At 49.9% G+C, this 57,671-nt stretch carries 50 protein-coding genes (2 of these 50 only partly in view); 31 read left to right on the plus strand and 19 right to left on the minus strand.

The features are described from left to right. The 3 genes from FPG75_RS04270 to FPG75_RS04280 form a co-directional block, all read left to right on the plus strand. Window positions 1-1,902, plus strand: partial view of an RHS repeat-associated core domain-containing protein gene (locus tag FPG75_RS04270; RefSeq protein ID WP_143305306.1) — the end only. Its footprint begins 6,960 nt before the window's first position; only the last 1,902 of its 8,862 coding nucleotides appear in the window; the start codon falls outside the window, past its left edge; the stop codon is at window positions 1,900-1,902. 16 nt (window positions 1,903-1,918) lie between these two features. Beyond that, a complete protein-coding gene (locus FPG75_RS04275; RefSeq protein WP_143305307.1) occupies window positions 1,919-2,380 on the plus strand; it encodes a hypothetical protein in 462 nt (153 codons plus the stop codon). 176 nt (window positions 2,381-2,556) lie between these two features. After that, on the plus strand, window positions 2,557-5,754 hold the full coding sequence (locus FPG75_RS04280; RefSeq protein WP_144695827.1) for a CdiA C-terminal domain-containing protein: 3,198 nt from the start codon (window positions 2,557-2,559) through the stop codon (window positions 5,752-5,754). A 326-nt stretch (window positions 5,755-6,080) separates the two neighbouring features. Here the strand turns inward: FPG75_RS04280 and FPG75_RS04290 are convergent, their stop codons facing one another. Beyond that, a complete protein-coding gene (locus tag FPG75_RS04290) occupies window positions 6,081-7,277 on the minus strand; it encodes an IS256 family transposase (protein ID WP_143305310.1) in 1,197 nt (398 codons plus the stop codon). A 223-nt stretch (window positions 7,278-7,500) separates the two neighbouring features. Beyond that, window positions 7,501-8,976 carry a glycoside hydrolase family 28 protein gene (locus FPG75_RS04295; RefSeq protein WP_161596659.1) on the minus strand — a complete coding sequence of 492 codons (1,476 nt, stop codon included), beginning with the start codon at window positions 8,974-8,976 and terminating at the stop codon, window positions 7,501-7,503. A 104-nt stretch (window positions 8,977-9,080) separates the two neighbouring features. Between FPG75_RS04295 and FPG75_RS04300 the strand changes: the two genes are divergently transcribed. After that, window positions 9,081-9,812: a hypothetical protein gene (locus FPG75_RS04300; protein ID WP_143305312.1), complete on the plus strand. Its 732-nt coding sequence runs from the start codon at window positions 9,081-9,083 to the stop codon at window positions 9,810-9,812. Window positions 9,813-9,875: 63 nt separating this feature from the next. Here the strand turns inward: FPG75_RS04300 and FPG75_RS04305 are convergent, their stop codons facing one another. Continuing rightward, entirely contained in the window at window positions 9,876-12,251 is a 2,376-nt protein-coding gene (locus tag FPG75_RS04305) for a ribonucleoside-diphosphate reductase subunit alpha (RefSeq protein WP_143305313.1), read from the minus strand. A gap of 105 nt (window positions 12,252-12,356) precedes the next feature. Continuing rightward, window positions 12,357-13,331, minus strand: coding sequence for a ribonucleoside-diphosphate reductase small subunit (locus tag FPG75_RS04310; RefSeq protein ID WP_143305314.1), 975 nt, complete (start codon window positions 13,329-13,331; stop codon window positions 12,357-12,359). A gap of 325 nt (window positions 13,332-13,656) precedes the next feature. Between FPG75_RS04310 and FPG75_RS04315 the strand changes: the two genes are divergently transcribed. Then, the gene (locus FPG75_RS04315) at window positions 13,657-14,298 is read left to right on the plus strand and encodes an ABC transporter ATP-binding protein (protein ID WP_143305315.1); all 642 of its coding nucleotides are present in this window, start codon (window positions 13,657-13,659) and stop codon (window positions 14,296-14,298) included. Between the two features lie 3 nt (window positions 14,299-14,301). Further along, window positions 14,302-15,420, plus strand: coding sequence for a hypothetical protein (locus tag FPG75_RS04320; protein ID WP_143305316.1), 1,119 nt, complete (start codon window positions 14,302-14,304; stop codon window positions 15,418-15,420). Window positions 15,421-15,422: 2 nt separating this feature from the next. On the opposite strand, the gene FPG75_RS04325 is transcribed toward FPG75_RS04320, so the two are convergent. Continuing rightward, the gene (locus tag FPG75_RS04325) at window positions 15,423-15,767 is read right to left on the minus strand and encodes a TfoX/Sxy family protein (RefSeq protein ID WP_143305317.1); all 345 of its coding nucleotides are present in this window, start codon (window positions 15,765-15,767) and stop codon (window positions 15,423-15,425) included. Window positions 15,768-15,778: 11 nt separating this feature from the next. Further along, complete coding sequence (locus FPG75_RS04330; protein ID WP_143305318.1) at window positions 15,779-17,332, minus strand: hypothetical protein; 1,554 nt, start codon at window positions 17,330-17,332, stop codon at window positions 15,779-15,781. Window positions 17,333-17,486: 154 nt separating this feature from the next. Between FPG75_RS04330 and leuC the strand changes: the two genes are divergently transcribed. The 5 genes from leuC to FPG75_RS04355 are packed head-to-tail and all read left to right on the plus strand — an operon-like array spanning window position 17,487 to window position 22,901. After that, window positions 17,487-18,884 (plus strand): 3-isopropylmalate dehydratase large subunit, encoded by a 1,398-nt coding sequence (gene leuC / locus FPG75_RS04335; RefSeq protein WP_143305319.1) that lies wholly within the window; start codon window positions 17,487-17,489, stop codon window positions 18,882-18,884. A gap of 24 nt (window positions 18,885-18,908) precedes the next feature. Then, complete coding sequence (locus FPG75_RS04340) at window positions 18,909-19,658, plus strand: class I SAM-dependent methyltransferase (protein WP_143305320.1); 750 nt, start codon at window positions 18,909-18,911, stop codon at window positions 19,656-19,658. A gap of 7 nt (window positions 19,659-19,665) precedes the next feature. Then, window positions 19,666-20,265, plus strand: coding sequence for a 3-isopropylmalate dehydratase small subunit (gene leuD / locus FPG75_RS04345; protein ID WP_143305321.1), 600 nt, complete (start codon window positions 19,666-19,668; stop codon window positions 20,263-20,265). Window positions 20,266-20,288: 23 nt separating this feature from the next. After that, window positions 20,289-21,368, plus strand: a complete 1,080-nt coding sequence (gene leuB / locus FPG75_RS04350) for a 3-isopropylmalate dehydrogenase (RefSeq protein ID WP_143305322.1) — start codon at window positions 20,289-20,291, stop codon at window positions 21,366-21,368. A 27-nt stretch (window positions 21,369-21,395) separates the two neighbouring features. After that, the gene (locus FPG75_RS04355) at window positions 21,396-22,901 is read left to right on the plus strand and encodes a 2-isopropylmalate synthase (RefSeq protein ID WP_143305323.1); all 1,506 of its coding nucleotides are present in this window, start codon (window positions 21,396-21,398) and stop codon (window positions 22,899-22,901) included. 155 nt (window positions 22,902-23,056) lie between these two features. On the opposite strand, the gene FPG75_RS04360 is transcribed toward FPG75_RS04355, so the two are convergent. Continuing rightward, window positions 23,057-23,734 (minus strand): M15 family metallopeptidase, encoded by a 678-nt coding sequence (locus FPG75_RS04360; protein WP_143305324.1) that lies wholly within the window; start codon window positions 23,732-23,734, stop codon window positions 23,057-23,059. A gap of 134 nt (window positions 23,735-23,868) precedes the next feature. Between FPG75_RS04360 and FPG75_RS04365 the strand changes: the two genes are divergently transcribed. The 9 genes from FPG75_RS04365 (at window position 23,869) to FPG75_RS04405 (ending at window position 31,651) form a co-directional block, all read left to right on the plus strand. After that, complete coding sequence (locus FPG75_RS04365) at window positions 23,869-24,651, plus strand: SDR family NAD(P)-dependent oxidoreductase (protein ID WP_201747882.1); 783 nt, start codon at window positions 23,869-23,871, stop codon at window positions 24,649-24,651. An 82-nt stretch (window positions 24,652-24,733) separates the two neighbouring features. Beyond that, on the plus strand, window positions 24,734-25,489 hold the full coding sequence (locus FPG75_RS04370; RefSeq protein WP_143305325.1) for a hypothetical protein: 756 nt from the start codon (window positions 24,734-24,736) through the stop codon (window positions 25,487-25,489). Between the two features lie 65 nt (window positions 25,490-25,554). After that, window positions 25,555-26,406, plus strand: a complete 852-nt coding sequence (locus tag FPG75_RS04375) for a fumarylacetoacetate hydrolase family protein (RefSeq protein ID WP_143305326.1) — start codon at window positions 25,555-25,557, stop codon at window positions 26,404-26,406. A gap of 5 nt (window positions 26,407-26,411) precedes the next feature. Next, the gene (locus FPG75_RS04380; RefSeq protein ID WP_143305327.1) at window positions 26,412-26,741 is read left to right on the plus strand and encodes an L-rhamnose mutarotase; all 330 of its coding nucleotides are present in this window, start codon (window positions 26,412-26,414) and stop codon (window positions 26,739-26,741) included. Beyond that, a complete protein-coding gene (locus FPG75_RS04385; RefSeq protein WP_143305328.1) occupies window positions 26,738-27,565 on the plus strand; it encodes an amidohydrolase family protein in 828 nt (275 codons plus the stop codon). Before FPG75_RS04380 ends, FPG75_RS04385 begins: the two co-directional genes overlap by 4 nt. A gap of 12 nt (window positions 27,566-27,577) precedes the next feature. Next, on the plus strand, window positions 27,578-28,360 hold the full coding sequence (locus FPG75_RS04390; protein ID WP_143305329.1) for an L-fucose dehydrogenase: 783 nt from the start codon (window positions 27,578-27,580) through the stop codon (window positions 28,358-28,360). Window positions 28,361-28,416: 56 nt separating this feature from the next. After that, a complete protein-coding gene (gene fucP, locus FPG75_RS04395) occupies window positions 28,417-29,724 on the plus strand; it encodes an L-fucose:H+ symporter permease (RefSeq protein WP_143305330.1) in 1,308 nt (435 codons plus the stop codon). Between the two features lie 68 nt (window positions 29,725-29,792). Beyond that, window positions 29,793-30,584, plus strand: coding sequence for an MbnP family protein (locus FPG75_RS04400; RefSeq protein ID WP_143305331.1), 792 nt, complete (start codon window positions 29,793-29,795; stop codon window positions 30,582-30,584). 5 nt (window positions 30,585-30,589) lie between these two features. Continuing rightward, window positions 30,590-31,651, plus strand: coding sequence for a cytochrome-c peroxidase (locus FPG75_RS04405; protein ID WP_236652722.1), 1,062 nt, complete (start codon window positions 30,590-30,592; stop codon window positions 31,649-31,651). Between the two features lie 156 nt (window positions 31,652-31,807). Here the strand turns inward: FPG75_RS04405 and FPG75_RS04410 are convergent, their stop codons facing one another. From FPG75_RS04410 to FPG75_RS04425, 4 genes are all read right to left on the minus strand, one after another. Continuing rightward, window positions 31,808-32,377, minus strand: coding sequence for a DNA-3-methyladenine glycosylase I (locus FPG75_RS04410; protein WP_143305332.1), 570 nt, complete (start codon window positions 32,375-32,377; stop codon window positions 31,808-31,810). Beyond that, the gene (locus tag FPG75_RS04415; protein WP_143305333.1) at window positions 32,365-34,566 is read right to left on the minus strand and encodes a DUF4954 family protein; all 2,202 of its coding nucleotides are present in this window, start codon (window positions 34,564-34,566) and stop codon (window positions 32,365-32,367) included. The genes FPG75_RS04410 and FPG75_RS04415 overlap by 13 nt, the downstream gene beginning before the upstream one ends. A 97-nt stretch (window positions 34,567-34,663) precedes the next feature. Continuing rightward, window positions 34,664-36,499: a glutamine--fructose-6-phosphate transaminase (isomerizing) gene (gene glmS / locus FPG75_RS04420; RefSeq protein WP_143305334.1), complete on the minus strand. Its 1,836-nt coding sequence runs from the start codon at window positions 36,497-36,499 to the stop codon at window positions 34,664-34,666. 320 nt (window positions 36,500-36,819) lie between these two features. Beyond that, a complete protein-coding gene (locus tag FPG75_RS04425) occupies window positions 36,820-39,186 on the minus strand; it encodes a S9 family peptidase (RefSeq protein WP_143305335.1) in 2,367 nt (788 codons plus the stop codon). Between the two features lie 105 nt (window positions 39,187-39,291). On the opposite strand from FPG75_RS04425, the gene FPG75_RS04430 reads away from it, so the two are divergent. Then, window positions 39,292-39,828 carry a histidine phosphatase family protein gene (locus FPG75_RS04430; protein ID WP_143305336.1) on the plus strand — a complete coding sequence of 179 codons (537 nt, stop codon included), beginning with the start codon at window positions 39,292-39,294 and terminating at the stop codon, window positions 39,826-39,828. 112 nt (window positions 39,829-39,940) lie between these two features. On the opposite strand, the gene mgtE is transcribed toward FPG75_RS04430, so the two are convergent. Both mgtE and FPG75_RS04440 read right to left on the minus strand, forming a co-directional pair. Next, the gene (gene mgtE, locus FPG75_RS04435) at window positions 39,941-41,317 is read right to left on the minus strand and encodes a magnesium transporter (RefSeq protein WP_143305337.1); all 1,377 of its coding nucleotides are present in this window, start codon (window positions 41,315-41,317) and stop codon (window positions 39,941-39,943) included. A gap of 53 nt (window positions 41,318-41,370) precedes the next feature. Then, window positions 41,371-42,252: a bestrophin family protein gene (locus FPG75_RS04440; protein ID WP_143305338.1), complete on the minus strand. Its 882-nt coding sequence runs from the start codon at window positions 42,250-42,252 to the stop codon at window positions 41,371-41,373. Between the two features lie 123 nt (window positions 42,253-42,375). On the opposite strand from FPG75_RS04440, the gene FPG75_RS04445 reads away from it, so the two are divergent. The 6 genes from FPG75_RS04445 (at window position 42,376) to hutG (ending at window position 49,250) form a co-directional block, all read left to right on the plus strand. Continuing rightward, window positions 42,376-42,774 carry an SET domain-containing protein gene (locus FPG75_RS04445; protein WP_143305339.1) on the plus strand — a complete coding sequence of 133 codons (399 nt, stop codon included), beginning with the start codon at window positions 42,376-42,378 and terminating at the stop codon, window positions 42,772-42,774. Window positions 42,775-43,084: 310 nt separating this feature from the next. Further along, window positions 43,085-43,564 carry a MarR family winged helix-turn-helix transcriptional regulator gene (locus FPG75_RS04450; RefSeq protein ID WP_143305340.1) on the plus strand — a complete coding sequence of 160 codons (480 nt, stop codon included), beginning with the start codon at window positions 43,085-43,087 and terminating at the stop codon, window positions 43,562-43,564. A 29-nt stretch (window positions 43,565-43,593) separates the two neighbouring features. Further along, complete coding sequence (gene hutH / locus FPG75_RS04455) at window positions 43,594-45,162, plus strand: histidine ammonia-lyase (protein WP_143305341.1); 1,569 nt, start codon at window positions 43,594-43,596, stop codon at window positions 45,160-45,162. Further along, on the plus strand, window positions 45,140-46,810 hold the full coding sequence (gene hutU, locus FPG75_RS04460) for a urocanate hydratase (protein WP_143305342.1): 1,671 nt from the start codon (window positions 45,140-45,142) through the stop codon (window positions 46,808-46,810). Before hutH ends, hutU begins: the two co-directional genes overlap by 23 nt. 200 nt (window positions 46,811-47,010) lie before the next feature. Then, window positions 47,011-48,234: an imidazolonepropionase gene (gene hutI, locus FPG75_RS04465; RefSeq protein WP_143305343.1), complete on the plus strand. Its 1,224-nt coding sequence runs from the start codon at window positions 47,011-47,013 to the stop codon at window positions 48,232-48,234. Beyond that, entirely contained in the window at window positions 48,234-49,250 is a 1,017-nt protein-coding gene (gene hutG / locus FPG75_RS04470; RefSeq protein WP_143305344.1) for a formimidoylglutamase, read from the plus strand. The genes hutI and hutG overlap by 1 nt, the downstream gene beginning before the upstream one ends. 1 nt (window position 49,251) lies before the next feature. Here hutG and FPG75_RS04475 read toward each other — a convergent pair whose 3' ends face one another. Further along, window positions 49,252-50,088 carry a CHAD domain-containing protein gene (locus FPG75_RS04475; protein WP_143305345.1) on the minus strand — a complete coding sequence of 279 codons (837 nt, stop codon included), beginning with the start codon at window positions 50,086-50,088 and terminating at the stop codon, window positions 49,252-49,254. Between the two features lie 81 nt (window positions 50,089-50,169). On the opposite strand from FPG75_RS04475, the gene FPG75_RS04480 reads away from it, so the two are divergent. Then, a complete protein-coding gene (locus FPG75_RS04480; protein ID WP_143305346.1) occupies window positions 50,170-50,763 on the plus strand; it encodes a hypothetical protein in 594 nt (197 codons plus the stop codon). Between the two features lie 226 nt (window positions 50,764-50,989). Here the strand turns inward: FPG75_RS04480 and purU are convergent, their stop codons facing one another. Then, complete coding sequence (gene purU, locus FPG75_RS04485) at window positions 50,990-51,856, minus strand: formyltetrahydrofolate deformylase (RefSeq protein WP_143305347.1); 867 nt, start codon at window positions 51,854-51,856, stop codon at window positions 50,990-50,992. Between the two features lie 52 nt (window positions 51,857-51,908). Between purU and FPG75_RS04490 the strand changes: the two genes are divergently transcribed. Together FPG75_RS04490 and FPG75_RS04495 are read left to right on the plus strand one after the other, a co-directional pair. After that, a complete protein-coding gene (locus FPG75_RS04490) occupies window positions 51,909-52,400 on the plus strand; it encodes a metallophosphoesterase family protein (RefSeq protein WP_143305348.1) in 492 nt (163 codons plus the stop codon). Window positions 52,401-52,442: 42 nt separating this feature from the next. Then, window positions 52,443-53,453: a DUF4421 domain-containing protein gene (locus tag FPG75_RS04495; protein WP_161596660.1), complete on the plus strand. Its 1,011-nt coding sequence runs from the start codon at window positions 52,443-52,445 to the stop codon at window positions 53,451-53,453. Here the strand turns inward: FPG75_RS04495 and FPG75_RS04500 are convergent. Both FPG75_RS04500 and FPG75_RS04505 read right to left on the minus strand, forming a co-directional pair. Further along, window positions 53,450-54,031 (minus strand): LOG family protein, encoded by a 582-nt coding sequence (locus FPG75_RS04500; RefSeq protein WP_143305350.1) that lies wholly within the window; start codon window positions 54,029-54,031, stop codon window positions 53,450-53,452. The genes FPG75_RS04495 and FPG75_RS04500 overlap by 4 nt on opposite strands. A 97-nt stretch (window positions 54,032-54,128) precedes the next feature. Further along, window positions 54,129-56,405, minus strand: a complete 2,277-nt coding sequence (locus FPG75_RS04505; protein WP_143305351.1) for an aconitate hydratase — start codon at window positions 56,403-56,405, stop codon at window positions 54,129-54,131. A 219-nt stretch (window positions 56,406-56,624) separates the two neighbouring features. Between FPG75_RS04505 and FPG75_RS04510 the strand changes: the two genes are divergently transcribed. Continuing rightward, window positions 56,625-56,846, plus strand: coding sequence for a PspC domain-containing protein (locus FPG75_RS04510; protein WP_143305352.1), 222 nt, complete (start codon window positions 56,625-56,627; stop codon window positions 56,844-56,846). A 168-nt stretch (window positions 56,847-57,014) separates the two neighbouring features. Here FPG75_RS04510 and FPG75_RS04515 read toward each other — a convergent pair whose 3' ends face one another. Together FPG75_RS04515 and kdsA are read right to left on the minus strand one after the other, a co-directional pair. Next, window positions 57,015-57,422: a hypothetical protein gene (locus tag FPG75_RS04515; protein ID WP_143305353.1), complete on the minus strand. Its 408-nt coding sequence runs from the start codon at window positions 57,420-57,422 to the stop codon at window positions 57,015-57,017. A gap of 169 nt (window positions 57,423-57,591) precedes the next feature. Continuing rightward, a protein-coding gene (gene kdsA, locus FPG75_RS04520; RefSeq protein ID WP_143305354.1) for a 3-deoxy-8-phosphooctulonate synthase crosses the window boundary here: on the minus strand, window positions 57,592-57,671 show its final stretch. Its footprint extends 736 nt past the window's final position; 80 of the gene's 816 nt are visible here — the last part of the coding sequence; its start codon lies off the right edge, out of view — the gene reads right to left on this strand; it ends in the stop codon at window positions 57,592-57,594.

The raw sequence follows: 57,671 nt of genomic DNA on the forward strand, positions 1-57,671 counted from the left end.
ATCAGAGACGTTGTCGCCGCCACCAACTATGGCAATGACATCGATAACCAATCGCCCGGCAACTACCGTTACGACAGCATCGGCAATATGACCAGCGATGTAGCCAACGGCGTCGACAGCATCTACTGGACGGTGTACGGCAAGATCAGCAGGATCAAGAAGAGCAATGGCACTACGATCGACTATACCTACGATGTAGCGGGTAACCGCATCAGCAAGAACGTGAGCGGCGTACAGACCTGGTATGTACGGGATGCCAGCGGCAACGTGATGAGCGTATACACCCTCAAAGATCCCGCCGTCAACAATGGCCTGCCGATGCAGACAGAAGCCCACCTGTATGGCAGCAACCGCCTGGGTATGAGCACCTTGCCAGTGCTATCTGATGGCTCTGCGGTACCATCTGTAACAAGAAATGGTATTCAAAAAGGAATTAATGTTACATTTACGAGAGGTAACAAGCTCTTTGAATTAAGCAACCACCTGGGCAACGTGCTGGCTACGGTCTCCGACCGCAGAACGGCCATATCCCTGGACGGTACCAACATCGACCACTATGAGCCGGTGATCACCAGCGCGCAGGAATACTATCCCTTTGGTTCCCTGATGCCAGGCCGCGGCGGGCATCTCAGCCCGGGAGGCTGGTCTTCGGGCAGCACTATCGTGAACGGTTATACGCTGCCTGAATCACTGACGGTATCTCAACGTAGTAGTAATCAGCCATCGGAGTATGTAGCCACTACCACTATTGATTTTACTACTGGCTTTGATAGCAATGCTGGCGATAACTTTGATGCGTACCTTGCAGATGGGAGCTATGCCGGCGGAAGCAGTGGCGCGGGGAGTGTGGCGAATAGCGGAGGCGGTTATAGGTATGGGTTTAATGGGAAGGAGAATGATGGGGAGGTGAAAGGAGAGGGGAATGAGCAGGATTATGGAAAACGTGTTTATGATACTCGTATTGGCAAGTTCCTTAGTACTGATCCGCTTCAAGCTAAATACCCTAATCTGACACCATATCAATTTGCATCTAATAGCCCTGTAGCTTTTATAGATGTTGACGGGTTAGAGAAATACCACTACACATTGACATTCGGAGAGCAGGGAGAATCTAAGATTCAATTTAGTAATACAGAACATTTTTCTGAATGGCAATGGAAGCCCAAGTCTGGTGGTACAATGCTCGGTTTCCAACTGTGGGAGAAAGTAGAAGATCCTCGGAAGGAATATATAGTCGAATATTCATTCCCGGATTACTTGGTGGTTGGCGTTGCAGCTGAACCAGTTACTACTATATATAAAGCAACGTTTAAAAGCGAGAAGGAAGCACTAAACGTTAAAATGACCGACTTTGAAGGAGAAGAGAGGAAAGCTGAGTTTGCAAAAGGTTTGATGGCAGGAGTAGACATGCCAGGTATTCCGGTTAGGCGTACTAGATTAACTCCCCGTACTTCCGTTGAAAGGAATACCTCTTCAATTCACTCCGGTAACCCAATTGCTGGAGAGCCTGCACGTACTAAGTCAAACTATGCAAATTATGGTAGTGAATTTATTGGAGAAGGCACAAGGTCAGAACCAATTGCACGCGTAGGGCACACGACGGAATGGGCGCAGATGACAGCAGCAGAGCGAAAGGCTTTTCAGCATAGTTATAGTCGTCATGCAGCAGAACTTGGATTGCCCAATTGGCGTCAAACTGAAGCAGCTAGTATGCAAAGGCAGTTTAATAAAAAAGTTAGCGAGATTAGGGCTGCTGGGGCTAACAATTTCTTTCATTCTTACGAGTTAGTAAATGGTAGGAGGGAGATGGTTAGTAGAACCGAGCCGGTGATAAATGGAGAACATTATTATTATTACGAAACCTTAAGCGGTAAATTTATAAGTGCAGGAAGAATGCCTTAGTTAATAATTTTATCATATGCCACAGTTTATTGATAGTTATTTTTTGATTGATACCAGAGAGAAGGATCAAATTTTTAAAGTTGTGAATACATTTGTTCCTGAGTGGGAAAAGACGGCAGATGATTTTCCTATTCCTCTATATTCTGAAGAGCCTACTAGAATATTTGAATCAGTCGATGAATTATTTACTTATTTGGAAACTCATAAGAATGAGGTTTATTCCATTTATTTAAAGAACTTAAATGAAGTTGATGCAATTAGGTATATAATGATATTTTATACAGATGATGGGAAAGCTATAGTGGGCTTTTCTACTCCAGGAAGAGTTGTAGAAAGTGAAACTGCAATCTCTTTATATAAAACTTTGAAACATTTTTTGAATGCTGAAATTAGCTGTATGACTATAGAGGAATCGCCACCTGATAATTCAGTCGAATTTGAACTCTTTTGTAAGGAGAGATTTGTACCTGACCTATAAACAATAAACCTCACCACTGGTGGGGTTTATTGTTTATACGCAGCTCTTGTTTTAGCATCCTGGATTTTTCTTAGGGCCTGGTTCATTTACCGCAGAGGGAGGTGTAGAGCATACAGTAATATGGGAAACATCAGGCGGGCAACCTGGTAAGAACGGTTCCACCAGCGGGCGTGGTAGTGGACCGTTCCCAAGCCTGGCTGGATGGCGTGAAGGCTGCCAGGGCGGCTAATCAGGTCAAAACGCCGGCGCATACCATGTCTACGGTGTATCGTTATAATACCCTCAACCAGGTGGTCACGCAGCTCTCACCGGATGGTGGCAAGAGCCGCTTCTGGTATGACCGTTTGGGCAGGCTGGCGATATCGCAGAATGCAAAGCAGGCGGTGGTTAGCGCGTACAGTTATACCTTGTATGATGTCTTGGGCAGAATAACAGAGGTAGGAGAGATCAGCAGCAGCACGCCCATGTCTGATGCGGTTAGCCGCGATGCTACCGCCTTGCAGACCTGGATAGATAATGCAGGTAACTCGAAGGCGCAGATCACCCGCACGGTATATGATATTGCCAACTGGGCACTGGCCGGCGGGATGCTGAGCGGCAACAATGTCCGCAACCGGGTGGCCTACAGCATGGTGTATAACAACTATGCAGATATTGCCGGTGGTAACTATGCCAGCGCTACCTTCTACGGCTATGATATTCACGGTAACGTAGATACGCTGTTGCAGGATTATAAGAAAGGACTGCTGAATGATGGCGCTAACCGCTTCAAAAAGATCATCTACGATTATGATCTGATCAGCGGAAAAGTGAACCTGGTATCTTACTCGCCAGGCTTTAAAGATGCCTTCTATCATCGCTATACGTACGATGCAGAGAACCGCCTCACCAATGTGGAAACGAGCCGTGATAGCATCTATTGGGAAAACGATGCTTACTACCAGTACTATAAACATGGTCCTTTGTCGCGTGCCGTGATCGGTCATCAGCAGGTACAGGGCCTCGACTACGCCTATACGTTACAAGGCTGGCTGAAGGGTGTGAACAGTACCACCGCTACTTCCGCCTATGATATGGGCGGAGATGGCCAGTCCGGTGCACGAGCCGCCACCGACGCCTTCGGTTATGCATTGCATTACAACGGCAGCGATTATCAGTCGATCAATACCAGTGTGAAACCCTTTGCCAGCGCTTCGGTATCGGCGGGCTTCAAGCCGCTGTATAATGGTAACATCGCTGCCATGAGCATGCAGCTGCCCAAAGTAGGAGAGCCGCTGTTGTATACCTATGGCTACGATGCGCTCAACCGCATCATCGCGATGGATGCCAACCGCACGTTCAACGCCGCAACCAATACCTGGACGCCCACAGCGATCAACGATTTCAAGGAAAGGGCATCTTACGATGCCAATGGCAATATACTTTCGTATATCCGTAACGGTAATAACACCTTTGCCGGCAAGCCCCTGGGCATGGATAGCCTCAGCTATAACTATGCCTCCGGTAAAAACAGGTTAAATTATATCAACGATGCCGTTAGCGGCAGCAACTATGGCAATGATATCGACAACCAATCGCCCGGTAACTACCGATACGACAGCATCGGCAATATGACCAGCGATGTAGCCAACGGCATCGACAGCATCTACTGGACGGTGTACGGCAAGATCAGCAGGATCAAGAAAAGCAACGGCACGACCATCGACTACACCTACGACGTGGCGGGCAACCGCATCAGCAAGGCTGTCAGCGGCGTACAAACGTGGTACGTGCGCGATGCCAGCGGCAACGTGATGAGCGTGTATACGGTACAAGACCCGGCCATCAACAATGGCCGCATCACACAAACCGAAACACACCTTTATGGCAGCAGCCGGCTGGGTATGAGCACCCTTCAGATCATACCGGATACTACCCGCGTACCGTCAGTTACAAGGAATGGTATTAAAAACGGAATTAATGTTATATTTACAAGAGGTAACAAGCTCTTTGAATTAAGCAATCACCTGGGCAACGTGCTGGCCACCGTCTCAGACCGCAGAACAGCGGTATCCCTGAATGGCAGCAGCATAGACCACTATGACCCGGTGATCGCCAGCGCGCAGGAATACTATCCGTTCGGCTCCCTGATGCCGGGCCGCGGCGGCCACCTTTCGGCCGCTGGCTGGTCGTCCGGCAGCACTACCGTCAACGGTTACACGCTGCCCGAATCCCTGACCGTATCCCAACGTGGTGGCAACCAGCCACCCGAATACGTAGCATCCACCTCTATCGACTTCGTTACCGGCTTCGACAGCAACACCGGTGATAACTATGACGCGTATATTGCTGATGGCAGCTATGCGGGTGGTAGTAGTGGAGCAGGGAGCGTAGCGAATAGCGGAGGAGGGTATAGGTATGGGTTTAATGGGAAGGAGAATGACAACGAGATCAAGGGAGAGGGGAATGAACAGGATTATGGATTTAGAATTTATGATCCACGAATTGCAAAGTTCCTTAGTGTTGATCCTTTGACGCAAGAATACCCTTGGTACACACCATATCAGTTTGCAGGGAATAAACCTATAGAAGCTATAGATCTGGATGGAGCTGAAGAATGGATGATGCAGCAGGGATTTGCAGCTAAGCAAAAGGCAGAAATGGAGATTGCACGGGCGGATAAAGTCGCACAAGACCACGTGAGGGCTCTTACACGTATTCCGGAGAACCATATAATGTCATTAGACGTGCATGGTGTTCTTCATATAGGTCCGGAATCAAAAGTGAAAGAAAGAGTTGCCTATATTAATGAAGAGTATAAAATTGCACTTGGAGAAACTATAGCTGGTGGTCCTTTTGCTTCTGCTGGATATTTGATTGAAGGAGATAAAGGTGCATTTAAAGGAGCTGTGCTGGATCAAACTGCAATGGCGATTGGTGGTATCCCTGCTGAGAACTCTGTAGTTTTTCCTAAGCAAATTAATATTGGTAAGCCTCTATCTATTCCTGAAACAGCACAGAGATATCCGGGAACGTTAGCTATTGAACCAGGAGGTAAGTTTTCTGAAAGTGAGATTGAAGCTGCCAAGTATATGCGTGCACAAGGGAATGATGTGATGTTGCGTAAGCCTACAGGAACAAGAGCTCAGGGAGGAACATCAGATTTATTAGTTAATGGAATAAACTATGATGTTTATACCCCCATTACCAAGAATCCAAAGAATATTATATCTGCAATAGCGAGTAAAAACTCACAGGCAACTGGCATCGTGCTTGATTTGTCTAAAACACCAGTTACAGCAGATCAATTAGGAAATGTTTTAAAAAGAGTTCAAGGTACAGGAGCAAAAAATATTAAGAACATTGTAATACTACCAAAAGATGCCAAAGATTAGATGCCTATGTAATAATGTGATTGGGTTAAGCGAAATACCAAGCCCTAATCAATTGCTAATTATATCAGATAAAGAATTTGACGAAATTTATTCAGACTGTATAGATCCTGATAAGCTATATGAAAAGTTTAGCATTGTGGCGAAGTGTAATGTTTGTGGAAGACTGCATATTTTTTGGGATGGATTTGATAAAGCTCCTATTATCTATAAACCAGAATGAGGTATAAGTTTGTAAAGCAGAAACCCCGCCACTGTGGTGGGGTTTTGCTATTTTAGGGACTATTTCAAGAAGTGTGTAAACTTAAAAATCGGGGATCAATTTATAATTAGATTCTCACTCTGCTATCAAAAATAGTTAAAAACTGATTTAGGATCATGCCCCAATTTCTAATGGGCATGGTCCATTTTTTTGATACCTCCCGCAAAGCCAAATATACTGATTTAAGGACAGCTTCGTCAGTAGGGAAGGATAGCTTGTTTTTGGTGTATTTTCTAATTTTGCCATTCAGATTTTCAATGAGATTGGTCGTGTAGATGATCTGCCTGATCTCCAAGGGGAAGTCAAAAAAGACAGTCAGTTCCTCCCAGTTTTCACGCCAGCTTTTGATGGCGTATGCATACTTTGCACTCCATTTAATATCCAATGCGTCAAGAGCAGCCATGGCAGCTTGTCTGGTTGGCGCGGCATAAATATCCTTCATGTCCGTGGTAAACTCCTTTTTATCTTTCCAGACCACATAGCGGCAACTGTTACGTATCTGGTGCACGACACACACTTGAGTGGCAGACTGAGGGAACACCGATTTGATGGTCTGAGTGAAGCCATTAAGATTATCGGTGGCTGTTATTAAGATATCTTCCAGGCCACGGGCCTTCAGATCTGTAAGTACAGTCATCCAGTAAGCAGCTGATTCATTCTTACCCAGCCACATTCCCAGGACTTCTTTGAGGCCACCCCGCTTTAGGCCCACTGCGATATAAACAGTTTTGTTCACTACTTTGCTACTCTCCCGTACCTTGAACACAATGCCATCCATCCAAACGATGAGGTAAACCGGTTCTAACGGTCGGTTTTGCCAGGCGACAATATCTTCGGTCACACGGCTGGTGATGCGGCTGATCGTGGCCGTGGAAACGTCAAAGTTATAGACTTCCCTTATTTGCTCTTCTATGTCAGATACACTCATTCCCTTGGCATAAAAAGATACTATTATCTCTTCCAGCCCCTGAACCATTCCTTCGCGTTTAGGTACGATCATTGGGTTAAAACTGGCATCACGATCTCTAGGTACTTTTATTTCAGATTCATCATAGCTGGTCTTAATCTTCTTTTTACCGTATCCATTGCGGCTATTTTCGCTTTCATTGGGCTCATGCTTATCATAGCCTAAATGGCTATCCAATTCACCTTCCAGCATCTTTTCAATGCCCCGTTTCTGAATTTGGGCCAGGAAATTATTTAACTGATCGGCCGTTTTAAACTGCTTCAGAAAGTCGTCTGATAAAAAATCTTCTGTCTTCATAAAACTGTATATGCTTTAAAATTAAAAAATCGGAGCCAAACCCCGATTTTTATCATTTACACAGTTTTTGAGATAGTGTCTTAAAATACCTGTTTATACCTGGCGCAGGTTTTAGCATCCCTGAAATAAATACCGATGAGATCAAAGAGGCTATTCTGTCTTCTTGAGTGCGGTAATCTTCTTAACGCAAGCAACATCCAGGAAACTATTACCTAACCTCCCCCTACAACGACACATTACTCGAATTAACCACTTTCACAGCCTCTCCCCCCGACGACGAAGGCTGTAATGTCACTCTCTTTCCATTCAAGCCATTCACATCTTCCAGATAAACCGCCGGACGAACATCCGTTGAAGAAAATCCGAGAAAAACACTGTCAAGTGTGATCTGTTGTGCATGGCGCACATATAGTCCATAGGCGGGCAGCGAGGCGCCGAACATCCTGTTCTCGGGGTAGTTCCCTTGGCTTTCAATAACAACGTGGGAGGCATCTGCCGCGTTGCCGCCGCCAGGACAGGTAATGAAAATATTCCGCAGCACTACCTGCTGTACATAGTTGCCTGGCCATCCTGTGATGGAGCTGCTCATCTTTGATACGGATACTGCATTGATATCGCTGATCAATATATTGCGCATCGTACCTGGCATATGGGCGCTATCCGGATTCATTCTGCTGCGGTCTCCTAGTTTGATAAAGATAGGCGTCTGTATGCCGGTCATGTTGATATGACTAATGGAAATGTCCGACATCAGGCCGCCATCCACCATCTCCAGGGCAAGGCCTGATACGGCGGAAAGACTATCCGTAATCCCTGGAACAGTTTGTTGCCAGTGGAAAAATGGTGATACCGGCGGGCGCGATACCGTACAGTTTTGAATATTGATATTAATAAAACCCGTGGTGGAGCCTGTTCCCATTTTAATGGAGTTGCAGTCGCTGGCTACGGTACAGTTGGAGATCTGTACGTTGCGGCAAGGCACTGGCGCATTGCTTTTAAGACATATCCCGTCGTCTTCTGACTGTATATGGCAATTGGTGATAGTAACATCCTGTGCATCAATATCGATACCATCATTATTCAGGTTGGCATAGCTGTAAACGCTTACTGAATCCAGGTGCACATCCTGACAATAAAAATAATACTGTACCCAGTCGGCGGCTGAGTGAAGTTGGATGCCATGTACTTTGATGTGCTGGCAATGAATAAAATATACAAGTTTAGGACGGTATCTTTCGTCGGCGCCGGTCATGAAATCCCTGCTTCCTCCCTGCCCGTCAATGGTGCCCGGACCGGATATGCCAATGTTTTGTGCATCGTCTGCGGCAATGAGCGCAAAATTATTTCCGCCGTGATACTTACTTTTATTGATGGGATAATCTTTGATATAAGGGCTTCCCAACAAAGTGCCTCCTGCCTGAACATACAGGGTGACGCCGGATTTCAGATAGATCGTTCCTGTGAGAAAGGTGCCTTTGGGCACTACCACGATTCCGCCTCCCTTTTGTGTACAGGCGTCAATGGCAGACTGGATCGCGGTGGTGTTCATCACATGTCCGTCACCTACTGCGCCGAACCTGGTGATCAGGAATGAGGTGGTATCTGCTAACGCTTCCGGATATACGGAGGACGTTTTATTACAAGCGGTGGAGAGGTGTGCTAGAAGAATGAAAGAGAACAGATGAAATAGCGGCTTCATAAACATAGTATATCGTGCGTTTTGGACAGCCTTCCGTGGCGAAGGTTTAACAATTACGAAGAAATGAATTTTCCCCGTAGCTTTGCCCTACATACATTATCCTTATGCGCCTGTACTCCAACCCGGCCCCAATTTCGCCCGCAGGAAAACTGCTGTTGCTCCTGTTATCCGCCGCTTGTTTCGCTTGTAAGAACAGCAAGCAGGACAACTTCGCACAAACGATCCTGATCTCACCGCAAACGATGGTGAAGACGATGGAAGATACCGCTGCAAGGCTGCCGCTGCCAGCAGATTCCGGCAAGCTCGATAGCTATAGCCGCCCGCCATTGCGTGCGGAAGTGCGCAACACCGGCGAGCAGGAAGATGCTATTGCGTATAGCCTTCGTGTGTTTAACGGCAATAAACAGGTATTTTATAAAAAGTGTTTTTTCAGCGCTGGCAAAATGTGCTTGTTCAACAACAGGTATTTCTCTGTACAGCTGAAAAAAGATGTGGCGGAAACGGCCGCCACGGGCGTATTGTACCTGGTGGATATGGAAAAAGGCAAAGCGGTGGCAGTAGACTCCATGACTAACGGCACCAATGCCCCGATGTTCAATATCGACAACAAAGTGATACTGTTGTATGTCAATGATAACCTGGAGTTATGCGCCTATAATGTCCGCTCGCATACGACAAAGAAGATTGCTAAAATTATTCCGCGGGATATGGAAGAAGAAGAGCTGGACGTGATCGATCTTGATCTGACACAAAATAATCATCAGCTCAGTGGTAAGTTATTCATTCATTATGAAGATGAGCCTTACTACGTACCGGTGTCTATTGCGGTAAATTAAAATAAAAATCCCCTCGCGATGAGGGAGGGGATTTTTTGTATACTTAATAACCCTGTTTTGTAATTATGCACTGCAGGTAACGCAGCCTTCTTCCATGGTGCATACGGCGCCTACGGGAATATCGTCGATAGATACATCGCCGCCTTGTGCAACTACCGGTGCGATCTGCTGACCGGCTTGTTTCTCTACGGTGAACTGTACCGCCTGAGAAGCTGCCTGAGTACGCAGGTAGTACATACCTGTTTTGAGGCCTTTCTTCCATGCATAGAAGTGCATAGAGGTGAGCTTCGCTGTGGTAGGCGTATCTACGAAGAGGTTGAGCGATTGCGACTGACAGATGAACGCGCCGCGGTCTGCCGCCATATCGATGATGTTACGTTGTTTGATCTCCCATACTGTTTTATACAGTTCCTTGATATTGGTCGGGATTTCGTTGATATGTTGGATAGATCCGTTGGAAGCAATGATCTTATTTTTCATGTCGTTGTCCCAGAGGCCCAGTTCTACGAGGTCTTTCAGCAGGTGCTTGTTCACTACTACGAACTCGCCGCTCAGTACACGGCGGGTGTAGATGTTGGAAGTGTAAGGTTCAAAGCACTCGTTGTTACCCAGTATCTGCGAAGTGGAAGCGGTAGGCATCGGCGCCAGCAGCAGGGAGTTACGGATACCGTCTTTGATGATGGCGGCTTTCAGCGCATCCCAGTTCCAGCGGGAAGAAGGTGTTACGTCCCACATGTCAAATTGCAGGATACCTTTAGAGGCGGGAGAGCCCGGGAAGGTTTCGTAGGCGCCTTCTTTCTTCGCGAGATCGTTGGAGGCAGAGAGGGCAGCGAAATAGATGGTCTCAAAAATTTCTTTGTTGAGTGTTTTCGCTTCATCGCTTTCAAACGGATAGCGCATCAGGATGAAGGTATCTGCCAGGCCTTGCACACCCAGGCCGATCGGGCGGTGACGCAGGTTGCTGCGGCGTGCCTCTTCTACCGGGTAGTAGTTCTGGTCGATGATCCTGTTCAGGTTGATGGCAGCCTGGTAGGTGACATCGTATAATTTCTGGTGATCGAACTGTCCTTCGTTCACGAAGCGGGGCAGCGCCAGGGATGCCAGGTTACATACGGCCACTTCGTTGGCGTCGGTATATTCGATGATCTCTGTGCAGAGGTTGGAGCTCTTGATGGTGCCCAGGTTCTGCTGGTTGGATTTGCGGTTGGCCGCATCTTTATACAGCAGGTAAGGGGTGCCGGTTTCGATCTGTGCGTCGAGGATGGCGAACCAGAGGTCCTGTGCTTTCACTGTTTTGCGTGCACGGTTTTCCTTTTCGTATTTTTCGAAGAGCTGTTCAAATTCTTCGCCCCAGCATTCGTGCAATCCGGGGGCTTCGTGCGGGCAGAAGAGCGACCAGTCGCCATTGCTTTCCACACGTTTCATGAACAGGTCTGGCACCCAGAGGGCGTAGAAGAGGTCGCGGGCGCGCATTTCCTCTTTACCGTGGTTTTTGCGCAGGTCGAGGAACTCGAAGATATCGGCATGCCATGGCTCCAGGTAGATAGCGAAGGCGCCTTTGCGCTTGCCGCCGCCCTGGTCTACGTAGCGGGCCGTATCATTGAATACGCGCAGCATCGGGATGATACCATTGCTGGTACCGTTGGTGCCGCTGATATAAGAACCGGTAGCGCGGATGTTATGGATGCTCAGGCCAATACCGCCGGCGCTCTGGGATATTTTAGCAGTTTGTTTCAGGGTATCGTAGATACCTTCGATGCTGTCGTCCTGCATGGTGAGGAGGAAGCAGGAAGACATTTGCGGTTTCGGCGTACCTGCGTTGAAGAGGGTAGGCGTGGCATGTGTGAACCAGCGCTCGCTCATCAGGTTATATGTTTTGATGGCAGATTCGATATCTTCTTTGTGGATACCCACTGCTACGCGCATGAACATATGTTGCGGACGTTCTACTACCTTGCCGTCAGTTTTCAGCAGGTAAGAGCGTTCCAGCGTTTTGAAGCCGAAGTAATCGAAAGCGAAATCACGGTCGTAGATGATATTGGAATCCAGTATCTCTGCATTGGCTTCGATGATCTCCCATACATCATCAGATAACAAGGCAGCAGATTTACCGGTTTTCGGGTCGATATATTCATACAGTTTCTTCATCGTTTTGGAGAACGACTTCTCTGTATTTTTATGAAGATTACTTACCGCGATGCGGGATGCCAGCAAGGCATAATCCGGATGTTTGGTGGTAAGCGAAGCGGCGGTTTCTGCGGCGAGATTGTCCAGTTCGGTGGTGGTAACGCCATCATACAATCCCTGTATCACTTTCTTGGCCACGTCGATGGAGTCTACATATTCCGTATTGAAGCCATAGCACAGCTTCTCAATACGTGCAGTGATCTTGTCAAATTTCACTGACTCTTTTCTGCCATCTCTCTTGATTACGAACATGGGTTTCTGAATTTAAGAGGTTAGAAATTATTTGGGGATTTTTTGATTTACGGATTTTTTGATTGGATAAATCAAAAAATCCGTAAATCAAAAAATCAAAAAATTTTAGAAGTCTTCTTCCAGGCTGAACGTCTGTGCATCCTTGGTGCCGCCCATTACGCCGGCTTTCTGGTAGTCGCCTACGCGTTTTTCGAAGAAGTTGGTCTTGCCCTGCAGGGAGATCATCTCCATGAAATCGAATGGGTTGGCTGCGTTGAAGAGTTTAGTATAGCCGAGTTCACCGAGCCATCTGTCGGCCACAAATTCAATATACTGGCTCATCAGGCGGCTGTTCATACCAATGAGGTCTACCGGTAATGCTTCGGTGATGAATTCTTTTTCAATTTTTACGGCGTCGCCGATTACCTGGTGCACTTGTTCTTCTGTCAGTTTGTTTTCGAGCATGCTGTAGAGCAGGCAGGCGAATTCGCAGTGCAGGCCTTCGTCACGGCTGATCAGTTCATTGGAGAAGGTGAGGCCTGGCATCAGGCCGCGTTTTTTCAGCCAGAAGATAGAGCAGAAGCTGCCGCTGAAGAAGATGCCTTCTACAGCTGCAAAGGCCACCAGGCGCTCTGCGAAGGTGCCGTTCTCGATCCAGCGCAGGGCCCATTCCGCTTTCTTTTTCACGGCGGGCACGGTCTCGATGGCGTGGAACAGGCGATCTTTCTCCACCGGGTCTTTTACATAAGTATCGATCAGTAAAGCATATGTTTCAGAGTGGATATTCTCCATCATGATCTGAAAACCATAAAAACAACGGGCTTCAGGTATCTGTACTTCGCTCATGAAGTTCACTGCCAGGTTCTCGTTCACGATACCATCGCTGGCGGCAAAGAAGGCCAGTACATGCGAGATAAAATGACGTTCTCCCTCGTTCAGGCTTGCCCAGTCTTTCATATCACTGCCCAGGTCTATCTCTTCGGCTGTCCAGAAACTGGCTTCATGCTTTTTATATTGCTCCCATATCTTGGGATAGTTGATCGGCAATAACACAAAACGGTCCTTGTTCTCTTTTAAAAGAATTTCATTCTCGTTGTTCATAATAAAAATTTTATATCGGGTGCTGTCGAAGGTTTCTGGTTTCTCGATTGGGGGGTCAGATGCTTGCCGCTACATTTCCTGTCACATCTATAATCGTCTGTCCTAAAAATCCATACGCTCAGGATTACAAATGTAAGAGCGAATACTTACCGGCCTAGATATAGTTTTCCACGCGTGTGGAAAAACATTGTGGGTATTGTTAGAATACAGTGTGGTACGATGTTTCACGGGATTTTCATAATATTCACTTGATCATTTTTTTTATGTGTATAAGGAGAGAAAAAATAACTCGTAATTTCCCTCCTGATATATTAAAAAATTACGTATGCCCGAACCGGTTATAGTACTGGAAGCAATACAAAAGAGTTACCAGGATCACCTCGTGCTGGATATCCCGCGGCTGGAACTGCCCTCCGGCATCTACTGGCTGCTGGGAGAGAACGGCGCCGGCAAAACCACCTGCATGAAGGTGATGGCCGGCCTGCTCCCTTTCAAAGGCGAGATCACCCTGCAAGGTACGGTGAGCAGCCGCCGGGAGCCCGTTAAGTTCCGCCGCCTCATCAACTATGCGGAAGCGGAGCCGCTGTACCCTGCTTTCGTCACCGGCCGCGATCTGCTACAGCTCTACCTCCGTACCAAAGGAGGCGATACCGCCCGCATCGCCGCCATCGCGGAACAACTGGGTGTGAATAACTTTGTGAATAACCCGGTCAGCAGCTACTCCAGCGGCATGCTCAAAAAACTGTCGCTCCTCCTGGCCTTCACCGGCCAGCCCGCCGTCATCCTGCTCGATGAACCGCTCATCACCATCGATACCCGCACGGTAGCCGTCATGTATCAACTCATCCAGGAATACAGCGCCGCCGGCACCTCCTTCTGTATCACCTCCCACCAGCCACTCGATCCCGCCGAAGTAACGCTCACGGGTACACTGAAACTGGCCAACCGGCACATCACGCTCAATTAAGACATGCAGCATATTTTTAATAAGATCATCGTCCGGCGCTTCTACCTGCAACATGCAGGATTTTTCTTCGTGCTGTTCTACTTTCTCTTCGGGGTTGTCGACAGCGGCAACCTGCTGTACTATCACCTCGGACTGCTCAACGGATTCCTGCATCATTACGGCTTCCTCGCATTGGTGCTGCTCTCATGGGCGCTTTACAACACCATCCTGTGCACCGGCTATATGATGAAACTGTTGCAGCTCCCGGAATATACTTTTCTTTATACCACCATCGGCAGCCTGGACAAAAACGCCCGCCGCCGCCTCTGGTGGCGCTTGCAGGCGGGCATGTACCTGCCGGTGATCATCTACGGCGCCATCGCTATCGTATACGCCTGCACGAAACAACTGTACGCACAGGCAGCCATCATCGCCGTATTTAACATCGCTATGTGCATCTGGCCCGCCGCCCTCTATGAAAGAAAACTCTGGCAACCCGACGTGTTCTTCTTCACCGGCGGCCTGCAACGCTGGCTCAACAAGCATTTCACCAAACCGCCGTTTACCTGGTTCATCTATGAGATGTTCACCCGCTTCCCGCGGCGCATCATCCTCGTGAAAGTATACTCGCTGGGCATCCTCTGGCTTACCTTTTTCCTGATGGAACAAGGCAGCGACTTCGACCTGCGCGCCCTGCAGATCGGCATCATCTGCACCGCCCTGGTACATATGCAGCTGATGAGCCACCAGCGTGCCTTTGAAGAGATATACACCGAGTTTATGCGCAACCTCCCCATCCCGCTATGGCAGCACTATGGCCGCCTGCTGGCTACCTGGTGCCTGCTCTATCTCCCGGAACTCATCATGATTACCGTCAACGCAAATACGAAAACAAATGTGCAGGGCCTGCTCATCGCTGCCGCCATGGGCTTCAGTTTGCTCGTCTTGTTCCGGACAATATTGTACTATCCTAAGGTCAATGCGGAAATTCACCTGCGATACCTGCTGGTCATCGCTTTCATCGATATCTTCCTCGTACTGGGGCACTACGAGTGGCCGGCCATCCTGGCGATGCAGGCGGCAGCGGCGCTGATCTTTTTTAATAAGTCCAGGGTTTATGAACCGTATATAGAGACGGAATAGCGTTATTTCTTTTTCTTCGATGCCTTCGCCACCTTGTTATATTCCAGCGCCAGCTTCACCCAGCGCTCCACCTGCTTTTTCGTTTTGAGCACATCTACGTCCACAAACAAAAAGCCGGGCATCACCTTGCCGCTGTGCACCATCGGCTGCACGCCGTCCTCTTCGGCCATGGTGGCGGCAAGCACGGGATCGAGCCGCACCATCATCGTGTCGGTACGCACGCCGATGCACATTTTATCATCTACCATAAAACACAGTCCCCCGAACATTTTTTTCTCTTCTACCTGGGTCGTGGCGGCAGCGATCAGCTCACGCACTTTATCTGCCAGCGCTTCATTGATGGCCATATGATGAGGATTTAGATTCTCTTTTCCTTATTCTGAAATTTCCGTTGGATCACTTCCTGTACAGGAATGCCTTCTATCTTGCTTTCCAGCCAGGAGATAATATCCAGGTAGAGGAAGGAGCGGCGTTCGTACGGATCTTCAGAAATCTGTACCAGCCTGTCTTTCAGGTCCACAAAGGCGCTGCGCAGCGCCTTCGGATTGGCATAAATATATTTGCGCAGGAACTTCATGATCTCTTCCATCACCAATCCAAGGTCTTTATGTTTGGAGATAAAGTGATAGACAGATTTGATGAGATATTCCACCAGGCTGTAGTTCTCCAGCTCATAATGCGCGATCAGGTGCAGGATACGCGCAAAGCACTGGATATCTGCCCGCAGGTTGCCGATCTTCAGGTTGATGATCTTGTTCAGATAGATGATCGCCTTATCATTATCGCCACTGCCGAAGTAGAGGCAAGCGATCTTGTAATAGAACACCAGCACCCGGTGCTGGTCTATCTTCAAGGTATGATTGCTGATCTCTGTTTCCAGTTCCGGCACCATGGCCAAACCCTGTGTGAACGTGCCTTCCAGGAAATAGCGGTTGATCTTCGCCGTATACAGGTACACAAAAGCAGAGGTGCGCGTGTTCTCGTGGAAGTTCTCCTCATTGGCCCGGATAAAGGTCTCTAACTCACAAAGGGCGCTCTTGAATTTCTCGAAATTTGAAGTATAGAAATGTGCGGTCAGCAAATTATGCTGCGCCTTGATGTACAGGTCCATATCCGTTTGTTGTAAAGACGGATATTGTTTGAAGAGGTCCACCCACTTCTGGGTATAGCGGTAGTACATCACGAAATCCTGCAAGATGTAGAAGTACCAGCACGAAGCCTGGAACATATACACTTTTTCGTAGAAGCTCATCTCCGAATGCGTGAGCGGCGGCAGCTGGCTCTCGAAGAAGGATTTCACCATTTCGGCATCGCGCGCATTGCGGGCATGGCCCAGCTTCAGGTACAGGCCGTACATGCGCAGCGACAGCGTAGAGAGACAGCTGATATTGGTGAGCTGTTGTTGTATCTGCCGCGATTCGGTGCTGAGCACGTCCGCACGGTTTTCCAGGCTGCGCGTGATATGCCGCGATTCTATCAGCTTCTCAAACTCCACGATCTCATAAGTGAGCATCACTTCTTCCTGCTCCATCGCCTGTGCCTTGGCTTTGGCCAGTATCTTCAGGCTCTGGTTGTATAATCCTTTATTATAAAGCACCCGGGCATGATCCAGCTGCTCACGCAGGTCGATCACCGGGTCTTTCTGTTTGTATAATTGCCGTAAATTGGTCAGCAGGTGCTTGTACAGGTGTGCCTTTACATTCGACAACTGTTGCTTCTTGAGATCCGGTACTTTCTTCAGGATCTGCTCCTCGTCATAGTCCTTCATTTTGTCCAGCGTACTGAATAGCTGGATGAACAGTACGTCTTCGCGTGTATTGTTCTTGTTAAATGCCAACTGGAAGCTCCGCTTTTCGGCCTTCGTCAGTGTTTTAATTAATATGAATAATGCATCACTTTGGCTGTTGGGCATCGTTAATTAAATCTTGTAAATAATTGATAAACAACAAATTGATGATTATCAGGTGCTGTTAAAAGTTGTAATTAAGGCAAATTTAGCGATATGATGATTAAATATCGTCCATTAGATTTGAAGGTATAAAACATTTTAAAAGGAAGCACAAAGGATGGGAAAAACGTTATTTGACAAAATCTGGGACAGTCACATCGTGATGAGCAAGCCGGGGCATCCGGATGCGGTATATATCAATACCCATTTTATTCACGAGGTAACGAGCCCGCAGGCGTTCGATGGTTTGCGCAAGCGGAGTATCCCGGTTTTTCGTCCGCAGAAAACCAGGGCCACTGCCGACCACAACGTACCAACGATCGATCAGCACCTGCCGATCAAAGAAGCATTGAGCCGCCACCAGGTAGAGATGCTCACGAAGAATACCGCTGAATTTGGCGTGGAGCTTTACGGCCTCGGTCATCCTTTCCAGGGCATCGTACACGTGATCGGACCTGAACTGGGCATCACCCTGCCAGGCATGACCATCGTTTGCGGCGACAGCCACACATCCACGCACGGCGCCTTTGGCGCCATCGCATTCGGTATCGGTACCTCCGAAGTAGAACAAGTGCTCGCTACCCAATGCATCCTGCAATACAAGCCTAAACGCATGAAGATAGAGGTGAACGGTACCCTGAAGAAAGGCGTGCTGTCGAAAGATATCATCCTCTATATCATCTCTAAAATATCTGCCTCCGGCGCTACCGGTTATTTCGTGGAATATGCCGGCGATGCCATCCGCAGCCTCAGCATGGAAGCGCGTATGACCATCTGCAACATGAGCATCGAAATGGGTGCGCGTGGTGGCCTCATCGCGCCGGATGACACCACCTTCGAATACCTCAAAGGCCGCCAGTTTGCGCCGCAGGGCGCTGAATGGGACAAAGCCCTCGAGTATTGGAAAACGCTGTACTCCGATGCCGACGCTGCTTTCGACCAGGTGCTCACTTTTGATGCCGCCGATATCGAACCGATGATCACCTACGGCACCAATCCCGGTATGGGCATGGGCGTTACACAACACATTCCCGCACTGGAACAGCTCGAAGAAAAAGAAAGACCTTCTTTTAAGAAGTCGCTCGATTATATGGACCTGCAACCCGGCAGCGGCCTCCTTGGCAAAAAAGTAGATTACGTGTTCATCGGCAGCTGTACCAACTCCCGCATCGAAGACCTGCGCCTGGTAGCCGATTTCGTGAAAGGCAAACAGAAAGCGGAAGACGTAGTGGTATGGATCGTGCCGGGTTCCAAACAGGTGGAAGCGCAGGCCAAACAGGAAGGCATCGACAAGATCTTTGCTGCTGCCGGTTTCCAGCTGCGTGAGCCCGGATGCTCCGCCTGCCTCGGTATGAACGAAGATAAAGTACCCGCCGGTATGTATTGCATCTCTACCTCCAACCGCAACTTTGAAGGCCGCCAGGGACCTAATGCCCGCACCTTCCTCGCCAGCCCGCTCACTGCCGCCGCCGCCGCTATCACCGGCCGCGTAACAGATGTCAGGGAAATGGTATAACACTAACGGATAAACGCCAATAGCATGGACCAGTGGAACGCTGACTTATATAAACAACAACATGCCTTCGTATTCGAGTACGGCAACAGCCTGATCGAGTGGTTGCAACCGCAGCCAGGCGAGGCCATCCTCGACCTCGGATGCGGTACCGGCGAGCTCACCGCGCAGCTGGCACAAACCGGTGCGCACGTTACCGGCATTGATGCCTCCGAAGCGATGATCAACAGCGCCCGCCGGCATTTCCCGGAAGTGAACTTCCTACTGGGCGACGCCACCACCTTCGTGCTGCCGCAGCCTGTTGATGCCATCTTCTCCAACGCCACCCTCCACTGGGTGCGCGAAAAAGAAAAGGCCATCGCCCGGATGTATGCCGCACTGAATACCAACGGCCGCCTCGTCATAGAAATGGGCGGGAAAGGCAATGTAAACAGCATCCTCACCACGCTCGAAAAAGTAATGGCCGCAAAAGGATACCATTATGAACCGTTCTGGTATTTCCCTTCACCCGGCGAATACTGCACCCTGCTTGAAAATGCAGGCTTCACCGTGAACAAGGTCCATTTCTTTGAACGCCCCACCCAACTGGCCGATACAGAAAACGGTATCGCCAACTGGCTGGAGATGTTCGGCGCACACTTCTTTCACCAGGTGCCTGAAAATGAAAAAGGCGCCATCCTGCAACAGGTACAGCACGAGCTGGCGCCCGTTGCCACCAGGAACGGTCATTTATATGCCGACTACGTCCGTTTGCGCGTAGCCGCTACCAAAAAGTAATTTTATTATGAGCAAGATATTCCAACACCTGATCTCTTCCGCGGTTCCCGTGCCCATCGAAAATATCGATACCGACCAGATCATCCCGGCACGCTTCCTGAAAGCCACTACCAGGGAAGGTTTCGGAGAAAACCTGTTCCGCGACTGGCGCTTTGAAGCCGACAACACACCGAAGAAAGATTTCGTTCTCAACAACCCGGTTTATTCCGGTAAAATACTCGTAGCCGGCAAGAACTTCGGCTGTGGCTCTTCCCGCGAACATGCCGCCTGGGCGATCGCCGACTATGGTTTTAAAGTAGTGGTGAGCAGCTTCTTCGCCGATATCTTCAAAAATAATGCACTCAACAATTTCATCCTGCCGGTACAAGTGAGCGAAGCCTTTCTGGACAAGGTTTTCAAGGCAATCGAACAAGATCCGAAAGCGGAGATAGAAGTAGATCTCGATCAACAGTTCATCAAAATAAAAGCTACCGGTGAACAGGAAAATTTCGACATCAACCCGTACAAAAAAACATGCCTGCTCAACGGGTATGATGATATCGACTATCTCCTCAGTCTGCGCAACGAAATTGAAGCATACGAGAAAACCAGGGAATTTAACTTTTAAGATAAAACCTTACACACTACAACATGGGCGTTGACAAGAAAATATTAGTGATACCAGGCGACGGAATAGGCCAGGAGGTAACCGCATGGGGCCAGAAAGTACTGGAAGCCATTGCGAAAAACTATCACCACCACTTCACATTCGATGAAGGCATCATGGGCCATGTAGCCATCGAAGCTACCGGCGAACCGCTGCCCGATGCCACACTGGAAAAAGCAAAGAACAGCGATGCCATCCTCTTCGGTGCGATCGGTCATGCGAAATACGACAATGACCCCACGCTGAAAGTAAGGCCGGAACAGGGTTTGCTCAAGATCAGGAAAGAGCTGGGCCTCTACGCCAACCTGCGTCCTATCAAATTATTTGATGAGCTGCTCGAAGCTTCCAGCATCAAACCAGAAATATTACGTGGCGCCGATATCCTCTTTTTCCGCGAGCTCACCGGCGACGTTTATTTTGGTGAGAAGAAGAGAACGGAAGACCGTAACACCGCTTCCGACCTCATGATCTATCACCGCTATGAAGTAGAACGCATCGCGCGCAAAGCCTATGAGGCCGCGCGTACCCGCCGCAAGAAGCTCTGCTCTGTGGATAAAGCTAATGTACTCGAAGCCAGCCGCCTGTGGAGAGAAGTAGTACAGGAGATTGCGAAAGATTATCCTGATGTGGAAACAGAACACATGTTTATCGACAATGCCGCCATGCAGCTGATCAAAGATCCGAAACGTTTCGACGTAGTGCTCACCGGTAACCTCTTCGGCGATATCCTCACCGACGAAGCCTCACAGATCGCGGGTTCCATGGGTATGCTGGCATCTGCCTCCGTGGGCGACAAAACAGGTTTTTATGAGCCTATCCACGGTTCTGCACATGATATTGCCGGCAAAGGCATCGCCAATCCGCTGGCATCTATCCTCTCTGCCGCATTGCTGCTGGATATCTCCTTCGGACTGAAAACAGAATCACAACGCGTGATCAAAGCCGTGGAAGCCACGCTGCGCCAGGGCTACAGAACAATGGATATTGCCAACAAGCATACCGACAATGATCTTATCATGGGTACAGACGCGATGGGCGCCAAAGTACTGGAGAATCTGAACTAATCTCTCACGAAAAAATTATTTTTTATCATGGATAAAAATCGTGTATACGTCTTTGATACCACCCTGCGTGATGGCGAACAGGTACCTGGTTGCCAGCTGACTACCGTCGAAAAAATTGTGATCGCCAAAAAGCTGGAAGCGCTCGGTGTAGATATCATCGAGGCAGGCTTCCCGATTTCCAGCCCTGGCGACTTCCAGAGCGTGGTGGAAATATCCAAAGCTGTTTCTGAACCGGTGATCTGTGCGCTCACCCGCGCCAATACCATGGATATCGACGCTGCGGCCGAGGCGCTGCGCTTCGCCAAACGCAAACGTATCCATACCGGTATCGGCTCTTCCGATATGCACATCAAATATAAATTCAACAGCACCCGCGACGAAATACTCGAACGCGCCGTAGCTGCCGTAAAATATGCGCGCAAATTTGTGGATGATGTGGAATTTTATGCGGAAGATGCCGGCCGCGCCGACAACGAATACCTCGCCCGCATGATCGAAGCAGTGATCGCCGCAGGCGCCACCACCGTGAATATCCCCGATACCAACGGTTATTGCCTGCCCGACCAGTACGGCGCAAAGATCAAATATCTTGTAGATCACGTTTCCAATATCGATCAGGCGATCATCTCCGTGCACTGCCATAACGACCTCGGTCTGGCTACTGCCAATACCATCGCCGGTGTGATCAACGGCGCCCGCCAGGTAGAATGTACGATCAATGGTATCGGCGAACGCGCCGGTAACACTTCACTCGAAGAAGTGGCCATGATCCTGAAAACGCACCATGCGCTGGGATATAATACCAATATCAATTCCAAGGGCATCTATGAACTGAGCAACCTTGTATCTACCATGATGCGCATGCCAGTGCAGCCTAACAAGGCCATCGTAGGCCGCAACGCGTTTGCGCACAGTTCCGGCATCCACCAGGATGGCGTACTGAAACACCGCGAAAACTACGAGATACTCAATCCCGAAGATATCGGCATCCAGTCCAACGCTATCATCCTCACGGCCCGCAGTGGCCGCCACGCGCTGAAACACCACCTCGAGCGCCTCGGCTACAAGCTGGACAAGATCAACCTCGACGAAGTGTACCAACGCTTCCTTGAAGTGGCCGATAAAAAGAAAGAGATCTCCGATGCCGATCTGTTGCAACTGATGGGCGATGGCGACGCAAAAGTATACGATGAGAAAGGTATCAAAGTAACCTTATTGCAGGTAGTATGCGGCGACCCGCTGCGTCCGATGGCCACAGTAAAACTGTTGATCAATGGTGAAGAGAGAGAAGCCAGCGCCGCAGGTAACGGCCCGGTAAACGCCACTATCAACGCTATCCACGAGATCATCAAAGATGATATCGACCTCGATGAATTCAGCATCCAGGCGATGCATGGCGGCAGCGAAGACGTAAGTAAAGTGAATATGCGCGTGAAACACAAAGGCCAATCCTACTACGGCTTCGGTTACTCCACCGATATCGTGAACGCCAGCGTACACGCTTATGTAGATGCGCTGAACAAAATATATTAAATATTTAGGGATTTATTGATTTACGGATTTACGAATTTATTGATTTATGGATTTACGAATTTATGGCGAAGCTGAGGTCCGCTATAAATTCGTAAATCCATAAATCAATAAATCCGTAAATCCGTAAATCCGTAAATCCGTAAATCCCTAAATTCCTAAAATACAATATCCATCAACGGATACTTCTTATAATCTGGCAGATAATAATGCCACCACTCTGTACTGCTGCCTTTAAACCCGAACTGCTTCATGGTGCTGCGCAGTAAATTTCGATTAGCCTTTATCGTTAGATCGGCCGGAACATAGGTTTCATGCGCCTTTTCCGTGAAATCATCAAAGTCGGTGGGCATGGCTACGGCCTTGCCGGTTTTGAGGTCCACCATGCTGAGGTCTACCGCTACGCCGCGGTTGTGGCCGGAGCCTTTGCGCGGATCGGCCGCGTAGCGGTCGTCCGGAACGATCCTGAACATCTTTTCTGTAATCGCGTAGGGGCGGTAGGCATCGAAGATGAGGAGGCCATAGCCTTTCTTGTTGAGCGCTGCCTGTACGCGTTTTAGCGCTATGGCAGCGGGTTTGCGCAGGTAGATGGCTGTGCCGCCGTATAATTTTTGATGCGTGAAATTATTGGTGGTGGCATAGCGCACATCTTTCCTGATGCCGGGGATATACGTTTCCAGGTTCACCATTTGCTGGCTGCTATCTTTCTTCACCAGTTGTTCATATTGTTGTTTATTACCAAGCACTGTGAGTCCATATTTATTGGGCTTGATCTGCTGCGCAGCGGCGGCGCCGGAAAGTGCGCACAACAGCAGGGGCAAGAGGCGTATTTTCATATCTCTGACATTCAATTCTGACAAAAATTACTGAATATTGCGAAAATTAGGCAAGAAAGTACAAAATACAGTGAAAATACGATTGCAAATCACTTGTTTAAATAGGTATTTTAGAACCCTTAAATTTTTTAAAGATGGAGCTGTTCAGATTAGATAATAAAGTGGCAGTTATCACCGGTGGTGGTAGCGGCATCGGGCAGGCGATAGCGAAAGTGTTTGGCGCGCAGGGCGCACAGGTGCATATTGTAGAGCTGAATGAAGAAGGCGGCAAGGGCACTGCGGAGGAGATCAAGGCTGCTGGCGGCAAAGCGCAGGTGCATGCCTGTAATGTGGCCGACCAGGCCGCGGTATTGAGCGTGATGGAAGGCATCGCGCAGTCGGCCGGCTCGCTGGATATCCTCGTGAACTGTGCCGGCATCGCGCATGTAGGCAAGCTGGAAACTACGGCAGAACAGGATTTCGACCGTGTGTACAATGTGAATGTGAAAGGCACTTACAACTGCATGTATGCCGTGATCAAACAAATGAAACAGCAGGGCGGTGGCGTGATCCTCAATATCGCCTCTATCGCTTCGAGCGTAGGTATCCCCGACAGGTTTGCCTACTCGATGAGTAAGGGCGCGGTGCTCACGATGACATTGTCCGTTGCAAAAGATTATCTCGGTGATCATATCCGTTGCAATTGTGTGTCGCCGGCAAGGGTGCATACGCCTTTCGTGGATGGCTTCATCGCCAAGAACTATCCCGGCAAGGAAGCGGAAATGTTCGATAAGCTCAGCAAAACGCAACCAATAGGCCGTATGGCGAAACCCATAGAGGTAGGCCATCTCGCGCTGTATCTCTGTTCTGATGAAGCAGGGTTTATCACCGGCTGCGACTACCCGATCGATGGTGGATTTATCAAGCTGAATAATTAATTTATTAACAGTTGAGATGTAGTTTCGTGCGCACTTATGCCGTATCTTTCCTGCATTCATCATTAAATTATTCAACACCATCATGCAACATTTTCGTGTTTGGCTCGCATTGGCAGTGCTGGGATTTACCTCCTGCCACTCTAACAGCAGTACTAACGGTAACGAACAAACGAAAGCGGAAGACGCGCTGAAACCAGCCACACCGGCAGGTTCTGTACAGGTAAGCATCGGCAACCGCGACAAAGACACACAGGACATTACGATCAAATTCGTACTGGAAGGTAAAGATAAAGAGAAGAGCTTCTCCCAGCCTGTGCTCAAAGAAGTATCGGATTCGGAAGTGTACCGTGTGCTCTGGGATAAGCCCAACAGCTGCTATATCGGCGTGTTGAAACCCAATCACAGCGTACGTTATTACCATGCCAGCCAGGATAGCGCCAGCAAAGACCTGAAGATACTGTGGGCCACCGCGCCGCCGGAAAGGATCTGGAGCTATATCGAAAACACGATGGGCCTCGGTAAAATATCATCTGCCGCCGCCCTCAGCAATGAGTATAAAAAGAATTTTCAATCTGGTAATATTATCGCAGATTTCATCGTGCAGTTAAAACCAGATAGCACCGCCGCGGATAAAGTAGAACTGTATGTAGAATTTGGCGGCGTAAGAAAAAGTATGTACCTGCCGGTACCTGCGGGCTACAAACCCACCGTACAGCCTACTTCCAGCCAGGACCATGTGTATGTATCCATGGCCAAAGACGGTAAACTGGAAGCGGTGATGGATCTGAAAGTAGAGAACGGACGTTTGAAAATCGAACATCTGAAAGATATCAAATAACTATTGCTGTAACACTGCCTCCGGCGGCGTTACAGCAACCCATAACAAATTAAAAAGACAAGCAAATGAAACTGATCAGGTTTGGATTACCGGGACAAGAGAAACCGGGTGTGGTAACAGAAGCCGGCATGTTTGATGTCAGCGCTTTCGGAGAAGATTATGGCGAACAATTCTTTGGCAGCGGCGGCATCGAACGCCTTAGCCAATGGTATGCACAGCATAGCGGCGAATGCACCCGCATTCCCGACGGTACCCGCCTTGGCGCGCCTTTACAACGCCCTTCTAAGATCATCTGCATCGGCCTGAACTATGCCGACCACGCCAGGGAAACAGGCGCCGCGATCCCCACCGAACCGATTGTTTTCTTCAAAAGCACTACCGCACTGGTAGGCCCTAACGATAACCTCGTGATCCCACGCAACAGCGAAAAAACCGACTGGGAAGTGGAGCTCGCCGTAGTAATCGGCAAGAAAGCTACTTATGTAGAAGAGAAAGATGCGCTCAACTATGTAGCCGGTTACGCCCTGCACAACGACTACAGCGAAAGAGCCTTCCAGATCGAAAGGAACGGCCAGTGGGTAAAAGGTAAAAGTTGCGACACCTTCGCGCCGATGGGCCCCTGGATCGCTACCCAGGACGAGATCAAAGATGTGAACAATCTTCGTTTATGGCTCACCGTGAATGGTAAGAAGATGCAGGACGGTAACACCTCCAATTTCATCTTCAAGGTGCCTTTCATCGTATCTTATCTCAGCCAGTTCATGACCCTGCTCCCGGGAGATGTGATCTCCACCGGAACGCCCGCCGGCGTTGGCCTCGGCATGAACCCGCAGGTATACCTCAAGCCAGGCGATGTGATCGAACTGGGCATCGACGGACTCGGTACTTCCACCCAAACGGCAGTAGCGTATAAATAATCATTATGACAAGATATTGCCTGGCACTCGACCTCGTAGATGATCCGCAGCTGATCAGCGAATACGAAGCATATCACCGCGAGGTATGGCCCGAAATAAAAAAGAGCATCGCCGACAGCGGCATCATTTCCATGGAAATATGGCGCGCCGGCAACCGCCTGTTCATGATCATGGAAACGGACAGCAGTTTCTCCTTTGAGCGCAAAGGCGCTATGGACGCGGCTAACCCGAAAGTACAGGAATGGGAACAGCTCATGTGGAAATACCAGCAAGCCATCCCCGTGGCCAAAGCAGGGGAGAAGTGGGTACTCATGGATAAAATATTTTCTTTATGATCATCGACGCACATCAGCACTTCTGGAAATTTGATCCCGTACGCGATGCGTGGATAGATGATTCCATGCAAGTGATCCGGAACGATTTCTTTCCGGAGCACCTGCAACCGGTGCTGGAGGCCAATGGCGTAGATGGCTGCGTAGCCGTACAGGCCGATCAGTCGGAACAGGAAACCGCTTTCCTGCTGGGCCTCGCGGAGCAATACCCTTTCATCAAAGGCGTGGTGGGCTGGACGGATCTCCGCGCTCCCAACCTGCGGGAACAGCTGGCGCATTATGCCACTTTCCCCAAACTGAAAGGTTTCCGTCATATCGTACAGGCAGAACCGGATATCAACTTTTTGTTGCGGGAAGATTTTTGCAGAGGCGTACTGGCCTTGTCGCAGTATGATTTCACATATGATATTCTCGTATATCCGAAACAGTTAGGAGCGGTAGAACATTTTGTGAAGAAGTTCCCCGGGCTGCGCCTCGTAGTGGATCACCTGGCGAAGCCCTATTTCAAAACGGGCGATATCACGGCATGGGCGCAGCATATCAGGAAGATAGCGCAATCTCCCAATGTGTATTGCAAGCTGAGCGGCCTGGTAACTGAGGCCGACTGGCAGCAATGGGAGGCGGCGCATTTCGAGCCTTTCCTGGATGTGGCCCTGGAAGCCTTCGGCCCCGACCGGCTGATGTTTGGGTCCGACTGGCCCGTATGCCTGCTGGCAGCGGAATACCACGAAGTGAAAGCGCTCGTCACGGATTATATCAACAAATTATCTCCCTCAGAAAAAAATAAAATAATGGGTGGCAATGCCATCTCATTCTATCATCTATAACAATCGAACTTCATGGATTTAGGATTACAGGATAAAGTGATTATTGTTACCGGCGGCGCCAAAGGTATTGGTGAAGCCATTTCCAGGCTGGTGGCCGCAGAAGGCGGTACCGTTGTTATTGCAGGCAGGAATGCCGCCGATAATGAAAAAACTGCCGGCGATATCATCGCTGCCGGCGGCAAAGCCCTGGCGGTGACAGCGGAACTGGGAAAGGTGGAAGACTGTAAAAAAGTTATTGATGCTACCATCGCTGCTTATGGAAAGATTGACGGTCTTGTGAACAATGCCGGCGCCAACGATGGCGTAGGACTGGAAAGCGGCAGCCCGGAAAAGTTTATGCAATCCCTGCAAAACAATCTTTCTCACTATTACAACCTCGCACATTATGCGCTGCCTCACCTGAAAGCCAGCAAAGGCAGTATTGTGAATATCGGCTCCAAAGTGGCCACCACCGGGCAGGGCAACACCTCCGGCTATGCGGCTTCCAAAGGCGCTATCAATGCGCTCACCCGCGAATGGGCAGTGGAACTGCTGCCGCATTCCATCCGCGTAAACACCGTGATACCCGCAGAAGTGTGGACGCCATTGTATGAAACCTGGATCAACTCTTTACCTAATCCGAAAGAGAAACTGGCCGCTATCACCGCAAAAATTCCATTTGAAAAAAGAATGACCACTTCGGAGGAAATCGCCAATACTACAGTATTTGCGCTCTCGCCGCGGTCTTCACATACAACCGGACAGATATTGTACGTTGACGGAGGTTATACCCACCTCGACAGATCCATCAGCTAGTCAGCAATCCACAACAACTGATACCATTTCAATCACCAGACCACAAACTCTTCGTTATGGCCGGAGGCGCAGTCAGTAATTCCACCTATACCAGCAATGCCAATACAGGCTCGAAGCAGGGCAGTTACCTGTTTCCGTTTATACTGGTAACCAGTTTATTCTTTTTATGGGCGCTCATCCATAATCTGAGCCCTGTGTTGATTCCACACTTGAAGAAAGCTTGTCAGCTCACCGATCTGCAATCTTCCTTCATTGATTCTTCCGTATTTGCGGCTTATTTCCTGATGGCACTGCCGGCAGGCGCCGTCATGCGTAAATTCGGTTACAAGGCAGGCATCATCTTCGGTTTGCTGTTGTATGCAGCCGGGGCCTTATTATTTATTCCAGCTGCAAACAGCGGTCAATACCTGGCATTTCTTGGAGCGTTGTTCATAATCGCTACTGGTCTCACATTTCTGGAAACCGCTGCGAATCCTTATGTAACAGTGCTGGGCAGTCCTGAAACTGCTACCATGCGCTTGAACCTCGCACAGTCTTTTAACGGTGTTGGCGCCGTTATAGGCCCCGTTCTCGGTGCGCAATTTATTCTTTCAGGAACAGAACATAGCAAAGCAGAATTAGCTGCTATGTCTCCAGATCAGCTCCATCAATACCTTACTGGTGAAGCCGCTACTGTGAAGATGCCTTATATGATCATTGGCCTGTTTGTATTACTGGTGGCGATATTGTTTATGGTAACCAGGATGCCGGATGTCCAGGAAGTGAAGGACCCGGAAGCAGATACTACGCCTTCTGGCGGTAGCATTTTCAAGCATAAACATCTCATTGCTGCTGTTGTAACACAATTCTTTTACGTAGGTGCGCAGATAGGCGTGAACGCATTCTTCATCCGCTTTGCTAAATTTTCTGCGGGTATTCCTGAAAAGGAAGCAGCAAATCTCCTGGGGTGGGTAGCCGGACTAGGCTTTATGATAGGCCGTTTCTTTGGTACTTTCCTCATGAGTAAAGTTAAGCCCCAGATATTGCTTACCATTTACGGGATCATTAATGTATGCCTGATCTTGATAGCCATGAGCACCAAAGGCTATGTGGCCATTGGCGCGATACTGGCAGTGCCTTTCTTTATGTCGATCATGTTTCCGACGATCTTTTCACTCGGATTGCGGGGGCTTGGCGGCGACACCAAGATAGGTTCTTCCTTGCTTGTAATGTCCATTGTTGGCGGCGCTATCTGCCCACCGCTGATGGGGTTGATTTCTGATGCTTCCAATATTCAAATGGCCTATATCATACCGCTGATCTGCTTTGCCGTGGTGGTATGGTTCGGCTCCAGGGGATACAAGCTGGATGCTGCAAACAGCTAAAGCGTACTTGTTAATTTAATACTTTATCCGCAAAATCATCGTATCTTCCTGCAACAAAAGGGGACACCATGATTTTGCGGATTTTTACTTTTCCCGGCTTCCGTGTCTTGTTGATTTGCAGTATGCTGGCGGCTTTGGCGGCCTGTTCGAAAAAGGAAACCACCTCGCAGGTGACGCCTCCGCAAGAGGTGGCCCCACTGCAATTATCTTTCACCAATACCATGGGCAACCTGCCCCTCCGGCGTAACGATACCGTATATACGAATACTGCCGGCGAAGCCTTCACCGTAAAACGTTTCCGTTATTATATCAGCAACTTCCAGTTGCTTTCCGGCAACGATAGCGTAACTACCTTGCCACTGGCTTATTTCATCGTGGATGACGCGAACGACTCTTCCAGGCTCGTTACGCTGGACAGCGTGCCCATTGGCACCTACAATGGCATCCGTTTCCTGATCGGGGTGGATAGCCTGCATAATATGAGCGGCGCGCAAACAGGCGCCCTGGCGCCCGAGAACGGACTGTTCTGGAGCTGGAACAGCGGTTATATTATGGCGCAGATGGAGGGCAATTCTCCCGTGATCAATTCCCCCACGCATGAATTCCTGTTCCACATCGGCGGGTTCAAAGGTCCTTACAATGCGCTACGGACAGCCGCCCTGGCCTTTCCCCAGCCGGTAATCGTGGCTACCGGCAAACAACCGAAAGTGAATATACAGGCCGACGCCGGCAAATGGTTTCATACGCCCTTTACCGTTAGTTTCAAAAATGCCGCAGTGATCATGGCTCCCGGGCCCGATGCAGTGCAGATATCGGCCAACTATCAACAGATGTTCAGTGTAAAAGCGATCACTAATTAAACCCTATGCGTCATAAAGCATGGTATATGGCCGGGGCATTATGCCTCTTACTGATTTTCGTACATGCCTGTAAAAAAGAAGGCAATGGCGGAAGCGGCAGCACCGCGCCAGAACCCTATACTTTACAGCTGCCGGCAGGATTTCCGCCGCCAGTCTATAATTTTTCCCAGAATCCGCTGACCAAACAAGGCATCGCCCTGGGGCGTTACCTGTTCTATGATTTCCGCCTCTCGCGCGACAGTACCGTATCCTGCGGCTTCTGTCACCAGCAGTTTGCCGCATTCGGTCATTTTGATCATAGTTTGAGTCATGGGGTGGGAGGCCGCCAGGGTAACCGCTCGGTACCTGTAATCTTCAACATGATCTGGCAGAAAGAATTTATGTGGGATGGGGGTGTCAACAATCTCGAGATACAGCCACTTACGCCGCTCACCGATCCTAACGAAATGGGGGTAGACCTGAAAGAGCTGCTTGCCAAAATGCAGGCCGATCCCAAATACCGGAAGCGGTTCAAGGATGCTTTCGGCACGGAGGAAATCACCAGCCAGCGCATGTTTCGGGCTATCACACAGTTTGTGGCCACCATGGTATCCTTCAATTCCAAATATGATAGCGTAATGCGTAAAGAGCCCGGCGTACACTTCGATGCAGAAGAAGCGGCCGGCTATGCCATCTATCAACAAAAGTGTGCGGCCTGCCACAAAGAGCCGCTGTTCACCGATCTCAGCTACCGCAGCAATGGCCTGCCTTACATCCCTGGTCTCAATGATGTAGGCCGCATGCGCATCACCCAGAACACAGCTGATTACATCAAATTCAAAGTGCCTTCCTTACGCAATATCATCGTCAGCTCTCCCTATATGCACGATGGCCGCTACTTCGATATCTTCCAGGTATTCGACTTCTACGACCACGGCGTAAAAGTCACCACCAGCACCGATCCCCTCGTGAAGAACGGCATCCCGCTATCTGATATGGAAAAACGGCAGCTCTACTTTTTCCTGAACACATTGACGGATAAAACGCTGGTCAAAAACCCTGCTTTGAGCGAAATCCTCATCGAGTAGGTTGTCTTAGCTCAGGATTAAAGGATTGAAAGGATTACCAGGATTTTTTTACAGGATTTTAAAGGATTCGCGAAGATCATATCAACTTGATCTTCGCGAATCCTTTAAAATCCTGTAAAAAAATCCTGGTAATCCTTTCAATCCTTTAATCCTGAGCTAAGACAACCTTCGCCAGCAGCTGGTTATGTGGTCATTCACCATGCCGGTGGCCTGCATATAAGCGTAGCAGATGGTGGAGCCAACGAATTTGAATCCGCGTTTGAGCAGGTCTTTGCTCATGGCGTCGGAGATGGGTGTTTTGGCGGGCACCTCTTTCAGGGATTTGAAATGGTTGACGATGGGTTTGTGTTGCACAAATGACCAAATGTATTTATCGAAGCTGCCAAATTCTTTTTGTACGGCAAGAAAGGCTTTGGCATTGGATACTACCGCATTTATCTTGAGACGGTTGCGGATGATGCCCGGATTTTCCATCAGCTTTTCGATCTTCTGTTCATCGTATTTCGCGATCTTTTTAGCATCCCAGTGATCGAAGGCTTTGCGGTAATTTTCTCTTTTCACCAGTACGGTGTGCCAGCTGAGGCCCGCCTGCGCGCCTTCCAGGCAGAGCATTTCAAAAAGATGCTGATCGTCGTGATTGGGAATACCCCATTCATGATCGTGGTAGTCCATATAGAGCTGGTCTTTAGTGCCCCAGCCACAGCGGACTTTTTCTACAGTTCCCATTCGTTAATGATTTTGCGTACACGGGTTTTATAATCTGCAAGATCGTTCATTGTCTGGTTAATGAAGCTGTTATCTTCCAGGCTGCCCAATACGGTATTCATTTCTTTGTCGCTGCTATACGTCATTTTGCGGAAGGGATTTTTGTAATCCTTTTCCCTGGAATGATGGATGCCGGCGGTGATCCATTCCATTGTCTGGATGCTGTCTTGCAGCCACTGTGCGAGGTCGGCGGGCGTGAAGTTTTTCAGCGGCACTTCTTTGATCTCGAGCAGGCTGGCCACTGCGTGCTGAAGTTTATCGGCCGCATATTCGTTGCCTGCTTCGCGGTAGGCTTCATGCAACTGTGGCCAGCTGGAAATGCGGTTCTTTTTGATCTTTGTTTTCAGCGTATCAACTGTTTCCGCTTTCATGAGCTGTCCGCCGATATTGAGCCAGGGCTCACGTTTGGCGCCTTTCAGCGCAGCTTGCAGAGCCAGGAAAGAAGGCTTGTTGGCCGCCATGATATTTTTGATACCATATAAAACGATCAGTTCACGGAAGATAGGATAGGCTTTGTGTACCTTCAGCAGCTGCGCTTTGCGGCTGCTGTTCTCCATGCCTTCGCCGAGGATGGTGAGCTGCGCTACTACCTCCGGTTGTTGCAGTAAGAGCTCCTTACCTTTTTTTCGTAGGTCCTTTTCCGTTAGTATCTTTTTGGATGCGTTCTCCGGCAGGGCGTACCAGGCCTTGGCGGTGGCGGTTTCCATGATGGCCAGCGCGTGGAACATCTCTTCTACGGAATCCGGTGCGAGGTAATCGTATTCTATCAGTTGTGTTTTATCATTGCGTTTGTCGCGGTCTACATACTTCCAGGAGTTGCGGGCGATGGCGTACATGTTGTGCATGAACCAGTAGCCGGGCATGATGCGCAGGGTGTTGCTGTGTTCATCATTGACGATGAGACTGAAAGGGATGTTGATGTTGAGTTCCGACATATAGTTCCCTTTCGATATCAGTGTGAAGCAGGCAAACTGTGAATTGTGTTTGAGACTCACACAGAGGCCGGGCCAGAAGCCGCGCCCCGCAATGATTTCGCCGTCGGCGCCGCGTGAGTTGTGATTGGAGCCTACAGTAGCGCCTGCCGCCATATTGCTCTGTCCCATGATGAGCGCTGCACAGAGGAAAGAGTTGTTATGGTGTTGCTCATGTGCCGGAAATATCAATGAGTTAAGCACTTCGCAGCAGGAGATGGTGGCATTGTTGCCGAGATAGGAGTTAATGAGCCTTGCGCCGTATTTCAGTTGTGAGTGGGAAGCCATCACAAAGCGTACGGCCTTTACGCCGTAGAATACGCGGCAGCCGTAGCCGATGATACCATTTACCAGTTCGCAGCCTTCGCCGATCTGAGAGGCGGCTTCCGCGCTGGAATTGATGGTGAGGTTCTTGAGTTTGTTGGCGCCTTTGAGGTAGGCATCACTGCCGATGGTGACATCCTTGATGATCTTGCAGTTCTTGATCACGGTACGGTCGCCTACCATGCCATAGTAGCCGCGGCGTTTATCGAATTGTTTTTCGGTGAATACTTTAAACTGTTGTTGTAGTTGGGCATCATCGCGGTAGCGGGTCCAGAGGTAGGCGTCGCCGGGGAGCATGCCATCGAAGGGCATTACGCTCCTGCCGCCGTTTTCATTGCACAGCTCCATCCATATGCGGCCGTTTTCTGATTCGCCTTCTTTGATGATGCCATTCCCGAATTTGGCGTAATCGGTGGTGGCCATTTCGTTGACATTGGCAACTATCACTTCATTACCGAGGATGTAGTGGGAGAGATAGTTGGCATTGTGCACTACTACGTTGTCGCCGAAATCGCAGGCGCAGATGGTGCTGTTATAGAGGCCTACAGGCAGGCGGAGATTATGAAATTCGAGATAATAAGGTTCCAGTTTACCGATGCGTACCATGCCGAAGAAGTGGCAGTGTTGCACCAGTTGCGGATTAAATTCGTGCGAGACAAAGATATTATTCCAGTTATCAGAGGTGTTGTCGTTGCGTACCAGTGCTTCAATTTCCGAGGCGGTCAGTTGCCGGTACTGATCCTGGCGCTGCCATTGTTCATTGCGGAGGTAGTACTCATCTTTTCCTTTAGGCAGTGTAGTTTCAATAAAACGGTACCCCAGTTCGCTGAGGGGCATTTTGCGGATGTTGTTCATGGAATTGGCCACATTTGGGAACTACGCGATGTTAAATTTTTATGCTGCCTGCAGGCAGCATAAAAATTTAACATCGCGTAGTTCAGGATTCAAAAACTTATTCAACAGTTACGCTCTTCGCCAGGTTTCTTGGTTTGTCCACATCAAAGCCTTTTGATACGCCGATGTGATACGCGAGCAATTGCAAAGGAATAACGGAGATGATCGGTGCTACGAGTTCATCTGCTGCGGGTACGAAGATGACATCATCTGCCATGGGCGGGATGGTTTGATCGCCTTCGGTAACAACCGCTATCACTTTGCCTTTGCGGGCTTTGATCTCCTGTATGTTGGAAACGATCTTTTCGTAGAAGCTGTCTTTGGTGGCTACGATCACTACGGGCAGGTGCTCGTCTACCAGTGCGATGGGGCCATGTTTCATTTCAGCGGCGGGGTAGCCTTCTGCGTGGATATAAGAGATCTCTTTGAGTTTGAGCGCGCCTTCCAGCGCTACGGGGAAGTTATAGCCACGGCCGAGATACAGAAAATCGCGGGCATCTTTATATTTTCCGGCGATCTGTTTTATCTGGTCGTTCAGTTTCAGTGCGGTGGCTACTTTGTCGGGTATCTGTTCCAGTTCATCGAGCAGGTGCTGGAAACGTTGCGTGGTGATGCTGCCTTTTTCCATGGCTACTTTCAGGCCGATGAGCGCCAGTACGGCCAGTTGCGCTGTGAAAGCCTTGGTGCTGGCCACTCCGATCTCGGGGCCTGCATGCGTATAGGCGCCACCGTGAGAAAGCCTTGCAATAGACGATCCCACTACGTTACAAACGCCGAGGATGATAGCGCCTTTTTCTTTAGCGCTTTCCATGGCTACGAGCGTATCGGCTGTTTCGCCGGATTGTGATACCGCGATGATCACGTCGCCTTTACCTACTACCGGGTTACGGTAGCGGAACTCGGAGGCGTATTCCACTTCTACCGGGATGCGGCACAATTCTTCTATCATGTATTCCGCTACCAGACCGGCATGCCAGGAGGTGCCACAGGCCACCATGATGATGCGGTTGGCATTCTTCAGGAGGTCCATATGCTCGCGGATACCGCCCAGTGTGAGCGTGCCTTTCTTCGCATCGAGCCTGCCGCGCAGGCTGTCGAAAATTGTTTGCGGTTGCTCAAAAATTTCTTTGAGCATGAAGTGGTCGTAACCGCCCTTCTCGATGGCGGCCAGCTCCATATCCAGCTTCTGGATATACGGCGTTTGACGTTCGTTGGAAATATTTTTGAGGATCAGCTCATCGGCTTTGATGATGGCAATCTCGTAGTCGTTCACATATACTACTTCTTTGGTGTATTCGATGATGGGAGAGGCATCGGAGGCGAGGAAGTGTTCTCCTTTGCCAACGCCGATCACGAGCGGACTGCCCTTGCGTGCAGCGATGAGGGTATCGGGATTGTCTTCATCGAGCAATACGATCACATAGGCGCCTACTACGCGTTTCAGCGCGATGCGCAAGGCTTCTTCCAGCGGGCACTGGTTGCTGTTTTTGATCTCTTCGATGAAATGCAGCAGTACTTCGGTGTCGGTATCGCTTTGGAATACGTGTCCTTTGTTGATCAGTTCCTGTTTGAGCTGCACATAGTTCTCGATGATGCCATTATGTACCATGGCCAGCTTGCCATTGCCGGATACATGGGGGTGGGCATTACGGTCGCAGGGTTCGCCGTGAGTGGCCCAGCGGGTATGTCCGATGGCCACATGACTGCGCATATCCTTGCCGGCAGCATATTCTTCCAGGGCGGCTACTTTGTCTTTTTTCTTGTATACCTGCAACCCGTTGTTGATGATGGCTACGCCAGCACTGTCGTAACCACGGTATTCCAGTCTTTTAAGGCCTTTCAATACTACCGGATAGGCTTCGCGCTGCCCGATATAAGCAACAATTCCACACATACGTTTTGATTTTTGGTGAGGTTTTATTCAATGCAATATCGCAAATATGGTTAAAATGGTATCAGATAATGGTAAAATAGTTCTGTATTTATCGCGTGTCTACTATCTGTAAAGTAAAAATGAAAAAGGGAATACAGTGAACCTGTAAACAGATATCAACATTTGTTAACATCCGCTTCATTATTCACTGTATTCCCTTTTGATATTTAGGAATTTTTTGATTGACGAATTTTCGAATTTGTGGAAACGGCAATATTCTGCTTTTTATAATATTTCCCTTTCCACCAATCAAAAAATCCGTAAATCAAAAAATCCGTAAATTATTTTAATGTTTCATCAAACAGTTTCAATATCCGTTTATATTCGTCGGTCCAGCTGCTGGGGGTGGTGAAACCGTGATCCTCTACGGGGAATACGGCCAGTTCCCAGTTGTTTTTGCCCAGTTCAATGAGGCGTTGCGACAAGCGCACGATATCCTCGAAATGCACATTGGTATCCACCATTCCATGACACATCAGCAACCTGCCTTTCAGGCCCTCCGCAAAATAGATCGGAGAAGAGCGAATATAAGCAATACTGTCGGTAAATGGTTCATTCAGGATATTGCTGGTATAACCATGATTGTAATGCGCCCAGTCGGTGACGGAGCGTAAGGCCGCTCCGGCCGCGAAGGCGCCGGGTTTGGTGAACATGGCCATCAGCGTCATAAAGCCGCCGTAGCTGCCGCCATAGATCCCGATACGTTTGGCATCTACTCCCAATTTCTCTGCCAGATATTTTGCTGCATCTACTTCATCGTCGAGGTCTTTGCCGCCCATATAGCGATAGATGCCCGTACGCCAGTTGCGGCCATAGCCCGCACTGCCGCGGTAGTCGATATCCATCACGGTATAGCCTTTATCGGCCAGCAGGTTGTGGAACATATATTCCCTGAAATAGTTGCTCCACCATTTGTGCGCATTCTGCAGGTAGCCGGCGCCGTGTACGAATATCACGGCAGCGCCGTTCTTCTTCGCGGGGTCGGGGGTATACACGCGGGCATATACCGGCTGGTTGTCGCGCGCATTGAAAGTGATCACCTGCGGATCGCGCCATGGATAGCTGCGGAATTCCTCGCTGGTGGCCTGGTGGGTGATTTGTATCGCTTTGGAACCCGGTATGTTCTGTTGCACGTATAGCTCCCAGGGTTTGTTGGAATAAGAATAACGGAAGGCGATCCATTTGTCGTCCGGGGAGATGGTCACTTCGTTGGCGCCCTCCATGGTGGTGATCCGCTCTGCCTTGCCACCGGTCACGGCTATACGATAATATTGCTTTTCGCCGGGATGCACTTCATTGGTGGAGATATAGAAATATTTTTTATCGCGGGAGAGCTGTGCATCCTGTACCTCGTAATTACCGCTGGTGAGCTGTTTGGTATTGCCGGATATGGTGGTGGTATAGAGATGAGAATAGCCGCTGGCTTCTGATTGGTACCAGCAGGTGTTTTCATCGATCCAGCCGAGGTTGGCGCCGCCCATGCTCCAGCCGATGCCGGGACCGGCGATCCAGGCCTCGTCGCGCTGGCGGTTTAGCGTGGTGAGCTTGCCGGTAGCGCCATCCAGCAGCGCGATCCAGCGGTCTTTGTTGTCCTGCGAACGGATATCCACTATAGCGTGCGTACCCTGCTCGGACCAGTAAGGGCCATTGATGATCACTTCCCTTACTGCAGGGGTATCTTTTTTCGTATAGTCCTTTACGTAGTCAGGCTGATCCTTGATGCCGGGAAGCGTATTGGTGGCTACTGGCAGTACGGTATCTTTTTCGCGGTCGTACACAAAAGTGCTGAAGCTGCCCTGTGGTGCGCCTACTTTCTCACGGCTATGGATATCCGTAGTGAAACCGCTGGCCGTCACATAATCAGGTACGATGGTGCTTTTGGCATCTTTGGGTGCGTGGTAGGTGCGCCAAACGATGAAACGGCCGTCAGGACTGATCGTTACATCGTTGAGGTTATTATTGTCGAGATACAGGGGCCGCAAGGTTTTGGGCTCATAGGCCTTGTTGAAGGCTTTGGCGGCATCGGCTTTGGCTTTCCTGTCGCGTACGATCTGCAATAGTTCTAGTTGCTGGGCTTTCAGGTATTTCTCCTGGTCGTTGCCTTTATCTTTTTCTTCTTTCTCGGCGGGCGGTTTGCTGCCGGCTTCAAAGTTGGTGAGCTGGGTAATGCTGCCGTCGGCGCGGTTCCAGGCAAAGAGGTCGTTGCCTTGATGGAATACTACCTGCTTGCCGCCGAAACTGAATACCGGGCTACTCTCTGCCGCCGTGGTATTGGTGATGCGGGTTTCTTTGCCCGTCTTTACATCTAACAAATAAATATCGTTGCGGTAGGCATAGGTGAGCAAACTGTGGTCGGTATTGTACTGTCCGCGCGATCTTGCGCTGATCAGCGTCCTGTCGGCCGCAGCTGCTTTCTGTGGCGTGTTGTTCCTGATGCTGGCATGGTACAGGGAATCGGCCAGGTTTTTGTCGGGGTTCCAGCTGAAGTAGACGGTCTGGTTATCTGTCCCCCAGAAAATATTATCTGGAGAGGTACCTATCCACTTCGGATCCCGCATGATCTTTTCCACGGTCAGCGGGCCTGTTTGCTGGGCATAGAGTTGATTGGCTGATAAAAAAATAATGGCAGGTATAAACCATTTTCTCATAGCGGTTGATTAATTTGTTAGGCGATAAATGTAACGGTTTTAATCTTTAACCGCTTCAAAAATTGGATGGGCGCTCACTTGCCTGCTATGCCTTAACTTTATATTATGCGTTGTTCATTTATCATATTTTCCCTCATGATCCTGGCGGCCTGTAAGCCGAAAGCGCCGGAACGTGTGCCAGTGCCGCTTACAGAGGATACCACCTTCCTTACCGGTACCATTTACCTGGTGCGGCATGCAGAACAGCATCCCGGGGAAGACTCCGACCTCACAAAGGAAGGCCATGCCCGCGCTGGCGCTTTGTATCATATGCTCAAAGACTCCGGCCTGAACAAGATTTATATCACCCGCTTCAAACGCAGCCTGCAAACGGCCGACAGCCTTCGTTTATACAAACATATTGATACCTGCTACTACATGGCGGATACTACTGGCGAATCGCTTATTTATGAGATCTCCCGTCATCAAGACTGGGGCAAAAGATTATTGGTGGTAGGACATTCCAACACGCTGATTCCTATCATGCGCAGCCTGCGGGCCCGGCCGCCAGTGGATTCTATCGGCGCCACCGAATACGACCGCCTGTTCATCATCCGCAAATACCGCGACAGCGTAAGCCTACGCCAACTGAGAATTTTGTGATGTAGGGATTTTTTGATTTACGGATTTAAGAATTTAGGAATTTACGGATTTACGGATTTACGGATTTATAAATTTATAAATCCGTAAATCCGTAAATTCCTAAATCCCTACATCACAAAAGGATGCCTTTCATCATGGTATAGGCTACGGAGAAGTAGATCAGCAATCCGGTTACATCCACGAGGGTGGCTACGAAGGGGGCAGAAGAAGTGGCCGGGTCGGCGCCCAGCTTTTTCAGTACGAGCGGCAGCATGGAGCCGGAGAGGGTGCCCCATAATACTACACCGATCAGCGAGAAGCCAACGGTGGTGCCGATTAAGACAGTATGTTCTCCATAAGTATGGAAGAAAGAATTCCAGAGCAGGATACGTATAAAACCGATCGTTCCCAGCACACTGCCGAGCAGCAGGCCGGAGATGATCTCGCGGCGCATAACGCGCCACCAGTCGCCGAGGCTGATCTCGCCCAGGGCCATGGCCTGGATGATCAGCGTGGAGGCCTGTGAGCCGCTGTTACCGCCACTGGAAATGATCAATGGCACGAACAGGGCCAGCACTACGGCTTTCGCGATCTCGTCTTCAAAAAATCCCATAGCCGTTGCCGTTAGCATCTCGCCGATGAACAGCACTACCAGCCAGCCTACTCTTTTCTTGATCAGTTTGAGCAGGGGCATATCGAGGTAAGGCTCGTCCAAAGCCTCGGTACCACCGATCTTCTGGATATCTTCAGTATGTTCTTCATTGGCGATCCACAACATATCGTCGATAGTAACGATACCGAGCAGTACGCCCTGGTCGTCTACAACGGGCAAGGCTACACGATTTTCCATCCGGAACACCTGTATCGCTTCTTCCTGGTCATCATTTACATGGAGCGATACGAAGCGGTCATCCATCAGGGTATGTACCACGGTATCGGCCGATACCAGCAGGAATTCACGGATACGGAAGTCGTCCAGCAGGTGGCCGTGCTGATCGATCACATAGATCACGTCGATGGTTTCACTGTCGCGGCCATGCTCGCGGATATAGTCCAGCACCTGGCGTACAGACCATTCTTCCCGCACGGCGATGTAGTCCGGCGTCATGATACGGCCCACGCTGTTTTCCTTGTAACCGAGCAGCGACAAGGTAATGCGTCGTTCTTCCGGATCGAGCAGCTTGATCAGCTCTTTCACCGCTTCGCTGGGAAGCTCCTCCAGGAAAGCCGTACGGTCATCCGCCGGCAGTTCGTTCATCAGCTCTGCAATCTTGGAGGGGGATAACAACCTGATCATATCTTCCTGCAGCGGGAAGTCGAGGATACGGAAAGCCGCCGCAGCCCGGCTTATCGACAGATTGTTGATGATAACATCTGCCTCGTCCGGGACTTCGTGGATCAGCTCAGCGATATCTGTGATCAGCTGGTCATCCAGGTATACGGTTAACTCGCGGTAGTTTTTCTCATCCGCCAGTTCCCTGAATTTTTCCAGTAATGCTTCGTTTTCCATGTAAAAATTGACTCTATCAGCGAAAATAAGTTAATACCCGTATCAAAAAAGGCCTAGGCCAATAATTCTCCTACATGTAACCTTATGTTATTACAGATCGTATCCGTAGGCAGGTCGTTGGCATCTTTCCCGAAAGGGTCTTCGATCTCTTCGGCGATCAGCTCCAGACTGGCCAGCACAAAGAAGATGAACACGATCATGGGGATGCACAGATAGCCCAATGTGAATACATATCCGAAAGGCATGGACATGATATAGAAGAAGATGAATTTTTTGATAAATACAGAATAGGAAAACGGGATGGGCGTATTTTTAATACGCTCGCAGGCGCCGCAGATCTCTGTAAAGGATTGCAGTTCATTGTTGATCACGATGAGCTGGTCGCCATTGAGCTGCCCGGCGCTCACCAGTTCCATGGTTTTGTGCATGATGCGGGCCGCCAGCTGGTTCGGGATATGTTTGCCGGTATCCGGCGTCCATGGCGCTTCTCCGGGGATGGCTTCCATCTCTTCCGGTATCCAGGTTTGGCGGAGGTGGTTCTTGAGGCTGAAGGCGTAGTTGGGGATCATCACCCGGAACCATTCCCGCGCTGCCACGTTGTCCGCTGGTAGCATGGCTTGCAGCTTGATAGCCAGATTGCGGCTGCTGTTCACCAGCGTGCCCCATTGGCGGCGTCCTTCCCACCAGCGGTCATAGGCCGTATTGGTACGGAATACCAGCAGCAGGGAGATCACGAAGCCCAGCAAACCGTGCATCATGGAGATATTGCTGATAGCGCTGTTCTTCGACAAATGCCATACCTCCAGCTCCAGCCATGCTACAATGGCGGAGTAAACAGACAGGGCAATGAACATCGGGAACAGCTTCCGTACAGTATCAGCCTTGTGAATGCGGAAGATAAACGTAAACCAGTCTTTCGGATTATAATTGATCATATCACTTGTCAGGTGGATGGTTCAGATTCCCTTTCGGGCCGCAAACCTAAAATTTTTCAACATGATTTTGATAACTTCTTGCTTTAACTTTACTTTACGCCTTCTTTTATATGAATTAGCGCTATGATAAAGCCGTACTTGTACATCGATAAGTCAAAAGGAAAAGGCAGGGGAGTGTTCACCACTGAAAAGATCCCCGCCGGCACAAGGATCGAAACATCACCTGTATTAGTGCTCTCCAATGACGATACTTCTATTGTCGACACCACCAAGCTGCACAACTACATTTTCCTGTGGGGTGTAAGGGAAACCCGTTCCTGTATTGCGTTGGGCTTCTGTTCTATCTATAATCACGACTATAATCCCAACTGTGAATATGAGATGGACTTTGATGCCGAAACCATGAGCATCGTTACCCGCCGCGATATCCGTAAAGGGGAAGAGCTTTTTATCAACTACAACGGCGATGTTACTGATCAATCGCCCGTTTGGTTCGATACCCGCAAAAAGCAGCAGAAATAAATTACGAATTAGGAATTAAGAATTACGGATTTTTTCGGAGATTTTCCGGAAGAGGAGGTAGTTTTTAATTTTTTTCCTAATATTGTATAAGCGCTTATATAATTTTGATGAGAGAGAGATGAGAAGATGCAGAGCTGATCTCATCGTTCTACCAATATGTTGCCCCTGAGGGGGCAATTATATAAGCGCTAACATAATTGGCCCATAGGACCAGCATATTGGTAGCAACGCAATGATATCAAACGTCCTTGCCCCGTAGGGGCAACATATTGGTAGGGGAACATAATTGGTTCGTACAAAACATCTATACATGTCTTTTTATTCGTCGTTAGGCTATTTGATATTTGGCAGCAGGCTGCGCAGACTCAGTGAATACTTCCTGATGGAGGTCAACAAAGTATACGAACAGAAAGGCATCGCATTTGATGCCAGCTGGTTTCCGGTATTCTACCTCCTTTCCCGTGAGCAGTCCATGCCCATGATCGATATCGCCGAACAACTGGAGATCTCCCATTCTGCCGTTAGTCAGATGGTCAACAATCTCAAAAAGAAAGGGCTGATGAAAACCGCGCCCTGCAAGGACGACGGCCGCCGTCAGCTCGTAGCCTTCACCAAAAAAGGAGAGGAGCTGCTGCACCAGGTGCAGCCCGTATGGAAAGCCATCACCGCCGCTATGGAGCAACTGGTGGAAGAACATAAACAAAGTCAGCAAGTGCTCGCAGCGATCGCGCAGATCGAACAATCGGTACAGCAATCGTCTTTATCTGAAAGAATAAAATCACAACTCTGATCATACACCATCATCTTAATTCAATACCCATGAACGACGTTTTTAAATACGGTACAGATCATCTCACGGTTGGCGCCGTGCTGGATATCGCTGCCGGCAAAACCAGGGCTGTGCTGGCGCCGGAAGCGGTGGCGCGCGTCAAAGCCAGCCAGGAGAATGTACAAACCATCGTATCACAACATACCACGGTGTACGGTATCAATACCGGCTTCGGCCCGCTCTGCGATACCAAAATATCGGAAGCCGATACCCGTGCCTTGCAATACAATATCCTGCAAAGCCACAGTGTAGGCGTGGGAGAAAGCATCCCCGAAGAGATCGCGCGCATCATGCTCATCACCAAAGTACATGCGCTGGCACAGGGTTATTCCGGCGCCGCTCTCTCTACGCTGGAACGTATCATCTGGCATATCGAAAACCGCGTTACGCCGCTGGTGCCTGAAAAAGGCTCTGTGGGCGCCTCCGGCGACCTGGCGCCTTTATCGCATCTCTTCCTCCCGCTCATCGGCCTCGGAAAAGTGTGGTATAAAGGACAAGTTACCGATATGCAGCAGGTGCTGCAACAGGAACAAATGCAACCCGTAGTACTGGGCCCAAAGGAAGGCCTCGCGCTCATCAACGGCACGCAGTTCATCCTCGCCTTTGCCGTGAAAGCCGTGCAGCGCCTGCATAACGCGCTTGAAGCAGCAGATATTATCGGCGCACTCTCCCTCGAAGGACTCATGGGCACCGCAAAACCTTTTGATCCCAGACTGCACGCCATCAGGCCTTTCCCGGGAAACCAGCTGGTAGCGCACCGCCTCAAAACCATGCTGGATAACAGTGAGATCATGGCCTCGCATGTAGACTGTGGCCGCGTGCAAGACCCTTACTCCCTGCGTTGTATGCCGCAGGTACATGGCGCCTCCCGCACCGCATGGCTGCACCTCGCACAACTCACCACCATCGAGCTGAATGCCGTAACAGATAACCCGATCATCTTCACCGCTGAAGATACCATCAGCGGCGGCAACTTCCACGGACAGCCCATGGCGCTCCCGCTGGATTACGCCACCATAGCGGCCGCGGAACTGGGCAACATCTCCGACAGACGTTGCTACATGATGATCGAAGGAAGATACGGACTTCCCAAACTGCTCATCGAAGACGCCGGACTCAACTCCGGTTTCATGATACCGCAATACACCACCGCCGCACTGGTAACAGAAAACAAAACCCTCTGTTTCCCCGCCAGCGCCGACAGCGTGCCCACCTCATTAGGCCAGGAAGACCACGTATCCATGGGTTCCATCAGCGGCCGTAAGCTTAACCAGGTGATCGGCAACCTTGAATATATCCTCGCCATCGAGCTGCTGTATGCCGCGCAGGCAGTGGATTTCCGCCGCCCGCTCAAATCAGGCCCGGTACTCGAAGCCGTGCATCGCTACACCCGTGAGAAAGTATCTTTCGCTAATAAAGACCGCATCTTCGCTTATGATATTGCGGCCCTGCATCAAATCATCACCGATCAATCACTTGTGCGCGTAGCCAACGAAGCCGCGACACAGCATCAATTACCCTTAAACGGCATTTACCATGACCAGTTCGGACTTTATTAAAACATTTGCGGCGCATCCGCATTACAAGGCGCCGCGCGGCGCACAGCTGCATGCGAAATCCTGGCAAACGGAAGCTCCGCTGCGTATGCTGCTCAACAACCTCGATCATGAAGTAGCTGAAAACCCTGAGGAGCTGGTCGTTTACGGCGGCATCGGTCAGGCTGCCCGCAATCGCGAGGCACTGCAAAAGATCATCGAAATATTATTACAGCTGGATGATGACCACTCCCTGCTGGTACAATCCGGAAAACCGGTGGGCGTGGTACGCACGCATCCGCAGGCGCCCCGCGTGATGCTGGCCAACAGCAACCTCGTGCCGAAATGGGCCACCTGGGAGCATTTCAACGAATTGCGCGCAAAAGGATTGATGATGTACGGCCAGATGACCGCCGGCAGCTGGATCTACATCGGCACGCAAGGTATCCTGCAAGGCACCTACGAAACCTTTATGGAATGCAGCCGTCAGCATTTTGGCGGTAGCCTCAAAGGCAAACTGCTCGTAACTGCCGGCATCGGCGGGATGGGAGGCGCACAGCCGCTTGCCGCCACCATGGCCGGCGCCGTATTCCTCGGCGCAGATGTAGACGCCTCCCGCATCCAGAAGAGGATCGATACCCGCTACATCGATCGTATGACGCATTCCTACGAAGAAGCCATCCAATGGGCCAAAGAGGCACAAGCCAAGGGCGAAGCGCTTTCCATCGGTCTTGTCAGCGATGCGGGTGATATGTTGGAGAGATTATTGAAAGACAACATCATCCCCGATATCCTCACCGATCAAACCTCTGCGCACGATCCGATCAATGGTTACATACCAAATGGTATGTCGCTGCAAGCCGCGCTGGACCTGCGTAAGAAAGATCCGGAACAATACCGTAAATTATCGCTGAAGAGCATGGCGCGCCATGTAGGCTTCATGCTGGATATGCAAAAGAAAGGCGCTGTTACTTTCGACTACGGCAACAACCTCCGCGAATTTGCGCGTGAAGGCGGCGAGCCCAACGCCTTTAATTTCCCCGGTTTCACGCCGGCGTATATACGTCCTTTGTTCTGCGAAGGAAAAGGGCCTTTCCGCTGGGTGGCGCTCTCCGGCGATCCCGAAGATATCTACACCACCGATCGCGCGCTGATGGAGGCTTTCCCTGAAAATACCGCGCTGATCAACTGGCTCAAACAAGCGCAGGAAAAGGTGGCCTTCCAGGGCCTGCCTGCCCGTATCTGCTGGCTGGGCCTCGGCGAGCGTGAAAAAGCAGGTCTCATCTTCAACGAACTGGTACGCAGCGGCAAAGTGAAAGCGCCCATCGTGATCGGCCGCGATCACCTCGACTGTGGCTCTGTGGCCTCTCCCAACAGGGAAACAGAATCCATGAAAGATGGCTCTGATGCTGTCAGCGACTGGACCCTGCTCAACCTCATGGCCAATACCGGCGGCGGCGCTACCTGGGTATCCTTCCATCACGGTGGCGGCGTAGGCATGGGCTATTCCCAGCACGCCGGCATGGTTGTTCTTGCCGATGGCACCGACCGCGCCGCAGCCTGCCTTTCCCGCGTACTCTTCAACGACCCCGCGCTCGGCATCTTCCGCCATACCGACGCCGGCTACGAAAAAGCCGGTGAGTGGGCGGATAAATTTGGTATAAGAATTTAGTACATGCGAAGTTTGTCTTACTCAGGATTATTTTGATTGAAAGGATTACCAGGATTTTTTTATCGGGATTAATAAAGATTAAATCAGGATTTTCGATTTGATCTTCGCGAATCCTTAAAAATCCTGATAAAAAAATCCTGGTAATCCTTTCAATCAAAATAATCCTGAGTAAGACAAACTTCGCTCTAATCCACCACACTATGTTAATCGGTCCTTTTGCCCAGATACTCCCCATGAGCGGCCTGCCGCTGAAAGGCGCATTGCAGGATGAACAATTGCCTGTCATTCCTGATGCGGGCGTTCTTATTGCAGATGGAAAGATCAGGGAGATCGGTGACTATAAAACACTGGCACATCAATTTCCGGATGAGGAGAAACTGTTCATCGATGAACCGATGGTATTGCTCCCCGGGTTTATCGATTGCCACACGCATATCTGTTACGGCGGTACCCGCAACCGCGATTATGCCATGCGTATCGCCGGTAAGTCTTATCTCGAGATTGCCCGCGCTGGCGGCGGTATCTGGGACTCTGTCACTAAAACGCGTATAGCCGACACCGTTACTCTTACAGAGGGCGTGGTAGCCCGCGCCGAACGCCACCTCCGCGAAGGGGTGACCACCATCGAGGTGAAAAGCGGTTACGGGCTGGATATGGCCAATGAGATCAAGATGCTGCAAGCGATCCGCCAGGCAGGGCAACATACGGCGGCTACCCTGGTACCTACCTGTTTGGCGGCACATATGAAACCGCGCGACTATGAAGGCACAGAAGAAGCTTATCTCAACTGGATACTGCAAGAGCTCCAGCCTGTGCTCAAAGCAGAACAACTCACTAACCGTGTGGATATCTTCATTGAAGAAACGGCGTTCTCAGTTCCTGCGGCAGCCACTTTTCTGAAACAGGCCATGCAGCAAGGCTTTGCAGCTACGGTGCATGCAGATCAGTTCAGTGCTGGCGGCGCCACAGTAGCAGTGGAAGCAGGCGCTCTTTCTGCGGATCACCTCGAAGCCAGCACCGATAAGGAGATAGCGCTGCTCGCCAAATCCGATACTGTTGCCGTAGTTTTGCCGGGAGCATCATTAGGGCTCGGCATGCATTATGCACCCGCACGCAAACTGCTCAATGCAGGCGCCTGCGTAGCCATCGCGAGCGACTGGAACCCGGGATCTGCTCCCATGGGCGATCTGCTCATACAGGCCGCTGTGATGAGCGCCGCAGAAAAGCTGTCTACCGCAGAAGTGTTGTCTGCCCTCACTTTCAGGGCGGCGCCTGCCTTACAGTTGCAACATGCCGGTCAGCTCGCAACAGGCTTCATCGCTGATATGCAGGCATATCCCACCAACGACTACCGGGATATCCTATATTATCAGGGTAAGATGAAACCCGCTATGGTGTGGAAAAAAGGAGAAACCATAAGATAATGGCAATAACAAAAGATTACTATCAGGCCGCTACCGCCGACAGCTGGACCGGCCGCAATGATGGCGCCGACGCAGATCTGTTGCGCTGGCACCAGGTAATAAAACCCGTAGACCTGCTCGCGGCGCCATTGCCGGCACTCGCAGCAGAACAGAAAGGCGTTGCCTTGCTCGGCTTCGCCAGCGATGAAGGCGTGCGCCGCAACAAAGGCAGAACCGGCGCTGCCGCAGGCCCTGCCGCCTTACGCAAGGCCGTCGCCAATTTCCCGGCACACTTCAGCGACAACACCATTCTGCTGGATGCCGGCGATATCCGCTGCATCAATAACGACCTTGAAGGCGCGCAGGAGATGCTCACCGAAGCCGTGAAAGCCCTGCTCCTCGCAGGATACCTGCCTGTATTGCTGGGTGGCGGCCACGAAATTACGTATGGCCATGCCCGTAGTATCAGTCAATATGCGCAACAGCAGCAGGGCCATGCCGGCTTCATCAACTTCGACGCGCATTTCGATATCCGCGTGCCCGGCGAAGAAGGGCCCAGCTCCGGCACCGGCTTCTGGCAGCTCGCGCAGGACGCCAAACAAACTGCACAACCTTTTAACTATCTCGCACTGGGCATCCAGAAGAACAGCAACACCCGCCAGCTGTTCAATATCGCCGGCGAAGAAGGCGCTACCTATGTAAGCGCTGATGCTTTTCACTTACAGGATAAAGACACGCTTTTCGCTGCCATCCAGCATTTCCTGGGGCAGGTGGATCATGTGTACTTAACCACCTGCCTGGATGTATTTGCAGCGCCTTTTGCGCCGGGCGTGAGCGCCACAGCGTATAATGGCATCCTGCCGGGAGGCCTGTTCCTCCAATGTTACAGGGCTATCATGAGCAGTGGTAAAGTGAGAGGGGTAGATATAGCAGAACTGAATCCTTCCCTGGATATCGATAACCGCACCGCCAAACTGGGCGCGGCCATCATCTTTGAAACGGTGATGGCGCATTGCGGAGATGATCAGCTGGATTGAATCATACACCAATAAATACCGGCGCCTGGCGCATATGTGCTATACATTGTGCCAGGTGTATCCGGGTATCTTTTCTGATCGCGTTCAGCAGTTGCGTGGCATTCACCGGCGGCGGCGCTTTTTCTTTTTTCAGCTGGCGGATACATTGCTGTACAAACAGCTGTAACTCGCTGGCATCATGCCATTCGCCCAACAGTTCCCCACCGGTTTTCGTAAATTTTACCAAACGCGCGCTGTGCTGATAGGATGCCAGCATCGGCGTCAGTATCATAAAGTGATAATAGAGATGTTTCGTTTTCTTTCTTAACGCATGCCATACGGTATGAGAGGCCTTTGTTTCCGGCGGCGCCAGCTGATGATATTGTGCGAACAGATGCGCCATCAGCTGCTGCGTGGCGGCCTTCACGTCAATATCTTTGGTGGCATGATGGAATTTGTCCGGCAAAGTCGCCAGGAATCCTGCTTTCACACGCTTCACGGCCGTATGCAGCAGCGTATTGGCATCCAGCTGTTTGTTTTGCAGCAGGAGATGGGCATACGAAAAGCGCCACTGTAGCGGCTTTTCATACTTCAATAAGGCTTTCTTTTTCAGCTGTGCATCACGGGAGAAGCCTGCGATGGTTTGCAGCAGCCGCAGCCTGCGCAGGTAAGAGCCGGCTTTGAAATGAAGGTCAGGCAGTTGCGAGGCGAGCTCAAAAAATGCGCGCAGCTTCTTCACACCGGTACGTAGTTCATGTACCGCATCGTGATCGGAGGGATGTTCCTGTAAGGTGCGATGGGCGGCCATCAGGGCATCACATTCCTGTTTGAGATAATCATACAGTATCGCTGGCAGCATCTTCTGAAGTTACGAAAAATCAGTATATCTACGTGTTGACGATTAATTATTTTGTGATAAGTTTGTGGCAAATCGTGTATTATGAAATTTATCCCCCAAACGGCGGCCGCCTTGCTGCTGGCCAGCTTCAGCCTCACTGCATCCGCACAGAAGATCAAATTGCAGAGTGGTGATCCTGCTCCCCTGAAAAACGAAAAAAAGATCAACGTAGAATTTACGTATGATCATCTTTCCGTAGGAAAGTTCGATAATGAAGAAGATTATATAAAAAAGAAAACAGAAGAATACAACAAGAAAGAATCCGGCAAAGGCGACGAATGGGCCAAGGCCTGGGTGCGTGACCGCGAAACCCGCTATGCGCCCAAGTTCGATTCTCTCTTCTCCGATAACAGCGATATGAAAGCCGGCGCCTTCAAAGATGCTAAATACACGCTCATTTTTCACACCACCTTTGTAGAACCTGGTTTCAACGTAGGTGTGATGCGCAAAAACGCTTACATCGATGCCGAAGTAACCATCGTGGAAAGCGCCAACCGCAACAACGTCATTGCCAAAATCTCCATCGATAACGCCCCCGGCCGCATGTTCGGCGGCTTCGACTTCGATACCGGCGATCGCATCGCCGAAGCCTACGCCGTTTCCGGCAAGAAACTGGCGCGGTTTATAGCGAAGTAGTGCGAAGGTTGTCTGGCTCAGGATTATACTGATTGAAAGGATTACCAGGATTTTTTTATCGGGATTAATAAAGATTAGAAAGATTTACGAAGATGATCTCGGTTATTGTCGCGAAGATCAATTCGAAATCATCTTCGTAAATCTTTCTAATCTTTATTAATCCCGATAAAAAAATCCTGGTAATCCTTTCAATCAGTATAATCCTGAGCCAGACAACCTTCGCATATCAAAACACAATCGTCTTATTCCCATACACAATCACCCTGTCATCGATATGCGCTTTTACCGCGCGGGTAAGCACTTGCCGCTCAATATCGCGGCCGAGCATCACGAGGTCGTCGACAGAGTGACGATGGCTTACGCGTGTAACGTCTTGTTCGATGATGGGGCCTTCGTCGAGTTCATTGGTGACATAGTGGGCTGTGGCGCCGATCAGTTTTACGCCGCGCGTATAGGCGTTGAGGTAAGGACGGGCGCCGGCGAAGGCCGGCAGGAAAGAGTGATGGATATTGATGATCCGCTGCGGGAATATGCCAACAAATTGCGGAGACAATATCTGCATATATCTTGCTAATACGATAAAATCAACTTCAGCATCTTGCAACAAACGCGTCATCTCCGCTTCCTGCACGGCTTTGGTGGCGGCGGTTACCGGAAGATAGTGGAATGGAATATCCAACGCTTTGCATTCCTTTTCGAGGATAGAATGATTAGAGATCACCAGCGGTAGGTCTACGCCCAGCTCGCCGCCACGCCAGCGCCATAAGAGTTCCAGCAGGCAATGGTCGTAGGCCGATACCAATATGGCCATCCGTTTACGGCGGTCGCTGTAATCGATGCGCCAGGCCATTTGCAGCGGGGTGGCCACTTCGCGCTGAAAGGCAGCTTCTAAAGCCGCCTTGCCCTCTGGTATCGACAACTGGCATTCCATACGCATAAAAAACAATCCTTCCTGCGGATCGGTGCTGTGTTGACTTGCATCGAGTATATTTGCACCCGACCGGTACAGAAACTGGGATACACCGGCTACTATGCCGGGCCGGTCAGGACAGGAAATCAGCAATCGGGCAGTGAGGGGAGTAGTCGCTAACATAAGCCCAAAATATAAAATTATCAGCTAAAGCAATAAAGATTCCGGGAGTGAAATGAAAACAATAGGTCTGATGTCGGATACCCACAGCTACCTGCATCCGCAGGTGCGTACCTATTTCAAAGAGGTGGACGAAATCTGGCATGCCGGCGATATCGGCGATGTTCGGCTGGCGGATGAATTGGAAGCCTTCAAACCCTTCCGCGCCGTATGGGGCAATATTGATGGTGCGGATATCCGTATCCGTTATCCTGAAACACAAGGGTTCACACTCGAAGGCGTGCGCGTGATGATGACGCACATCGGCGGCTACCCGGGAAAATATGCCCCCGGCATAAAGGAACAGCTGCAACAGGACCCGCCACAGCTCTTCATCTGCGGCCATTCTCATATTCTCAAGGTAATGCCCGATCCGGCATTGCAGCTCTTGCACATGAACCCGGGCGCCTGCGGCCAGCAAGGCTGGCACAAAGTGAAAACATTGCTGCGCTTCCAGCTCGATGCCGGACGCATACAAAACCTGGAAGTGATCGAACTACCTAAATGAACGACCGTAACAACGTATATGCATAAACGAATTTTACTTTTATTGTTGATTACCTGTTGGCAACTGCCGCTGGTGGCCCAGCACAAGATATTGAAGTGGTTGCATACGGAGAATGATTCCACCTATATCTCTGACCATTCAGAGGATATCACGTTCCGGCTCTACGGCTCCCGGAAATTTACCAGCTACGATATCAGGGATACCCGTACTAAAAAGCATATTCTTTACCGCCCCAATACGCCTTTCAATATCGGGGTAGGCTTTAACTATAAATTTATCGGTCTGAACCTCGGTTTCAATTTCCCTTTTATCAATCGTCATAATGACAAATATGGCCAAACGAAATACCTCGATCTGCAATCGCATATTTACCTGCGCAAACTGCTGGTGGATTTCTATGGCCAGTATTACAAAGGCTATTACATTGCCAACCCCGCCGATGTATTCAGCGAACGGTACAATGCAAGGCATCCCTATCCGCAGCGGCCGGATATCTACAATGTGGATGCAGGGCTGAATGTACAGTATATCTTCAATGATAAGAGATTCTCATACCGCGCGCCCAATCTGCAAAATGAATATCAGAAAAAAAGTGCCGGGTCATTTATTGTGGGAGGAGAAGTATTTTTTGTGAAGATCAAGGGAGATTCTTCGTTGATACCTAACAGGACGAACGACAGCGTTTTCCTGCATGATAAACATTTCAAGCGCACAGGCATCTCCAGCCTGGCGGCTAATGCCGGTTACGCCTATACGTTTGTGATCCGGAAACACTTTTTCCTGTCGCTGTCAGTGTCGGCGGCACTGGGCGCTAACCGTACCAAATTGTATCTCGTAAATGGCGATATAGACCGGCATATCGGCTGGCAGATCAACAACACGGTGAGGGCATCATTCGGGTATAACTCCAACAAATATTTTGCGGGCATTCACTACGTGGGAATGACCAACCGCAGTGAGATGTCGCTGCCGCATACCTTTCAAACCTTTGGCACCGGCAACTTCAGGGTGAGCCTGGTGCGCAGGTTTACGCTGAAAAAGCAATTCTTTTAGCTCTGCTCTTTAGATATCCACTTATGGCCGGCAGGGGCTTCATAGGCTTCCAGTTGTTCCAGCAAGCCGTTGATATCACTGCTATGCAGCAGCATATCGCGGCTGGCGGTGTTGAGGAAACCCTTTTCGTTCATAGTGGCGGCAAGCGCCAGCAGCGCGTCGTAGAAGCCGTCTACGTTCAGCAGCCCGATAGGTTTGCGGTGCAGGCCCAGTTGCCCCCAGGTGAGCATTTCAAATAATTCTTCCATGGTGCCGAAACCGCCGGGCAAGGCGATCACGCCATCGCACAGCTCATTCATTTTCATTTTCCGTTCATGCATGGTGTCTACCAGCAACAGCTCGGAAAGGCCATTATGCGCCAGCTCTTTCTGTTGTAAAAAATGCGGCAATACGCCGATCACCTGTCCGCCGGCGCGCAGGGCGCCATTGGCTACAGCGCCCATCAGGCCTACTTTGGCGCCGCCGTAAACGAGGCCGATCTGCCTTTGCGCGAGGGCCTCTCCAAGCGCTGTGGCAGCCGCTTCAAATACGGGTGCATATCCCATGCTGGAGCCGCAATAAACTGCTATACGTTTCATATCAATCCAGGGTTATAATTTCTGATGCAATATTTTTTCTGAATAAAAAAAACGGGCAGAATGTGCTTCTGCCCGTTCTCATATGCTTAAATTAAGATTAAGCTTTTGCTTTTTTGGCAGCTTCTGCGCGGATCACATTGAGTGCGCCGCCAGCTTTGAACCACTCGATCTGTTGTTCGTTGTAAGTGTGGTTTACTGCAAACTCGTCGGTGCTGCCATCTTTGTGATGCAATACAACGCTGAGTTGTTTGCCAGGGGTGAAGGTGGTCAGACCCACGATATCGATGTTGTCATCTTCCTGGATCTTATCGTAATCTTCTTTGTTGGCAAAGGTCAGTGCCAGCATACCCTGTTTTTTCAGGTTGGTTTCGTGAATACGTGCAAAAGATTTCACGAGGATCGCTCTCACGCCGAGGTGACGGGGCTCCATGGCTGCGTGTTCGCGGCTGGAACCTTCGCCATAGTTTTCGTCGCCCACTACTACCGCGCCGAGGCCGGCAGCTTTGTAAGCGCGCATGGTAGCAGGAACAGCGCCGTATTCGCCGGTGAGGGCATTCTTAACGGTATCTGTTTTATCGTTGTAAGCATTCACCGCACCGATCAGCATATTGTTGGAGATGTTGTCGAGGTGACCGCGGTATTTCAGCCATGGACCTGCCATAGAGATGTGGTCAGTCGTACATTTTCCTTTTGCTTTGATCAGCAGCTTCAGGCCTTTCAGGTCAGTGCCTTCCCATGCAGCGAAGGGCGCCAGCAGTTGCAGACGGTCGGAAGTAGGGGATACGATCACCTGTACGCCGCTACCATCGGCGGCAGGCGCCTGGTAACCGGCATCTTCTACTGCGAATCCTTTCACAGGCAGTTCAAAGCCGGTAGGTTCATCCAGCATTACCTCTTCGCCGTTTTTGTTTTTCAGTTTGTCGGTCAGCGGGTTGAAGGTGAGATCACCTGCAATAGCCAGCGCTGTCACGATCTCGGGAGACGCTACGAAAGCATGGGTAGATGCCAGGCCGTCGTTACGTTTCGCGAAGTTACGGTTGAAGGAAGTGATGATAGAGTTTTTGCGGTTCGGATCATCGATATGACGGGCCCATTGACCGATGCAAGGACCGCAGGCATTGGCCAGTACCACACCACCTACCTGGTCGAAAGTGGCCAGCAGACCGTCTCTCTCGATGGTAAAGCGCACCAGTTCAGAACCTGGTGTGATGGTGAACTCGGATTTCATATCCAGTTGTTTGTCGATCGCTTGTTTCGCCAGCGACGCAGAACGGGAGATATCTTCGTAAGAAGAGTTGGTGCAGGAACCGATCAGGGCTACTTCCAGCTTTTCAGGCCAGTTGTTTTCTTTCACGGCCTGTGCGAATTTGGAGATCGGCCATGCCAGGTCCGGTGTGAAAGGACCGTTTACATGGGGTTCCAGTTCGCTCAGGTTGATCTCGATCACCTGATCATAGTATTTGGCAGGATCAGCATAAACTTCTGTATCCGGGCGAAGGTGTTCTCTTACGCCATCGGCCAGGTTAGCTACATCCGCTCTGCTGGTCATTTTCAGGTAGTCTGCCATCTTGCTGTCGTAAGCAAAGAGGGAGCAGGTAGCACCGATTTCGGCGCCCATGTTACAGATCGTACCTTTACCGGTAGCGCTGAGACTATCAGCACCTTCACCGAAATATTCAACGATGCAGCCGGTACCACCTTTTACAGTGAGGATGCCTGCTACTTTCAGGATAATATCTTTTGCAGAGGTCCAGCCGCTCATTTTACCGGTGAGCTTCACACCGATGAGTTTCGGCATTTTGAGCTCCCAGGGCAGGCCAGCCATAACGTCTACCGCGTCGGCGCCGCCAACACCGATAGCCACCATGCCCAAACCGCCGGCATTAGGCGTGTGGGAGTCTGTACCAATCATCATACCACCGGGGAATGCATAGTTTTCTAACACTACCTGGTGAATGATACCAGCACCGGGCTTCCAGAAACCGATACCGTATTTGTCAGAGATGGAAGAAAGGAAATCGTAAACTTCTTTATTGGTGTCAATAGCGGCTACCAGGTCTTGTGTGGCGCCCACTTTGGCTTGTATGAGGTGATCACAGTGTACAGTGGAGGGAACCGCGACTTTATCACGACCACAGGTCATGAACTGGAGCAATGCCATCTGGGCAGTTGCATCCTGCATTGCTACACGGTCGGGCGCAAATTCAACATAGGATTTGCCTCTTTCAAAAGGCGTGGTAGTAGGTGCGAACAGGTGTGCGTATAAAATCTTTTCGGCAAGTGTGAGCGGGCGACCTAACATCTTCCGGGTCGCTTCCACCTTACCCGGTAGTGCCGCATACACTTTTTTAATCATGTCAATATCAAACACCATGGGAAAAAAATAATTTAAGAGCGGTTAAAAATTGCAGGCAAAATTAACTAAAAACAACAAGTTTTTAAATTAATTAGTAATGAACAAGTCAATGTACACGCCTCTTTCCCCGCTTTTCAAGGGCGGGCCGCACTTTCAGCGCAGTGGAAACTCCGGTGAGCACAATCGTCACCCCTGTTTTTGCTTGTTTTTCCCGACGGAAAATGATAAATTTGAAACATGAACCGGATTAAAGATTTTGTGGAATGGAACGCATTTGGTGTATGCGCCGCCATCGGGAACAAACTCGGGGTAGCTACATCGCGTATCCGTATCTTCTTCATATATGCCAGCTTCCTCACCATGGGATCTCCTCTGATCATCTACATGATCCTCGCTTTCTGGATGAATATGAAAAATTATATCCTGAACGCCAGGAGAAACCCGCTACGATATTTGTAATTACGGATTACGAATTAAGAATTACGGCCCACCTGGTAAAATAATTATGAATTACGAATTAAGAATTACGGCCCACCCGATAAAATAATTACGGATTACGAATTAAGAATTACGGCCCACCCGGTAAATCTACCAGGTGGGCCGTAATTCTTAATTCGTAATTCGTAATTATTCCAGTGAATAGTTCGTCATCTGATGATAGTGATTCTGGAGCTCATTCAGCGTAATGCTCTCCCGCAATACCCGCGTTTCATCGCGGTAATGCAGCGTAAGCCTGGGATCATGGCCTTCGCCATACCAGCGCACAGAGAACGGCCCGCGGATGTATAAGGTGCCTTTGCCGTTGCCAGACTGTGTTTCATCTACATGAAACTGTAATCTCAATAATTCTTTCTCCGTAAGATGGATCGGATATACATTGTCCTGATCATACCAGAGATCATTGCCATCATCGGAGGTATGAACCAGTATCTTTTTATCTTCATGCAGAACCTCTAAAACTTTGCCCTCTCTTTCAACACCTGCATAATTGGTAATAACAGTATCTCCTGGTTTAACATGGTGCAGATTAATCATAGTGCTGATTTTAGTGTGCTATGAATTTACATAAAATAATTACGAATTACGAATTAAGAATTACGGCCCACCCGATAAAATAATTACGAATTACGAATTAAAAATTACGGCCCACCTGGCAAATCTACCAGGTGGGCCGTAATTTTTAATTCGTAATTCGTAATTATTTTTATCGTACTACTTTGCGGAGCTCTACCAGTTTTTCCAGCAGTTCTTCCAGCAGTTCGAGGCGCAGCATATTGGCGCCAT

Origin of the sequence: Chitinophaga vietnamensis (assembly GCF_902167635.1) — a bacterium.
GTDB lineage: Bacteria > Bacteroidota > Bacteroidia > Chitinophagales > Chitinophagaceae > Chitinophaga > Chitinophaga vietnamensis.

Bases quoted from the DNA above. Each gene is read 5' to 3' on its own strand.
- FPG75_RS04275 (WP_143305307.1), top strand. From the start codon at position 1,919: ATGCCACAGTTTATTGATAGTTATTTTTTGATTGATACCAGAGAGAAG.
- FPG75_RS04290 (WP_143305310.1), bottom strand. From the start codon at position 7,277: ATGAAGACAGAAGATTTTTTATCAGACGACTTTCTGAAGCAGTTTAAA.
- FPG75_RS04295 (WP_161596659.1), bottom strand. From the start codon at position 8,976: ATGAAGCCGCTATTTCATCTGTTCTCTTTCATTCTTCTAGCACACCTC.
- FPG75_RS04300 (WP_143305312.1), top strand. From the start codon at position 9,081: ATGCGCCTGTACTCCAACCCGGCCCCAATTTCGCCCGCAGGAAAACTG.
- FPG75_RS04305 (WP_143305313.1), bottom strand. From the start codon at position 12,251: ATGTTCGTAATCAAGAGAGATGGCAGAAAAGAGTCAGTGAAATTTGAC.
- FPG75_RS04310 (WP_143305314.1), bottom strand. From the start codon at position 13,331: ATGAACAACGAGAATGAAATTCTTTTAAAAGAGAACAAGGACCGTTTT.
- FPG75_RS04315 (WP_143305315.1), top strand. From the start codon at position 13,657: ATGCCCGAACCGGTTATAGTACTGGAAGCAATACAAAAGAGTTACCAG.
- FPG75_RS04320 (WP_143305316.1), top strand. From the start codon at position 14,302: ATGCAGCATATTTTTAATAAGATCATCGTCCGGCGCTTCTACCTGCAA.
- FPG75_RS04325 (WP_143305317.1), bottom strand. From the start codon at position 15,767: ATGGCCATCAATGAAGCGCTGGCAGATAAAGTGCGTGAGCTGATCGCT.
- FPG75_RS04330 (WP_143305318.1), bottom strand. From the start codon at position 17,332: ATGCCCAACAGCCAAAGTGATGCATTATTCATATTAATTAAAACACTG.
- leuC (WP_143305319.1), top strand. From the start codon at position 17,487: ATGGGAAAAACGTTATTTGACAAAATCTGGGACAGTCACATCGTGATG.
- FPG75_RS04340 (WP_143305320.1), top strand. From the start codon at position 18,909: ATGGACCAGTGGAACGCTGACTTATATAAACAACAACATGCCTTCGTA.
- leuD (WP_143305321.1), top strand. From the start codon at position 19,666: ATGAGCAAGATATTCCAACACCTGATCTCTTCCGCGGTTCCCGTGCCC.
- leuB (WP_143305322.1), top strand. From the start codon at position 20,289: ATGGGCGTTGACAAGAAAATATTAGTGATACCAGGCGACGGAATAGGC.
- FPG75_RS04355 (WP_143305323.1), top strand. From the start codon at position 21,396: ATGGATAAAAATCGTGTATACGTCTTTGATACCACCCTGCGTGATGGC.
- FPG75_RS04360 (WP_143305324.1), bottom strand. From the start codon at position 23,734: ATGAAAATACGCCTCTTGCCCCTGCTGTTGTGCGCACTTTCCGGCGCC.
- FPG75_RS04365 (WP_201747882.1), top strand. From the start codon at position 23,869: ATGGAGCTGTTCAGATTAGATAATAAAGTGGCAGTTATCACCGGTGGT.
- FPG75_RS04370 (WP_143305325.1), top strand. From the start codon at position 24,734: ATGCAACATTTTCGTGTTTGGCTCGCATTGGCAGTGCTGGGATTTACC.
- FPG75_RS04375 (WP_143305326.1), top strand. From the start codon at position 25,555: ATGAAACTGATCAGGTTTGGATTACCGGGACAAGAGAAACCGGGTGTG.
- FPG75_RS04380 (WP_143305327.1), top strand. From the start codon at position 26,412: ATGACAAGATATTGCCTGGCACTCGACCTCGTAGATGATCCGCAGCTG.
- FPG75_RS04385 (WP_143305328.1), top strand. From the start codon at position 26,738: ATGATCATCGACGCACATCAGCACTTCTGGAAATTTGATCCCGTACGC.
- FPG75_RS04390 (WP_143305329.1), top strand. From the start codon at position 27,578: ATGGATTTAGGATTACAGGATAAAGTGATTATTGTTACCGGCGGCGCC.
- fucP (WP_143305330.1), top strand. From the start codon at position 28,417: ATGGCCGGAGGCGCAGTCAGTAATTCCACCTATACCAGCAATGCCAAT.
- FPG75_RS04400 (WP_143305331.1), top strand. From the start codon at position 29,793: ATGATTTTGCGGATTTTTACTTTTCCCGGCTTCCGTGTCTTGTTGATT.
- FPG75_RS04405 (WP_236652722.1), top strand. From the start codon at position 30,590: ATGCGTCATAAAGCATGGTATATGGCCGGGGCATTATGCCTCTTACTG.
- FPG75_RS04410 (WP_143305332.1), bottom strand. From the start codon at position 32,377: ATGGGAACTGTAGAAAAAGTCCGCTGTGGCTGGGGCACTAAAGACCAG.
- FPG75_RS04415 (WP_143305333.1), bottom strand. From the start codon at position 34,566: ATGAACAACATCCGCAAAATGCCCCTCAGCGAACTGGGGTACCGTTTT.
- glmS (WP_143305334.1), bottom strand. From the start codon at position 36,499: ATGTGTGGAATTGTTGCTTATATCGGGCAGCGCGAAGCCTATCCGGTA.
- FPG75_RS04425 (WP_143305335.1), bottom strand. From the start codon at position 39,186: ATGAGAAAATGGTTTATACCTGCCATTATTTTTTTATCAGCCAATCAA.
- FPG75_RS04430 (WP_143305336.1), top strand. From the start codon at position 39,292: ATGCGTTGTTCATTTATCATATTTTCCCTCATGATCCTGGCGGCCTGT.
- mgtE (WP_143305337.1), bottom strand. From the start codon at position 41,317: ATGGAAAACGAAGCATTACTGGAAAAATTCAGGGAACTGGCGGATGAG.
- FPG75_RS04440 (WP_143305338.1), bottom strand. From the start codon at position 42,252: ATGATCAATTATAATCCGAAAGACTGGTTTACGTTTATCTTCCGCATT.
- FPG75_RS04445 (WP_143305339.1), top strand. From the start codon at position 42,376: ATGATAAAGCCGTACTTGTACATCGATAAGTCAAAAGGAAAAGGCAGG.
- FPG75_RS04450 (WP_143305340.1), top strand. From the start codon at position 43,085: ATGTCTTTTTATTCGTCGTTAGGCTATTTGATATTTGGCAGCAGGCTG.
- hutH (WP_143305341.1), top strand. From the start codon at position 43,594: ATGAACGACGTTTTTAAATACGGTACAGATCATCTCACGGTTGGCGCC.
- hutU (WP_143305342.1), top strand. From the start codon at position 45,140: ATGACCAGTTCGGACTTTATTAAAACATTTGCGGCGCATCCGCATTAC.
- hutI (WP_143305343.1), top strand. From the start codon at position 47,011: ATGTTAATCGGTCCTTTTGCCCAGATACTCCCCATGAGCGGCCTGCCG.
- hutG (WP_143305344.1), top strand. From the start codon at position 48,234: ATGGCAATAACAAAAGATTACTATCAGGCCGCTACCGCCGACAGCTGG.
- FPG75_RS04475 (WP_143305345.1), bottom strand. From the start codon at position 50,088: ATGCTGCCAGCGATACTGTATGATTATCTCAAACAGGAATGTGATGCC.
- FPG75_RS04480 (WP_143305346.1), top strand. From the start codon at position 50,170: ATGAAATTTATCCCCCAAACGGCGGCCGCCTTGCTGCTGGCCAGCTTC.
- purU (WP_143305347.1), bottom strand. From the start codon at position 51,856: ATGTTAGCGACTACTCCCCTCACTGCCCGATTGCTGATTTCCTGTCCT.
- FPG75_RS04490 (WP_143305348.1), top strand. From the start codon at position 51,909: ATGAAAACAATAGGTCTGATGTCGGATACCCACAGCTACCTGCATCCG.
- FPG75_RS04500 (WP_143305350.1), bottom strand. From the start codon at position 54,031: ATGAAACGTATAGCAGTTTATTGCGGCTCCAGCATGGGATATGCACCC.
- FPG75_RS04505 (WP_143305351.1), bottom strand. From the start codon at position 56,405: ATGGTGTTTGATATTGACATGATTAAAAAAGTGTATGCGGCACTACCG.
- FPG75_RS04510 (WP_143305352.1), top strand. From the start codon at position 56,625: ATGAACCGGATTAAAGATTTTGTGGAATGGAACGCATTTGGTGTATGC.
- FPG75_RS04515 (WP_143305353.1), bottom strand. From the start codon at position 57,422: ATGATTAATCTGCACCATGTTAAACCAGGAGATACTGTTATTACCAAT.